This window comes from Candidatus Hydrogenedentota bacterium (assembly GCA_019637335.1).
Classification (GTDB): Bacteria; Hydrogenedentota; Hydrogenedentia; order Hydrogenedentales; family JAEUWI01; genus JAEUWI01.
The window spans coordinates 1-57,671 of the sequence record JAHBVV010000007.1; the positions used below are offsets into that span (position 1 = coordinate 1).

At 60.6% G+C, this 57,671-nt stretch carries 46 protein-coding genes (1 of these 46 running past the window's edge); 23 read left to right on the forward strand and 23 right to left on the reverse strand.

The window, feature by feature from the left end; translation table 11 throughout:
- Positions 1-467 precede the first annotated feature (467 nt).
- The 9 genes from KF886_09985 to KF886_10025 form a co-directional block, all read right to left on the reverse strand.
- Positions 468-3,398: a hypothetical protein gene (locus KF886_09985; GenBank protein MBX3177679.1), complete on the reverse strand. Its 2,931-nt coding sequence runs from the start codon at positions 3,396-3,398 to the stop codon at positions 468-470.
- Positions 3,398-4,222 (reverse strand): hypothetical protein, encoded by an 825-nt coding sequence (locus KF886_09990; protein MBX3177680.1) that lies wholly within the window; start codon positions 4,220-4,222, stop codon positions 3,398-3,400. Before KF886_09990 ends, KF886_09985 begins: the two co-directional genes overlap by 1 nt.
- The gene (locus tag KF886_09995) at positions 4,219-6,024 is read right to left on the reverse strand and encodes a cyclic nucleotide-binding domain-containing protein (GenBank protein MBX3177681.1); all 1,806 of its coding nucleotides are present in this window, start codon (positions 6,022-6,024) and stop codon (positions 4,219-4,221) included. The genes KF886_09990 and KF886_09995 overlap by 4 nt, the downstream gene beginning before the upstream one ends.
- Before the next feature lie 22 nt (positions 6,025-6,046).
- On the reverse strand, positions 6,047-7,087 hold the full coding sequence (locus KF886_10000) for a cytochrome c family protein (protein MBX3177682.1): 1,041 nt from the start codon (positions 7,085-7,087) through the stop codon (positions 6,047-6,049).
- Positions 7,088-7,126: 39 nt separating this feature from the next.
- On the reverse strand, positions 7,127-8,425 hold the full coding sequence (locus KF886_10005; protein ID MBX3177683.1) for a 2Fe-2S iron-sulfur cluster binding domain-containing protein: 1,299 nt from the start codon (positions 8,423-8,425) through the stop codon (positions 7,127-7,129).
- A gap of 92 nt (positions 8,426-8,517) precedes the next feature.
- Positions 8,518-10,389 carry a hypothetical protein gene (locus tag KF886_10010; GenBank protein MBX3177684.1) on the reverse strand — a complete coding sequence of 624 codons (1,872 nt, stop codon included), beginning with the start codon at positions 10,387-10,389 and terminating at the stop codon, positions 8,518-8,520.
- Between the two features lie 88 nt (positions 10,390-10,477).
- Entirely contained in the window at positions 10,478-12,367 is a 1,890-nt protein-coding gene (locus KF886_10015) for a hypothetical protein (GenBank protein MBX3177685.1), read from the reverse strand.
- A gap of 331 nt (positions 12,368-12,698) precedes the next feature.
- Complete coding sequence (locus tag KF886_10020; GenBank protein ID MBX3177686.1) at positions 12,699-12,962, reverse strand: hypothetical protein; 264 nt, start codon at positions 12,960-12,962, stop codon at positions 12,699-12,701.
- Positions 12,963-13,060: 98 nt separating this feature from the next.
- Positions 13,061-13,744 (reverse strand): tetratricopeptide repeat protein, encoded by a 684-nt coding sequence (locus KF886_10025; GenBank protein MBX3177687.1) that lies wholly within the window; start codon positions 13,742-13,744, stop codon positions 13,061-13,063.
- A gap of 208 nt (positions 13,745-13,952) precedes the next feature.
- Between KF886_10025 and KF886_10030 the strand changes: the two genes are divergently transcribed.
- From KF886_10030 to rlmB, 4 genes are all read left to right on the forward strand, one after another.
- Positions 13,953-14,957 carry a serine/threonine protein kinase gene (locus KF886_10030; GenBank protein MBX3177688.1) on the forward strand — a complete coding sequence of 335 codons (1,005 nt, stop codon included), beginning with the start codon at positions 13,953-13,955 and terminating at the stop codon, positions 14,955-14,957.
- Between the two features lie 80 nt (positions 14,958-15,037).
- Positions 15,038-15,382 (forward strand): hypothetical protein, encoded by a 345-nt coding sequence (locus KF886_10035; GenBank protein MBX3177689.1) that lies wholly within the window; start codon positions 15,038-15,040, stop codon positions 15,380-15,382.
- Positions 15,383-15,476: 94 nt separating this feature from the next.
- Entirely contained in the window at positions 15,477-15,917 is a 441-nt protein-coding gene (locus KF886_10040) for a hypothetical protein (GenBank protein ID MBX3177690.1), read from the forward strand.
- Positions 15,914-16,654 (forward strand): 23S rRNA (guanosine(2251)-2'-O)-methyltransferase RlmB, encoded by a 741-nt coding sequence (rlmB, locus tag KF886_10045; protein ID MBX3177691.1) that lies wholly within the window; start codon positions 15,914-15,916, stop codon positions 16,652-16,654. The genes KF886_10040 and rlmB overlap by 4 nt, the downstream gene beginning before the upstream one ends.
- Positions 16,655-16,659: 5 nt before the next feature.
- Here rlmB and KF886_10050 read toward each other — a convergent pair whose 3' ends face one another.
- Genes KF886_10050 through KF886_10060 form a run of 3 tightly spaced genes read right to left on the reverse strand, consistent with a single transcriptional unit; the run spans position 16,660 to position 18,942 of the window.
- Positions 16,660-17,556, reverse strand: a complete 897-nt coding sequence (locus KF886_10050; protein ID MBX3177692.1) for a hypothetical protein — start codon at positions 17,554-17,556, stop codon at positions 16,660-16,662.
- Positions 17,553-18,644: an AAA family ATPase gene (locus KF886_10055; GenBank protein ID MBX3177693.1), complete on the reverse strand. Its 1,092-nt coding sequence runs from the start codon at positions 18,642-18,644 to the stop codon at positions 17,553-17,555. The genes KF886_10050 and KF886_10055 overlap by 4 nt, the downstream gene beginning before the upstream one ends.
- Positions 18,645-18,702: 58 nt before the next feature.
- The gene (locus KF886_10060; protein MBX3177694.1) at positions 18,703-18,942 is read right to left on the reverse strand and encodes a hypothetical protein; all 240 of its coding nucleotides are present in this window, start codon (positions 18,940-18,942) and stop codon (positions 18,703-18,705) included.
- Between the two features lie 199 nt (positions 18,943-19,141).
- Between KF886_10060 and KF886_10065 the strand changes: the two genes are divergently transcribed.
- From KF886_10065 to KF886_10085, 5 genes are all read left to right on the forward strand, one after another.
- Positions 19,142-20,833 carry a carbamoyltransferase gene (locus KF886_10065; protein ID MBX3177695.1) on the forward strand — a complete coding sequence of 564 codons (1,692 nt, stop codon included), beginning with the start codon at positions 19,142-19,144 and terminating at the stop codon, positions 20,831-20,833.
- 410 nt (positions 20,834-21,243) lie between these two features.
- Complete coding sequence (locus KF886_10070; GenBank protein ID MBX3177696.1) at positions 21,244-22,425, forward strand: glycosyltransferase; 1,182 nt, start codon at positions 21,244-21,246, stop codon at positions 22,423-22,425.
- Between the two features lie 5 nt (positions 22,426-22,430).
- On the forward strand, positions 22,431-23,594 hold the full coding sequence (locus KF886_10075; GenBank protein ID MBX3177697.1) for a glycosyltransferase family 4 protein: 1,164 nt from the start codon (positions 22,431-22,433) through the stop codon (positions 23,592-23,594).
- On the forward strand, positions 23,566-24,300 hold the full coding sequence (locus tag KF886_10080; GenBank protein MBX3177698.1) for a PIG-L family deacetylase: 735 nt from the start codon (positions 23,566-23,568) through the stop codon (positions 24,298-24,300). The genes KF886_10075 and KF886_10080 overlap by 29 nt, the downstream gene beginning before the upstream one ends.
- 57 nt (positions 24,301-24,357) lie before the next feature.
- Positions 24,358-25,179 (forward strand): TIGR02757 family protein, encoded by an 822-nt coding sequence (locus tag KF886_10085; protein ID MBX3177699.1) that lies wholly within the window; start codon positions 24,358-24,360, stop codon positions 25,177-25,179.
- A 354-nt stretch (positions 25,180-25,533) separates the two neighbouring features.
- Here KF886_10085 and KF886_10090 read toward each other — a convergent pair whose 3' ends face one another.
- The 3 genes from KF886_10090 to KF886_10100 all read right to left on the reverse strand — a co-directional run bounded on the left by KF886_10090 (position 25,534) and on the right by KF886_10100 (position 28,645).
- Positions 25,534-26,559: a dienelactone hydrolase gene (locus KF886_10090; GenBank protein MBX3177700.1), complete on the reverse strand. Its 1,026-nt coding sequence runs from the start codon at positions 26,557-26,559 to the stop codon at positions 25,534-25,536.
- A gap of 157 nt (positions 26,560-26,716) precedes the next feature.
- Positions 26,717-26,917: a helix-turn-helix transcriptional regulator gene (locus KF886_10095; GenBank protein MBX3177701.1), complete on the reverse strand. Its 201-nt coding sequence runs from the start codon at positions 26,915-26,917 to the stop codon at positions 26,717-26,719.
- Between the two features lie 333 nt (positions 26,918-27,250).
- Positions 27,251-28,645 (reverse strand): alpha/beta hydrolase, encoded by a 1,395-nt coding sequence (locus KF886_10100; protein ID MBX3177702.1) that lies wholly within the window; start codon positions 28,643-28,645, stop codon positions 27,251-27,253.
- A 126-nt stretch (positions 28,646-28,771) separates the two neighbouring features.
- Between KF886_10100 and KF886_10105 the strand changes: the two genes are divergently transcribed.
- Positions 28,772-29,311, forward strand: coding sequence for a rhodanese-like domain-containing protein (locus tag KF886_10105; GenBank protein ID MBX3177703.1), 540 nt, complete (start codon positions 28,772-28,774; stop codon positions 29,309-29,311).
- Positions 29,312-29,758: 447 nt separating this feature from the next.
- Here KF886_10105 and KF886_10110 read toward each other — a convergent pair whose 3' ends face one another.
- On the reverse strand, positions 29,759-30,325 hold the full coding sequence (locus KF886_10110; GenBank protein ID MBX3177704.1) for an NUDIX hydrolase: 567 nt from the start codon (positions 30,323-30,325) through the stop codon (positions 29,759-29,761).
- A gap of 361 nt (positions 30,326-30,686) precedes the next feature.
- Here KF886_10110 and KF886_10115 point away from each other — a divergent pair, with 361 nt between their 5' ends.
- Both KF886_10115 and KF886_10120 read left to right on the forward strand, forming a co-directional pair.
- A complete protein-coding gene (locus KF886_10115) occupies positions 30,687-31,331 on the forward strand; it encodes a hypothetical protein (GenBank protein ID MBX3177705.1) in 645 nt (214 codons plus the stop codon).
- A 55-nt stretch (positions 31,332-31,386) separates the two neighbouring features.
- The gene (locus KF886_10120; protein ID MBX3177706.1) at positions 31,387-32,208 is read left to right on the forward strand and encodes a hypothetical protein; all 822 of its coding nucleotides are present in this window, start codon (positions 31,387-31,389) and stop codon (positions 32,206-32,208) included.
- A gap of 108 nt (positions 32,209-32,316) precedes the next feature.
- Here the strand turns inward: KF886_10120 and KF886_10125 are convergent, their stop codons facing one another.
- Complete coding sequence (locus KF886_10125) at positions 32,317-32,838, reverse strand: ATP-binding protein (GenBank protein MBX3177707.1); 522 nt, start codon at positions 32,836-32,838, stop codon at positions 32,317-32,319.
- 5 nt (positions 32,839-32,843) lie between these two features.
- On the opposite strand from KF886_10125, the gene KF886_10130 reads away from it, so the two are divergent.
- From KF886_10130 to KF886_10140, 3 genes are all read left to right on the forward strand, one after another.
- Positions 32,844-33,857: a helix-turn-helix domain-containing protein gene (locus tag KF886_10130; protein ID MBX3177708.1), complete on the forward strand. Its 1,014-nt coding sequence runs from the start codon at positions 32,844-32,846 to the stop codon at positions 33,855-33,857.
- Positions 33,858-34,089: 232 nt separating this feature from the next.
- Positions 34,090-34,620, forward strand: coding sequence for an ATP-binding protein (locus KF886_10135; GenBank protein ID MBX3177709.1), 531 nt, complete (start codon positions 34,090-34,092; stop codon positions 34,618-34,620).
- Between the two features lie 110 nt (positions 34,621-34,730).
- Positions 34,731-35,036 (forward strand): hypothetical protein, encoded by a 306-nt coding sequence (locus tag KF886_10140; GenBank protein ID MBX3177710.1) that lies wholly within the window; start codon positions 34,731-34,733, stop codon positions 35,034-35,036.
- 325 nt (positions 35,037-35,361) lie between these two features.
- Here KF886_10140 and KF886_10145 read toward each other — a convergent pair whose 3' ends face one another.
- A complete protein-coding gene (locus KF886_10145; GenBank protein MBX3177711.1) occupies positions 35,362-36,006 on the reverse strand; it encodes an O-methyltransferase in 645 nt (214 codons plus the stop codon).
- A gap of 1,291 nt (positions 36,007-37,297) precedes the next feature.
- Entirely contained in the window at positions 37,298-38,839 is a 1,542-nt protein-coding gene (locus KF886_10150; GenBank protein ID MBX3177712.1) for a YifB family Mg chelatase-like AAA ATPase, read from the reverse strand.
- Between the two features lie 97 nt (positions 38,840-38,936).
- Here KF886_10150 and KF886_10155 point away from each other — a divergent pair, with 97 nt between their 5' ends.
- The 6 genes from KF886_10155 to KF886_10180 all read left to right on the forward strand — a co-directional run bounded on the left by KF886_10155 (position 38,937) and on the right by KF886_10180 (position 51,468).
- Entirely contained in the window at positions 38,937-39,182 is a 246-nt protein-coding gene (locus KF886_10155) for a helix-turn-helix transcriptional regulator (GenBank protein MBX3177713.1), read from the forward strand.
- A gap of 180 nt (positions 39,183-39,362) precedes the next feature.
- On the forward strand, positions 39,363-40,520 hold the full coding sequence (locus tag KF886_10160; protein MBX3177714.1) for a DUF4338 domain-containing protein: 1,158 nt from the start codon (positions 39,363-39,365) through the stop codon (positions 40,518-40,520).
- 114 nt (positions 40,521-40,634) lie between these two features.
- Positions 40,635-43,529 (forward strand): hypothetical protein, encoded by a 2,895-nt coding sequence (locus KF886_10165; protein MBX3177715.1) that lies wholly within the window; start codon positions 40,635-40,637, stop codon positions 43,527-43,529.
- A gap of 28 nt (positions 43,530-43,557) precedes the next feature.
- The gene (locus KF886_10170) at positions 43,558-44,631 is read left to right on the forward strand and encodes a hypothetical protein (protein ID MBX3177716.1); all 1,074 of its coding nucleotides are present in this window, start codon (positions 43,558-43,560) and stop codon (positions 44,629-44,631) included.
- A 31-nt stretch (positions 44,632-44,662) separates the two neighbouring features.
- Positions 44,663-50,215 carry a DEAD/DEAH box helicase gene (locus KF886_10175; GenBank protein ID MBX3177717.1) on the forward strand — a complete coding sequence of 1,851 codons (5,553 nt, stop codon included), beginning with the start codon at positions 44,663-44,665 and terminating at the stop codon, positions 50,213-50,215.
- A complete protein-coding gene (locus KF886_10180) occupies positions 50,215-51,468 on the forward strand; it encodes a PD-(D/E)XK nuclease family protein (GenBank protein ID MBX3177718.1) in 1,254 nt (417 codons plus the stop codon). Before KF886_10175 ends, KF886_10180 begins: the two co-directional genes overlap by 1 nt.
- A gap of 387 nt (positions 51,469-51,855) precedes the next feature.
- Here the strand turns inward: KF886_10180 and KF886_10185 are convergent, their stop codons facing one another.
- The 4 genes from KF886_10185 to KF886_10200 all read right to left on the reverse strand — a co-directional run bounded on the left by KF886_10185 (position 51,856) and on the right by KF886_10200 (position 54,740).
- Positions 51,856-52,878 carry a DUF932 domain-containing protein gene (locus tag KF886_10185; protein ID MBX3177719.1) on the reverse strand — a complete coding sequence of 341 codons (1,023 nt, stop codon included), beginning with the start codon at positions 52,876-52,878 and terminating at the stop codon, positions 51,856-51,858.
- A 128-nt stretch (positions 52,879-53,006) separates the two neighbouring features.
- Positions 53,007-53,507, reverse strand: coding sequence for a crossover junction endodeoxyribonuclease RuvC (locus KF886_10190; protein MBX3177720.1), 501 nt, complete (start codon positions 53,505-53,507; stop codon positions 53,007-53,009).
- Between the two features lie 11 nt (positions 53,508-53,518).
- The gene (locus KF886_10195; GenBank protein MBX3177721.1) at positions 53,519-53,893 is read right to left on the reverse strand and encodes a hypothetical protein; all 375 of its coding nucleotides are present in this window, start codon (positions 53,891-53,893) and stop codon (positions 53,519-53,521) included.
- 142 nt (positions 53,894-54,035) lie between these two features.
- A complete protein-coding gene (locus KF886_10200) occupies positions 54,036-54,740 on the reverse strand; it encodes a helix-turn-helix transcriptional regulator (protein ID MBX3177722.1) in 705 nt (234 codons plus the stop codon).
- A 108-nt stretch (positions 54,741-54,848) separates the two neighbouring features.
- On the opposite strand from KF886_10200, the gene KF886_10205 reads away from it, so the two are divergent.
- Positions 54,849-56,474 carry a recombinase family protein gene (locus KF886_10205; protein ID MBX3177723.1) on the forward strand — a complete coding sequence of 542 codons (1,626 nt, stop codon included), beginning with the start codon at positions 54,849-54,851 and terminating at the stop codon, positions 56,472-56,474.
- Positions 56,475-56,510: 36 nt separating this feature from the next.
- Positions 56,511-57,671 carry the 5' portion of a recombinase family protein gene (locus KF886_10210; GenBank protein ID MBX3177724.1) on the forward strand. Its footprint extends 240 nt past the window's final position, so the window shows 1,161 of its 1,401 coding nt (coding positions 1-1,161); the start codon lies at positions 56,511-56,513; the stop codon falls past the right edge of the window.

Genomic DNA, 57,671 nt, shown 5'->3' on the forward strand with positions numbered 1-57,671 from the left:
GCCGCGTAAGCGCCCCAAACCACCCCCAAATCGCGGGTGCCGCCAGGGGGACTGGCTCCCGCGACAAAAACCACCCCAACCGCGAATGCGCCCCAAACCACCCCAAAATCGCGGGTGCCGCCAGGGGGACTGGCTCCCGCGACAAAAACCACCCCAGCCGCGTAGGCGCCCCAAACCACCCCAAAATCGCGGGTGCCTGTACCCGCAGAAAAACGCCCCCCGCGCCACGCGCACCCGCCCCCAGGGACTGCGGCGCCCCATCACCTCAGGTACAAGCAGCCCCCACGCGACCCAAAGCGAGCCCAACCAACCCACAACACCGCCAACCGGCGCGGCTGTCCCGTCGCCGACCAGCCAACCAGCGCCCCAGCCGCGCAAGCGCCCCAAACCACCCCAAAATCACGAACGCCTGTACCCGCCCCCTACTCCCCCTACTCCCCCTACTCCCCCTACTCCCCCTACTCCCCCTACTCCACCGCCTCTTCCTCCACCGTCTCTTCCTCCACCGTCTCTTCCTCCACCGTCTCTTCCTCCACCGTCTCTTCCACCCCCGCATCCTCCACCTCAGGCGCCGGAGCCGCGATCAATGCCGAGAGCGACGCTATCCCAGCCGTTCGATTGCTGTGATCCACGTGGTAGTTGTGGCAGATCAGGCAGCTGTCGCCCGCCTTCCCCGGCACATGGCACCGCGCGCAATCTTCCCGGGCTACCGGCTCGAAATTGCTGGTAAACGCAAACTCCCCGGACGTATGCCGCCAGTTGGAGAAGTTCACGCCAATTTCCAGGCCGCCTTTTTCGGCCTTGAAGCTGTCCAGATACGCCATGGCGGGCGCCGTCGGCGTATCAGGCGCCGCGGCGGTATCGCCCGCAGGCTCCTCAGGCGCCGGTTCCGGTTCCGCCCCGGACTCAACCGCGCCTTCCTCTTCCGCCGAGGCGGCCAGCGCCACGTGCAGCCGCGCGCGGCTGTCCTCGATCCACGGGGCGCGGTGGCACTGCGCGCAATCCATCAGTTTCAGGTGCGGCGTGTGGTTAAACTTGGTAAACTCGCGCTGTTCCGGGCGGCCCTTCCAGTTCACCAGCACCGCCTTCCCACCGCTCAAATCCCGCTCGGCGTCGACGGTGTGGCACTTCATGCACGCGCCCACCCCCAGGCCCTGCCGGCGTCCGCTGAGTTCGTCGAAGATCATCGCCGCCGCCCGGTTCGTCCCGTAACGCGCCGCCGCATAGTCCAGCCACGCCGTCAGGAACGGATCCGCATGGCCCGTGGGCCGGTAATAAAGGGAGGACGGCGTGCGCAGCGTCCAACGGCCGCCGGACAAGTCAATCGACGCCTCCATCCAATCCTTCACCGAAGACAGATCCCGGAGCCACGCGGAAAACGTCGCCACGGCGTCCGGATCGGATGGCTCGGCGTCGCTGGCGTCCCCTTCGGTGGAATCCGCCTCCGGTGCCGTTTCCTCCGCATCCGCCCCTTCCTCCGCCTCCGCCGATTCGTCGCCTCCGCCTGATCGGCCCGCGCCGGCGGCGCCATCGATCAGCGCGCGCCACGAATCGCCGCCAATCTCCTCGCCGCTCCCGGTATCCCGCCAATCCTCGCCATCCACCGCGATGTGTTTCTCGAACCAGTCCTTGAAGTCCCGGAAGGCGGCGAAGAACGCGGGCGCCGGGGCACCGGCGGCGTCCTCATCGAGCGCCGCAAATTCGGGCAGCCCGGACAACAGCACGTTCCAGGCGCCCGGGTCGGCGCGGTAGCCACTTTCAAGCGCCAGCCAACCGCCCATCTCGACGATGTCCTTACGCGCCGCCTCGTCCGCGATATCCGCGACGGTCGCGCCCGGCTTGGGGAAACCAAACATGGCGTCGAAGCGGCTCGCCTCCGGCATGTCACCTTCGACCTTCGCGAGCAACGCCCGCGCGGTCTCGCGCAACCCGCCGCTGTCGCGGTCCATGGCCCCGCCGTAGACCGTTTGAACGCCCGTGAACAGGCGCCCCGCGACCGCCGGATCCTCGTCGAATACAATCCCGCTCAGGTCGCCGTTGAACTCGTCGAGCAGGGCCAAATCCCGGCCGAACTGATCCATCGCGCCGGGATCGTCCGCATGGAGCGCGGAGAGGAGCAGCAGCATGAACGGGGAAACGGGCTTGTCCGCCGTGCGCGGGATCCCGGTCATGCCGGTCTCTTCCTCCACAATATCGTAGGCGTCGAACTCGATCGACGGAAACGCGAATACCGGAATCCAGGACGATCGCCCCGCGACGATGTTGCTGTTGTGGCACGCCGCGCACATCTCCTCGTAGGGCCGCAGGGACGTGACCGAGGCGCCGGGCGCTATGTCGTGGCAGGACCGGCAGTCCCCCGGCGCGTGCGCCCGGATTTCTTCGCGCTGGAAATAGTCGCGCTCGTGGGATGCGTGGTCGTAGATGATGCGCGTGCGGCGCCGGTACGGGTAGTCGTAGCCCTTCGCCGAGGCCACGGTGGAGAACTCCGGGTGGCCGCCGGCGAAATGGTCGAATTGCTTGACGTGGCACGTCTGGCATTGCTGGCTGTCGAGGAACTTCAGGTCAAATTCCGCGCCGTGATGCTCCCGGTGGCAGGCCGCGCAGGCCATCTCCCCGCCCGCGCCGGTCTTCACGCCGGGCGAAAGCGACGCCAGCGCGAGCGAAAGGGAACGGCGCGCTTTGAACGGCTCCGCCGACGCGTCCTCCGTGTGCGACGCCAGCCCATCCGGCGGAAGCGCGTGCGCGAACAGCGCCGTCTCCCCCAGGTCTTCCGTGTGGCATTCGAGACACTGCTGGCTCTGTGGCGCCCCGACGCCCCCACCGAACGCGGCCTGCACCAGGGTCGCCAGCCCGCCCTCGGCCTTGGCGTGGCAGATATGGCACCCCTCGGCGCCCGATTCCCGGGTTCTGGCGGACGCGTGCGATGCGGCGTGCTCCATTTCCTCCAGCGCGCCCATCGACGCGCCCTGGTGCGCCGCGGTAAGCGGGCCGGGCGAAAAGAGCTGGTCCCGCCAGGGGCTGCCGGCCACAAAAAGCACAACGCCGGCGAATGCGGCGCAAATAACGACGCTGACCCGCCCGCGCAACGCCCGAAGGCTGCGCCGCGGCGTGCAGTGAACCCTTCGGCAGCATACGCCCACGCCATTGACCACGTGCGGCCCGAAATCGGGCGACGCCTGCGTTGGGTCGTCGCACGGCCCGCCATACTGGTCCGGCCGCGTGCACACCCAGCGATCGCCGACGCGCGCGGGCGCGCACTCGAATCCGTGGTTGCACTTGCCGCCGCGCGTGGGCCCTTTCGGGCAGGGGCGCCCCTCGGCGGCGAGGCCACAGACCCAGTTTTCGTTGGGCCGGATGTAGGGCCGCTTGTAAATGTCCTTGTCGTGCGTGCCCGCCATTACAGGGCCCTCCCCGCGTAGGCGTGCGCGAGCCAGACGTGAACGATGGCGAGCACGAACAACCCGTTGGTCAGGGGGATATGCACGAAGAGCCACGTCTTCAGGGCCAGCTGCAGGGCATACTGGTAATCCAGGCGGTCCTTCTCGCGCACGTACTCGGCGATGCGCTGCAAAATGGCCTTTTCCTCGTCGTTCAGGTAGCGGTACTGGTCTTCGATTTCCGCGAGCATCCGGTTGAGCGGCGGGGCAATCTCAAACAGGTGCCGCAGCGTGTAGCGGGGACCCGTGAAGAAGTCGCGAAGGCGCGCGGTGTAGAAGTTGACAATGGTGCTCGACCGGGTCTCGGCGACCGATCCCTCGGCGAGCATCTCCACCGCGGTCCGGATCTTGCGCCGGTGTTCCGGCAGGCGCTCAAACACCACCTCCCCGCCCCGCGCGGTCAGGCGGCGCGGGAGAATGCGGGAGATGGCGAGGCCGGCGAAACCGCTGATGAGCACGATGAAGTAGAGGGCGGCCAGCGAACGCTCCAGGGCGCCGGTGGGGATCTCAAAGCCCGCATGAAAAAGATAGGGCACAATGGTGAACGCGCCGATATAGATGTGGGCCTGGAGCCAGAACCGGCTCGGCCCCAGCGGCGGCACGGGAAACTTCTTGCGCACATTGTACAGCGCCAGAAACACCATCACGCCGAGAAAGAACCACCCGGAAAGCATGCCCGGATTGCGGAGGGTCACGCGGTAACCGTCGAAGAAAATAAGAAAGACCGCAGCCGCCGCCAGCAATAGGGCGAGCGCCGTCAGTCGTCTGCGGGCGTAATACTTCACCGTTTCAAAAACCTGGCCAGTTCGTCCACGTTCTGCATGTTCACGCGTTGCAGGGCATCGTGGGGGCACGCCCGAACGCACGCCGGGCCGCCGGTATGGTCTACACAGAAATCACACTTCGTCGCCTTGTAGATCGGCGCGCCCGCCGCCTCGCCCGACGTCGCGATACGGAATTCGCCGCGCCGGTTCCGCACCGTGATCATGCGGATGGCGTCGTAGGGGCAATTGCTGAAGCACGTCGCGCAGCCGATGCAGGTGTCTTCGTTGATGACCACCTGCCCTTCGAGGCTCTCGCGGGAAATCGCGCCCGTGGGGCACCCGATCATACACACCGGGTCGGCGCAATGCATGCACGAATTGGCAACCATGATGTTGCCGTGGATCGGGCCATGGCGCACGAAACGCGGATTGTTGTCGTGCGCGGCGGCGCACCCGCGAACGCAGTCGTCGCACCGCGTGCAGCGATCCAAATTGATCAGCATGGTGCGCGTGCCGTTCAGCACCCGGTTCTCCGCCAGAAACTCGAAGAGTCCCGCGCCGATGTCGTCCCGGAGCGTGCTATCCACCTCGGTATTGCCCGTCCGGATATCCTTGCTGCGGTAGCGCGGGAAATTCGGCTGCTCCTTGAGGAGCACGGGCAGCACATACTTCTCCACGAGATGGGTCGGAATCGTCAGGATGTGGGCGTAGCCGATAGCGCGCAGGCTGTGCTGAAACGGGATCGGGTGGTTCGGGTGCTGCCAGTTGTAGAGCACCTCCTTGATCCCGAAGACCTGCCCGCTCGCCAGGTAGTTCAACGTGCGGTGCCCGTGTCCGTAGCGTTTGCTCTCGCGCGCGAAGCCCGCCCGAACCACATGCACGCCGTTGGGATAATCGCCCTCCTGGACGATAATCTCCTCCTGCTCGATGACGTGCGTCTTCTCTTCGGCGCTCAGCCCGATATACTCCGACGACCACTCGTCGTATTTGCCGTAGGTGGTGAACTGCACCTGGTCGAGGACATCATCCGGCAGGTTGTTAAAATGCGGGATCGCCTCCAGCGCGCCCTTGAGAGAGCGCTTGCGATACATATCGTCAATGTGCCGCGCGATGCCTTCATCCGCTTCCATAAGATCGCGCAGGCCCTGCCAGCGAATCTCCAGCAGGCGGGTCTCGGCGGACGCCACGATCGAGAGCTCCCGGGGCATGCGGTAGATGGCGCCGATCTCGCCAAAGAAGGCGCCGGGCCGCAACGGGGCCGTCTGGTACTGGGCCGGGTCAAGCACCGCGGCCAGCTCCTTCGCGTCCAGCACGACGCCCTGCTCGTCGAGGGATCTGGCCTTGGGGTTCGGCGCCCGGTACTCGGCGGGCGGCGGAAAAAGCATGTCGCGGACGCGCCGCCCGAAGGACCGCACCACCCCCACATGGACCCGTTCCCGGTGCCCGAGCAGGGCCGCGGGCAGGTCCGGCTGCAGCACCGCGCGAAGCTCGCCTTCGAGCACAAAAAAGGCGGAGTTCCCGTAGTCATCCTTGCGGACCGCGAACTCGCCGGGACGGTACCGCCGGATCCGCGCGTCATTCTTCAGGATGCCGTGAATGGAGACGGGCACGCCGAACGAGACGAACTGCGGTTTGCGGGCCTCTTCGAGGTCCGCGCAGATCGATCGGAACGGATCGTAGCGCAGCACGCCCACGATATCCGCATCGGACATTTCCCCGAAGGGGCGCGCCCATCGGGTAAGCCGCCGCTCCCCCGGAACGCCGGAGGGAGCGGCGGCTACGGCATCATCGAATGCGGATGTTGCGCTTTCGGACTTCAGCATGCGCGCATCACTATCCCGCGGATCACTTGTATACTTTGCCGCGGTATTCCGACGGGAGTTTCCCCGCGGCGGCGGTGATGGCGGAGCCGAAGCTGCCCTTGTCGGACTCGATGGTCTTGGCGACTCCGCGGATGGCGTTGGCGGCCTTCATGTACTCCGCTTCATTTCCCGTCGCCACCTTAACCTTGCCGCCGTCCATGGGAACCTGGCTCAGGACCTTGTCCATCCCGCCGAGGCCCTTGAGATCGTCGTAGGCCTTCTGGGCGCGCTCGCCCATCGCGGTGAGGTAGGTCCCCTCCTCGGTGGCCTTGGCCAGGCCGCGCAGCGCGAACTCGAGGTCCAGCGTCTTGCCGACCACGTAGAAGATCGCCTTGGTGTCCTTGCTGGTATCCTTGTTCTCGCCCTGTTCCTTGCGGAGCGCGGGATCGTCGTTCAGGAAATTGTGGCGGACTTCGCCGTGGCTCCACGCCACCAGCTCAAATTCGCTGCCGGCCGGGTGCAGCCCCTTGTTGACCAGGTCTTCGCGCGGAACGGTGTGGCACTGAAAGCAGTTCATCGCCAGCGTGTAGATGTCGTTGGTGAGGCGCATGCCCTCCGCCTCCGACTTCTTCAGGCGCTCCGCGCGGGTGGGAACGGCCTCGGCGTTCTGGTGGAGGTCCATCCAGCCCTTCGCGGGGCCGTGGCAGCGCTGGCAGGAGACGCCCATCACCGTGGACGCGCGGCCGCCGGGCTCCTTGGCCGACTGGGTATAGTGGCACTGCACGCACTCGTTGTTGCGCCGGATACTGCCGCTCATTCCGAGACGCTCCAGCACGGCCTGGGCCTCATCGCGCAGGTGCAGTTCGTCGTAGGTCTTCTTGTGGACCGACTCCGACCACGCGTTTACCGCGTTCTCGTGGCACTGCGCGCACTGCGCGGCTTCGTCCTCGACGATTTTCGACGGTTCGTAGGTCAACACATCGTCGTTGGCAAGCGCGGGCGCGGCGCAAAGGGCCGCGGCGGCGGCGGCGGCGATGGCGCCGCTCCGCAGCGTCAACTGGAACCTGTTCAGCATTGCTTTCATCACTCTGTACTCCCGTGTTTCACCCGAGCCCGACCCGGCTCAGGCATCCAGTTCGATTGCGGTTCTGGGCGTGGCGATACAGGGCAGGCAAAAGCCTTCCTGCAACCCGCTGAAGGCCGGCTGCACACCCGCGTACGCCACTTCCCCGCTCTTGAGCGCGGTCAGGCAGCATCCGCACTTGCCCTGGCCGCACGCGTACTTGATCTTCTTCTCTTTGTACTTCGCCGACTTCGCCGCCGCGCGTATGCTCTTCTCGCCCTTCCACGTGATGGACTTCCCGCTGGCGCCGTACGTAATGCTCAGCGCCTGGCCCGCTGCCGCGGCGGCGGGCGCCGGCCCGGTGGGTTCGCTGAAGGCCTCCCAGTGGATCTTGTCTTTGGGCGCCCCCCACGCCATCAGATCGCGCTCCAGGCCGACCATCATCGGCTCCGGCCCGCAAATGTAGTACGCGTAGTTGTTCCCGGGAAGAACTTGCTTCAACAGCCCCGCATCCGCGCGCCCCTTGCGGTAAACGATACCGCTTTCCATAACCGCGCCGTCTTCCACCCCGGCGGGCATCCCGGCGCTGAAGCATATCGTGACGCGCGCGTTCTGAAGGTGGCTTGCCGCGTATTCAAAGTTGGGCAGCATGACGAGGTCGTCCGGATTCCGGACGCCGAAAAAAATCCAGACCTCGCGGTTGCTCTTGCGATCGATCAAAGTGTTGCACATCGACAGGATCGGGGTGACGCCCACGCCGCCCGCCACAAGCACCACCGGCGACTCGTGATCGGGATCAAGATAGAAATCGCCACTGGGCGCCTGCACGTCGATCAGGTCGCCTTCCTTCACCTGATCGTGCAGGAAACTGGAAACCAGGCCCGGGGGAACATCGGGCTGATCGGGCGGGGCCGGCACCTTGCGAACGCTGATCCGGTAGTAGCGCGGATTCGGGCTGTCCGACAGGGAGTAGCAGCGGGTCTCTTCGACAGTCTCGCCGGGGCTCTCGGGATCCGGGATATTGAAGCGGAACATAAGAAACTGGCCCGGCTTGAATTCCGGCAGTTTCTTCCGGTCGTGCGGGTAGAAGTAGAACGAGCAGATATCCCCCGCCTTGTTCTCAATGACCTTCTTCCGGACTTCGAACTTGCGCCATCCCGTCCAGGAGAGCTTGCTGGTCTCGGCGCGGCCGAGCTGGGTCTCGGCGCGCTTTACGCGAAGCTGCCATTCCCGGAGCTCCAGAGCGCGCTGAACCTGCTGGGCGCGGGCGCGCTGGACCGTGCCATACACGAGCACGGGCACCTGCAACAGCAACCCCGCAAAGACCAGGAGGCCCAATGCCAGTGCGACCAGTTCCAACCGTATTCTCCCTTCCGTGGTTTATGTGCGCGGCTTCCATTCCAGCCGCCCACATTCGCAACGCCCCCTCCCGCCCGGCGCGGGATTGAACCTTAGAACTGTACGACAAATTCGGTTCGGATGCCGCGCTTGTCGTCCAGCGATTCGCGCGACACGTAGTAGGCGTCAACGCGCCAAACATAGCGGTTGCCGATCGCCTGCTGGTAGCGGGCGAGCGCGCCAAAGCGGCCGCGGTTGTCGGACCCGTCGAAGTCATCGCGCCCGCCAACTTCGAGCAGCAGCTGCTTTCTGGTCTCGTCAAAAAACTTCTGGTAGCCGATCGCGCCGCCGAAGCTGTCGTGGTCGGTGGTGTTTTCAATGGGGGCGCCCACGAAGCCGATGCCCGGCGAGGCGAAGAGCACGCCGACCGGCCCGAGGGGCCCGCCCAGGGCGGGATCGCGCGCGACGGACTGGTAGCGGTCGTTCGCAACGAACAAATTGGCGTAAACGAGGTCGTAGGAATAGGGGAGCGTGTAGGACGATTGGGCCAGGAAGAGGCTGCCCGAAGTCGAATGGATGGTGTCCTCGCCGCTGGTCCGTTCGGAATGGTTGAAGCGAAACGCGGTGCTGACGTGCCCGATGCGCTGCACGAAGCTGAGCCCCACGTTGAAGAGATCGCCGCCTTCAAGCTGGATCGAGCGATTGTTCAGCCGGACCCGCGTCACACTGTCGTTGACGTAGGCCAGATCGAAATCCATGGTCGTCTTGGAGAAGTCGGTGCTGGTGAACAGGCCGAACAGGTGCGCGCTCTGGCGGCGGCGGTTGTTCGGGCCGACGCCGCGGTGCAGCTCGTCCCAGGCCCAGAGCGCCGTGATGCGCGTGTTGTTCGCGTTGCCGAGATGCAGGTTGTTCCGCGTCAGGCCGATCGCGTCCACCCGGTCGTTGATCATGATGCCGGTCTGGAAGGATATGGGCTGCCGCCCGATGGCGAATCCGATGTCCATCGCGCCGGTGTCGTGCGGGTCGAGGTTGGGGAAAATCTCGCCGAAATCGCCCTCGATGAAGAAGCTGTCAATATCCAGGTCGCCGCGGAGATACCAATCTTCCTTGTTGGTCAGGTTGGGCGTTTGCCAGCGGTAGCCGTTGAAGTTGCCGCTGTGATCAAACGGGCGGAAGGAAAGGACGATACGCTCGGTGGGCGTGAGGGCCAGGTTGAAGAACATATCGAGCCGGGTTACCAGCTCCTCCACGGTGGCCTCCCCGCGATCGATCGGCGGGCCGGCCACATCCGTGATGGGCGGCAGCCGGTTGCCCGTCTGCTCGTACTGCCACGCGGTCCGCAGCGTGCCGTAGACGAACAGGGAGGGCTGCCAGACGGCGCCGGTGGGAATCTTGATGCCGGGCTGGATATTGCCGTGGTTCAGGAATTCGTCGCCGAAGAGGTGGAGCGTCTTCGGGCGCGCCGGGAAGGGGCGCACCTGGCTTGTGAGGATCTCCTCCGGAAAGGTGACCCGGAGCAACTCGCGGTTGCGCGCGGTCGCCTCCACCGGGCCGAACCCTTCCAGCCCCGACTCGAGATCCGCCTTCAAATCGGCGGGAATATCGACGCCGGCCCAGACTTCGCTGTCGTAGAGACCGCGGAAGCGGATCACCGCATTGAGCCCGTTGATCATATCGTAGGTGACGTTTCGTTCGAGCGCGGTGGTGGCGTCGACGCCGCGCAGATCCTCGCGCAGCGCGGGGCTCAGGTACGTCCAGATCCGTCCGGCGGGCGTCTCGGGGCTGTCGGCCCCGGCCTGAAGCTTCTGGAGCAGCCGTTCGAAGCTGACGATATCTTCCACGGCAAACTGGGCGTAGGCCTCGGTTTGCAGCGGGATCGGCTTGCGCGTGAGTTTGCTTTCCTTGTCCGCGTGCGCCGTGCCGGCGGCCGCCAGAAGGACGGCCGCGGCCACCCAGGCGCTTGCAAGTGCGTTTCCTGCTTTCATGGACTCCCTCCGCTCGGGGTATGTTGGCGGCCCCATCCCAGGCCGGCGTTGATGTTGTCCGCGTTCGCGAGTTTCGCGGGCGCGGGCGTTATTCGACCGTGATCTGGAACTGCAACTCATCGAGCACGCTATGGCCTCCCGCCGTGCCGAACACGTAGCGGAGATCCTCCTCGCGGCCCTGATCCATCAAATCCTCGACGTACTTCCGGCTGTGCCGGTTGCCATCGCGGTCAACGACATCGCCGACGCCGAAGCGAACGCCGAGCGCGACTTCGTAGGCGCTCATGCCGTAGTCGAAGCCCACATCCTTGATCTCGTTGACGAGATTGATCGGCACCATGCCCGTAATCAAGCGCACGTCGACATTGTAGGTTCCGGGCCCGGTCAGTTTCTTGCGGCCCACCTTGTAGGTCGGCCACTTGCTGTCGAGCGGATTGATGATCCTGCGGTGGATGCGGGCCGGCCCCGGGCGCCCGGTCAGCGTGGCCGCGTTCGGCGACGGGCGCAGGAACGGCAGCGGGCTCGGCGAGAAGTTAATCGCGAGGACCTGCTCCCGCTCGCCGCCGCGCTCGTTCACCGTGAGGAACTGGGACTGCAGCGAGAACAGGTACGGGTCGCGGGGCAGCTCCCGGTTGTGCACGTACAGCGAGTGCAGGTCGCGCACGTCAAAGTTCGGATCGAGATCGCCGGAGATAAACACCCGCTCTCCCGCCCCGTCGGTAACCTCGACCTCGAGATACACCACGCGCTCGGCGATGAAACCGGTCGGGACGCTGTGGCCGTCCATCAGGTTCTTCACCTCGATGTCGAATTCGATGCCCGACTTGGCCGAAGCCTTCTTGAGCTTGTATTCCCCGATGCCATAGCCCGCCCGCAGCACCTTCAGGCGCTCTTCGTGGTATTCCTCGAGCAGCTCGAACTGATCGTCCAGGAAGTCCCGCGCCGCATACCGCTCGTCGATATTCTCCCAGCGCGGCGGGAACAGCGTGCCCTTGCCCTCCGCGGCGCGCGCGGGCTCGTCCTCCTCCTCGAACTGTTCGGTACCCCAACCCGCGCCGTAATCAAAGGTAAGCCACTCGCGCATCGTGGCGAACTGGGCCATTTCGTCGTTGTGCGGGTAAAGTCCCGGGTGGATCACCGAGTGATCCGGGCCCGCCATGCGGTGGTTGGTCTTCTTGCGCGGCTCGCCGACATAGTTGGCGCCGATCTTCGCGATCTGCATGATCTCGTAGTTCGTTTCCTTGTCGCCCAGGAAGACGCCCGGCTCCTTGCCCATGTGGCAATCCTGGCACGTCACGCCATTGCGCGCGGCCGGGCTCTGCTTGAAATCGCTGAACGCTTCTTCGAGCCGGAATCCGTTGAGCAGGTTTACGTCGTGGCAGGCGCCGCAAAACGCCGAATCCACGATCTGATAGAAGGGCTCGGTTGTCGCGTGCACCTTGCCCTCGCCGAATTTATCGTCGATTTCCTGGCCGAACTTCTCGTGGAATTCCGGGTCGCCCGTCGGCCCGTAGATCGCCTGGATCAGCGGTCCGTCGTCAAGCGCGAAGCGGCCGCTGATCTTGCCGAAGGGCTTCGTCACGCGGTGGCACGCCACGCAGGTAATCCCCTCGCGCGAGGCGGGCGTGCGATCAATATTGCTCATGAAAATATCTTCTTCTATATTCATGCCGATCGGGGTATGGCAGCGAATACAGAAGTCGCCATTGGTGCCGTTGGTGAGCTTGAGGATCTTCGCGTGCATCGCGTTGAAGACCGGGCTCAACTGCGCGTAGGCGTGGGGCGAAACGGCCCACTCCCGGTAGTGGTCCGGGTGGCACTGCTTGCACTCGCTCGCCGACGGGTAGTACGGCTTTCCGTCGCCCTTGTCGTAGATGGCCTCGTGCACGTTTCGCCCGTCCGCGCCCGCCTCGTACGGGGCCGCGTCCTGGGCCGGGGCCGACAGCGCCCACACGGCGCACCATCCGAATGCCAACATCCGGGACATCCGCCCAGGGCGCCGTCCCCACAGATCCGTCATCACGCCACTTCTCATCACGACATCCTCCTCAGACCACGTTGCCGGGCCGGCCGCCGCGGAAAGCCACGATCAACCGTGCGCCGAGTTCCGTTTCGGCGCCAGACAGCATGGTTACACTGCAACACCCTTCGGGCAGGACACCCTGCCCGCACCTGCGCTTTTTCGGGCCGCTTCCGGAAGCACGACTTTCCTGGAGAGCGCCAATCCCTCGCCGCCGACCGCTGCCCGATACGGCGCTACTTCGCCCGGCGCGGCGTCCCCGCAGGGCAGCCGCGCCGGACGCCAAACCTCAAGATGGAAAGTTAATGAGGTTCCGAATAAACGTCAGAACCGCATTAAGCGAGTTCGCCACATCGCCAATGAAATCGATCACGATCCGGATGAAATCGAAATCGCTGAAGGCAAGTTTCGGGTGACGTTTCGAAGTAGACACAATGCTGGACATACTCTTCCTCCGCTGCAGTAAGAACTGGTTGATTTCCGATCCCTGAAAATGTGGCTCACTTGTACGGGCGCGCCGTTTCCCACCACGGCGACCCGGAATTTGCTGCATCTAGCGCCGGGTATCCTCTTACAACGGCGCTGCTCGCTAGTGCTTCGCTCACCACTGAGAAAAGGATAAACTATTTACAGAAAACTTGCAAGCATTTTTTAGCGCGAGATCGCCAGCCAGTAGAAGACCGCCCCGCAAAGCGCCGCCACCGCCAGAAAACTGAGAAAGAACACCAGCCCCGCGCGGGAGCGAACCCGGACCGGGGCCTCCTCCGGCGCCATCGCGGCGTCCGCGTTCCCGAAGGCGCCGTGGCAGCGCGTACAACGCTTGCTGAAGACATCGTTCCCCTCGCCGCAATGCGGGCAGATGATGATGGTGTCGTTACCGTGGTCGGACATTTCCCCGGCCATGGTCGCGCCCGCCATCGTGGACGCCATGGTCCCCACAGCCATACCCAGCCGCTCGAGCGCCTCCTCCGCGCTCTTTGAAGAAGGCTTCTTTTCGAGCACGCGGCTCCAGGCGTCAATCGCCTTCTCGGTGCGGCCCGCGCCCTCGTGCACCTTGGCGAGCTGCTCGAGCAAGGTGACATCGTCCGGGGACTCGCCGATAGCCTTCACGAGGATCGCCTCCGACTCGGCGTACTTGCCCAACCGGTAATACGTCGCGGCGAGGTACCGCTGCACGGGAACCTGATCCGGCCACGCCTCCTGAAGGACGAGCAGTTCGGCCAGGGCGGACCGGTAGTCCCAGGCGTTATAAAGCTTCTTGGCCAGACGCCACCGCTGCTTGTGGTCGTCCGGGTGCGTTTCCAGGTATGCGCGGATCTCGTCAATGTCGGCCATGGTCGTCCCAGGTTCCTCTCACATTGGACGCCACGGCCCTGCACCGCGTGGCTATCCCACCCTTAGCATTATAGGAGCGGCGCGCGGGCGGTTCAAACGCGCCGCGTTGCGGGCCGGGAGCGGAAGGTGTACTATGCGCGCAGGGGCTTCGCGGGGCGCTACCCGGCGCAATGCGCCCCGGGGCCCGGGCTTGACATGTGGAGCAAGGATGGTGCAGCGCAGCGACGAGGAAATGGACGCCCCCAACACGGAGGCGCCATCCGGCGCGCCGGATTCGGATGACTTCGACAGCGAATTCGGCGCGTTCAACGACGCGGAGATCCTGCGGCGGCTCCGGGCGGCAAGCCCCCCGTCCAGGGTGGTATTGACGCCGGATCAGCGTTCGGTCGATCTCCGGCCGGGAAGCCTGATCAATCGCCGGTTCAAGGTGCTCAAGCAGCTGGGTTTCGGCGGGATGGGCGCGGTGTACCTGGTGCGGGACATGCACCTGCACGAGCTGCGCGCACTCAAGGTGCTGCTCCCGCGCCTGCTCTCCAATCCCGAGGCGCAGCGCCGCTTTCTGATCGAGACCAAGATCTGCCAGAAGCTCTCGCACGAGCACATCGTCCGGGTGCATGATCTGGGCGTCGACTTCGAGACGGGCATGCAGTTCTTCACGATGGCGCTGGCGGACGGGGAGACCCTGTTTCAGTACCTCAAGCGCCAGGGGGGCCAGCTGCCGCTGGCGGAGGTGATCGGGCTGATGAAGCAGCTTTGCCAGGCCCTCGCCTACGCGCACCGGCACACCATACACCGCGATCTCAAGCCGCAGAACATCATGCGCGGCCCGGACGGGCGGATCACGATTCTGGACTTCGGCCTGGCGAAACTGATCGACCCGAACAATCCGGCGCTGTCCCGCATGGCGGTGGGCACCGCGCACTACCAGGCCCCGGAGCAGCGATCGGATCCGCAGGGCATCGACCGGCGCGCGGATCTGTACGCGGCCGGAATCATCCTGTACCAGTTGCTTACCGGCCAGATTCCGGCGGGCCAGTACATGCCGGCGTCGCGCGTGGCGCGGGGCGTCCCGAGGTCCGTGGACGCAATCGTCCGGCGCTGCCTGAAACCTCGGGAAGAGCGCTACGCCAGCGCGGAGGAGCTGCTGGCGGATCTGGAGTCGGTTCGCCCGCCCGGATTACGGGATTGGCTTCTCCGGATCGCCGGCCGGTAGCAAATCGAGAGTGCTATGCAATGGGCCGGGCGATCTGGTACAGTACGGGCGCGCCCGAGGGCCCGGGAGAGGAACGAACCATGCTCGATGCGACGCGAGGCGACTGCGTCTTCCACCCGAATAAACCGGCGGTGAACCGGTGCAAACTGTGCGGGGCGCTGACCTGCCACAACTGCACGGTAACGGGCCCGACGGGCAGGTTCTGCTCGGAGACGTGCCGGGACAAGTCACAGGCGTTCTCGAATGTGGCCGCGGCGACAACATCGCGCGCCCCCTCGCTGGCGTTTGTGCGGCTTCGAAAGCTGGTGGGCCGGCTTATCGTGCTGTCCGCGCTGCTGCTCGCCGCCGGTGTCGTGGGGACGGTGTTCTATATTCCAGTCATAAGCGAATTGGCGGCCTGGGCGCGGCATATCGCCGGCTTCTGAGGCGCGGTTCGCGCATACGTCGAAAGCGGCCGGTGGAGCCGCGGGAAGGCGCGCCTCCGCCCGGGCGCGTTCGGGAAAACAAAGGAGCGCAATCATGGATTTGAGCGGACTGAAGTGGCCCCTGATCATCGTTGCGATCGTGGGGATTGGCTGGCTCGGAACGAGCGGCGGCATCCAGTGGATGTACGGCAATTTCACGAAGGCGGCCCCCGGCGTGGACGTGAACCAGGACATCCGGGACGAGGCGGGGCTGACGAAGCTCGCGGGCTACACGTACTTCCTCTGGAAATGGAAAGAGACCATCGCGATTATCGAGACATCCATGGAGCGGTACGGCGATGGCGCGCCGAACTACTGGTACAACATGGAGCGGCTGAGCAACTGCTACGATCGCATCGGCAACTATAAAATGAGCCTGGAAATCCTGGAGCTGCTCATGCGCGCCCGGGCCTGGGAAGTCGACCCGCGCGTGCCCAACCGCGAGCAGTTAAACCTGCGCGCGAACACCCTCAAAGAAATGCACGAACTGCGTTGAAACACCACCCGCAATCCGACACCGTTTTCGGGCGCATCCCCGTTCTGGAATGCCTCCGAGCCCGGCGCCGCAAGGCGCACGCACTGTACCTGCTCGACTCCGGTCGCGACCTCGGCGAAATCCGCCATGCCGCGCGCGGCGTTCCCGTGCACGAGGTTCCCCGCCCGGAACTGGACCGGCTCGCGGGCGGCGGAACGCATCAGGGGGCGGTGCTGCTGGCGGGCCCCCTCCCCGTCCACCCGCTGAACGAATGGCTCAACCGCCCGCTGGCGGAGGACGCGTTCATCGTCATACTCGACTGCATCGAGGATCCCCACAACTTCGGCGCAATCGTCCGGTCCGCGGCCGCCTGCGGGGCCGCCGCGGTGCTGTTTGGCAAGGACCGAACCGCCCCGCTGAGCCCGGCCGCCCACAAGAGCGCGGCTGGCGCGATGGAGCATATCGATCTCATCCAGGCGCCCAATATCGCGCGGGCGGCGGACCAACTCAAGAAGCACGGCTTCTGGCTCGCCGCGCTGATGCCCGACAGCCCGCAGAACCTGTGGGACGCCGATCTGCGCGGGCGTATCGCGATCGTCGTGGGCAACGAGGGGAAGGGCGTGCGGCCCCTGGTGGAAAAACAGTGCGACCTGCGGCTGCGCATCCCCCTCTCCGGCCCCATCACCAGCCTGAACGCGTCGGTGAGCGCGGCGATCGCGCTGGCGGAATGCGTGCGCCAACGGCACGCGGGTCGGTAGGCGGGCTACCGCGCGCCGCGGACGCGGTTCGCAATCAACTCGTTCAGTTCCTGAAAATCCGGCGGCTGAGTCGACTTGTCCTGGCGCAACAGGTCCTTGACTACCTCGTTGATTTTGTCCCATCCCTGCAACGCCTGACCCGATTTCGTCCTGACCTCGAAGAAATTCGAATTCACCAGTTGCGCCAGGAGCTTCTTCCCCCGCAGCATCGCTATCCAGCCGCCCTGGCGCAATTCAAGCCGCTTCGCTCCCCCGGTCATTTTACAGACCGCCTCCTCGAAACGGCGTTCCAATTCCGCCGCGGATACGGATGATTCGATATCCGAACCTCGCTTCGCGAACTCGGGGCGCGCCTTCAGTCTTTCGAGCGCACTGTCGTAGGAGTCAAAGCCGCCGGGAGATTTGAACGTGGTTATCCAATTGCGCTTCTGGCTTTCGCGAACCGCCGTAATGACCCAATTCGCGGCGTCGAAGTACAAGCGGGCCTGCGCGAATTCGAGAAGCGCAGACTCCATATCGGGCGCGGTGGCCTTGCAGTATTCCGAACGAGCCAGATATTGGGGATCCAGAAAGTAATTCTCGATTTCCCGGCGCCTCCAAATCAACAGATTGTGGGTATTCGCGTCGGGAAAGTTGACCCAGCTCGTTTCCACCTCTTCATCGGTATGGTGTGGATCCCGATCGATCAGGAAGTAGTAGTCGGGATGGTGGGGATGAAGCGCCTCGGCGACACTCTTGACATAGTAGGACGGCCCAAGCGGCTTGATGGTGATGGGCGAGTCGAGGAGCGCACTGAGCGCCCTCACGTCGAAGGAGTCCCCCGGGGCGCCCTCCACAAACAACACATGCCGTGCCGCCTGAAGCACATTCTCGGGCGCGCCCCCCTTAACGGCCCGAATCACCCGACCGCCTCGGGGGTGGCGCTGAGGAGAATGCGACGATCCGCATCCACGGAGTCCATGACGAACTCCGAATGCGTGGCCATGATGTACTGGTTCCTTGGCGCGATGGAGAACAGGGTCTTCACAAAGCTCCGGTGCCACTGCGCATTGAGATGCAGCTCCGGCTCGTCAATGAGCACCACAAGCGGAGAGTTGCGCGTGTGATACCAGATTAGAAACAGTGTGGATATGATCTCTTTTTGGCCTGAACTCAGCCCATCGAAGATATAGGGTGGACCGCCATCGATCGGATCCACCCGAAATTCTACTGTATTGTCCGGTGATGGACGGAGTCTGCTGATCGTACCTCCTGCGTACGTCGCCATAAGCGAGTTCAGTTTGTCTATACTATCGTCTTGCGTGGCCTGATAGTCCGCCTCTCTCTCAAACAACTCAGCTCGTCGCATCATTGATCTCAATATTTGGATTTTCAAAGCACTCGTAGAGAACTCATCCGGAGAAGCCAGTTGACGACTTCGGTGTCCCGCGCCATCTGCTATAAGGCCCAACGCTGGATTTCCCTCGTGGACTTTACGATAACTATTGAAGGATATGAATGCGCTTTCCAAGAGCGGGTCTGGATATAAGCCCCAGATCGCCCGCAATGAATCCTCGAAATATCTTGAATGTGTCCATGCGAGCTTACCATCCAGGATTTCTCTGCGTTTTGAATGATTGACAATGCGCAGACTACCGTACGGGTGAATCTGGATCGCAACATACGCCGCTTCCCCGGCAATCGTCAGTTTTCCCTTGATTTCCGCGAACTCTGTCCCCGCGCGTATGACGACGGCTGGCATAAACGCAGTGGAATACCAGGGGTCTGCGAGTTCCAATTCACTCTCGCCTGTTGTCGCCGCTATAAGCAGCAATCCGCAGCATTCCAGGACGGAAGTCTTCCCCAGGCCGTTTTCGCTGCCGAGAACGAACACATCGGGATCCCCCGGCATCCTGGGCTCGGGGAATTCCAGCTCCAGGTGCTCAATCCCCTTGTAATTCCGGATGGTGAGGCGTTGTATCCTCAGGGCCGGACCGTTTGTATGGGTCATTTTGGCCTCCATCTCTCCAGGTGGGACAACAACCACCCACCGCCCAGCAATCCGGCCCTCAGTCCATCACGGGCGGGGTGTTCAGGTCTCGCTCGCGCAGGCGCTTGGCGTAGTAGGTGACGATCCGGCGGAGGAGTTCGTCGCGCTTGATGCCTTCGACTTCGGCTTTCCAGCGGAGGAATGCGGCGACGGACCGGGGCAGGGTGACGGTCATTTTGACCATGTCGGAGGGGTTGGTATCTCCGAGGTGCTGGTCTTTTTTCTTCCGCTGGCGGGCGCTCTCTTCACTGTCGGGCATGGTAACCTCCACAACTTTACTTCCCTTACGGAAGGACGTTTCTTTTTCTTATATCATACACAGTTGTAAGGACAAATCCAACGATTAAGGTAAAGACACGTAATTCTGTTAAAACCGGGAAAGTGATTTCCCATGAACCACGCCGCGCACGTATACTACCGGCCTTCGGCGCGCAACCCCCACCGACAGGAGCGACAGCGTGAATATTCTCGGCATCGGCGGCTACTCCCATGATTCGGCCGCGGCGCTGGTATGCGATGGCCAGCTGGCCGCGGCGGTGGCGGAGGAGCGCCTGAGCCGGGCAAAGCACCAGGGTGGCCTGCCGCGCCGGGCGGTAGAATGGTGCCTGGCGCAGGCGGGGCTGACGCTGGCGGAGGTGGATCATATTGGCGGCTACATGCGGCCGGGGCTGCGGCTGGTTCGGCGCATCCCGTACCGGCTGGGCACGGCGTGGCGCCACCCGCTGTACGCGGCGGCCTACACCGGCTACGAGATTATCCACAACGCGCAGTATGTGATGGACTTGCGAAGCCTGTGCGGCCCGTCCACCCGGCTGCATTACCTGGAACACCACCCCGCGCACGCCGCCAGCGCGTTCCTGTGCAGCCCGTTTGACGAGGCGGCGCTGCTCTCGATCGACTATGTGGGCGAGTGGGCGGCGACATGGCGCGGCGTGGGCCGGGGCGCGACGATTACCCGAATCCAGCAGACGAATTACCCGAATTCGCTGGGGGTCTTCTACTCGGCGCTGACGGACTACCTCGGTTTTCAACGGGCCAGCGACGAGTACAAGGTGATGGGATTGGCGTCGTATGGGGAACCGGAATACTACGACGCATTAAGCAAAGTGCTCCGTCCCGGCGAGGACGGCGCCTACCGGATCGACCACCGGTACACCGCGTGGCAATACCTTCCGGGATCGCGGCGGGGCTATTTCAGCGAGCGGTTTCTCCGAGAATTCGGCCCGCGCCGCGCGCCCGGGGCGCCGCTGGACGACCGCCACCGGAACCTGGCCGCCTCGGCGCAGCGCCTGCTGGAAGACATCGTGCTGGGCCTGGCGCGGCGGCTGCACCGGGAAACGGGGTCGGCCAACCTCTGCCTGGCGGGCGGGGTGGCGCTGAACTGCGCGATGAACGGGCGTCTCCAGCGGGAAGGGCCCTTCGAGCGGATCTGGGTGCAGCCGGCGGCCGGGGACGACGGAATCGCGATTGGGGCGGCGCTGCAACTGCACCACCGGCTGACGGGCGCGGGCCGCGCATTCCGGATGGAGCATGCGGCCTGGGGTCCGGACGCGGACGCGGGCGAGATCGAGCACTGCCTGCACATCACGAAGACGCCGCACCGCCGGTCGGACGATATCGCGGCGGACACGGCCCGCCTGCTGGCGGAGGGGCTTATGGTTGGGTGGTATCAGGGCCGCATGGAGTTTGGCCCGCGCGCGCTGGGGAACCGCAGCATCCTGGCGGACCCGACCCGGGCCGACATGAAGGATCTGCTGAACACGCACGTGAAGTTCCGCGAGGAGTTCCGGCCCTTCGCGCCGAGCGTGCTGGCGGAGCGGGCCGGTGAGTTCTTCGAGGGGTGCGCCGAGGCGCCCTTTATGCAGTTTGTGTATCCGGTGCGCCCCGAGAAGCGCGCGCTGTTGCCCGCGATTACCCATGTGGACGGGACGGCGCGGGTACAGACGGTGACTGAGGCCGCGAACCCCCGCTTTTACCGGCTGATTAAGGCCTTCGAAGCAATCCGGGGCGTTCCGGTCGTGCTGAACACGAGCTTCAACGTGATGGGCGAACCGATCGTGCACACACCCTTCGATGCCTTGAAATGCTTCCATGGCACGGGGCTGGACGCACTGGCGATGGGCGATTATCTCGTGATCAAGAATCCGTAATGGCGGAACGCGTCCCGGATCCGATAGGCTGTCCAAAGTTTTGAGTGTAGTTTTCATATTACGGATGCGTTACAAGCGCTTTGAAGCGGGCCTTCAGCCCTTCAACGCTTTCGATTCCTTTTTCCTGGGCCGATGGCCCAGGCTGGAATAAAACGGGCCTTTGGCCCTCAATACAATATCCTCAGCGCCGAAGGCGCGGATCATAGCAGCCTGGGCCACAGGCCCAGGTAAACGGACCAGTATTTCGGCCAGGGCTGAAAGCCCGTATCATGGCAGGCTTTCGGCGAACTGAAAGAATCGAGACTTTCGTTGCTTCGCCATAGTCTGGACGCGGTAATATCAGAACTTCACCAAAAACTTTTCACCGTTCTGACCAGCATCCCCCGAACCGTGTGAAACAGCGCTTTCCAATGCGAATCCTGATACCCACAGCCGACTATCCGCCCATTGAAGGGGGCATCAGCACCGTCACCCTGGAGCTGTCCCGGGCGCTGGCGCGCCGGGGGCACACGGTGACGGTGGTGGCGCCGTGGTTTCCGGATATGGAGTCCTTCGACGCAACGGAACCGGTGACGGTGGTGCGCTACCGGGGCTACGACTGGGGCTGGCTGCGCGCCTGGCCGCTTTTTCGGGTGGCGGGCCCGCTCGTGCGGCGGCATGACGTGATCCTGGCGATTAACGTGGCGTATGGCGGGTTGCTGGGCCTTCTGGGGCGCACTATCGGCGGGGCGCCCTACGTCAATTTCGCCTATGGCTATGAATATCTGAAGTTTTCGCGGAATCCGGCGGCGCGGTTGTTGCTGCGGCTTATCTACCGGGGCGGGCGCACGACCATCGCGATCAGCCGGTACACGCGGGATCAGCTCATTCAATTCGGGGTGGCGCCATCCCGCATCGCGGTGGCGCTTCCGGGCGCGCAATTGCCGGAGCCGGTATCGGACTCCGCGATCCGCGCGGCCCGGCACGAGCTCGATCTGGAGGACGCGCCGTACATCCTTTCGGTGGGGCGGCTGATCCCGCGAAAGGGACACGTCACCCTGATCGAGGCGCTGGCGCGCCTTCAGGAGCGGGGCATTCACGCCCACCTGGTCATCGCCGGACGCGGCCCGGAGATGGAGGCGTGCCAGCGGCAGGCGGCAGCGCTCGGGCTGGACGGCTGTGTTCATCTGGCGGGCTATGTGGCGCCGGCGATGCTGGGCGCGCTCTACGCCGATTGCGCGTGTTTCGCGCTGCCCGCGGGGGAGGATGAGAACGGGCAGGTGGAAGGTTTCGGGCTGGTCTACACCGAGGCCCACGCGCATGGAAAGCCGGTGATCGCGGGCCGGTCCGGGGGCGCGCCGGAGGCGGTGCTGCACGAGGAGACAGGCCTGCTGGTTTCGCCGCGGGACCCGGACGCCATCGCGGAGGCGCTGGCGCGCGTGCTGGGCGATCCGGCATACGGGCGAGCGCTCGGCGAGGCGGGGCGTGCGCGGGTAGCGCGCGAGCTGAACTGGGATCGCTTCGCCGAACGGGTGATCCAGGAGTCCGGGCTGGCGGAGACGCCAGTGGACGCGACCCAACCCGCGGGGCGCGACGCCCGCGCGGACGAGTGAGCCCGATGCCGAAGTACCGCATCGCCCACATTATCACGCGCCTGTGCGTTGGCGGGGCGCAGGAAAACACATTTCACACGGTGCGCCTGGCCGATCGCGATCGCTTCACCGCCGATCTTATCAGCGGACCGACGGAGGGCGGCGAGGGCAGCATCGAGCCGGCGGTCCTGGCGGCGGGCATCGACCTTATCCGCGAGCCGCACCTGGTCCGCGCGCCGGCGCCGCACCGGGATTGGCTCGCGCTGCGCGGGCTGACACGCACGCTGCGCGCGGGACGTTACGACCTGGTGCACACGCACACCTCCAAGGCGGGCTTTCTCGGGCGGATCGCGGCGGCGCGGGCCGGCATCCCGCATGTGGTGCACACGTCGCACGGAAACGTCTTCGACGGCTACTTCAACCGCCCGCTCGCGGCGATCTTCACCGGCCTGGAACGCTACGCGGCGCGCCACACGAGCCGCTTCATCGAGCTGACGCCCGGGGGCGTGGAGGCCCACCTGGAACGGGGCATCGGACGGCGGGAACAGTTCCGGGTGGTGTTCAGCGGCATCGACCCGGCGCCCTTCGAGGACGCCCTGGCGCGCCGGGCGGAGACGCGCGCATCGTTGGGTGTATCCGGTGACCAGGTTCTTGTGGGCGGCGTGGGGCGCCTGGCGCCGGTCAAGGGATTTGCTTATTTCGTGGAGATGGCCCGCGCGCTTGCGACCGAGCTGCCCGGTGTCCGGTTCGTACTGGCGGGCGACGGCGAAGAATCCGCGCGGCTGCAAGCGCAGGCGGGCGGGGTGGTCCGCTTGCTGGGGATGCGCGGAGACATCCCGGCGATCATGGCGGCACTCGATATTCTGGTGGTTCCGTCGCTGAACGAGGGCATGGGCCGGGTGATTCTGGAGGCGGGCGCGGCGGGCGTGCCGGTGGTTGCGAGCCGGACGGGGGGAATTCCCGACATCGTGGATGATGGCGTGACGGGCGTGCTGGTCGCGCCGCGATCCGCGGGGGAACTGGCAACGGCGGTGCGCGGGCTAGTACACTCCCCCGAACGCCGCCAGGGGATGGGCGCGGCCGCGCGGGCCCGGATCCTCCCCCACTACAGCCTGGCCGCGATGGTTCAACGGATTGAAGCCATTTACGAGGAACTCCTTCATGCGCACCCCCCAGACCCCCGCCGATGAATTTCTGTCCAAGCAGCGGCTGCTTGTCGTATCACCGCACGCCGACGACGAGAGTTTCGGCTGCGCGGGGACGATGGCGCGGATCAAGGACCTGGGCGGCGAGGTCTACGTGATCTGCTGCTCGGTGGGGACGCTGAAGCATTACGACGGTAAGGAGGAGCTGGTCCAGGGCAGCACGCGCGAGCAGGAGTTCGAGGCGGTGATGGAATACCTGAAGGTGGACGATTTCGAGTACCTGTACCGCGACGCGGAAACGCACCTGCGGCTGGACATGATCCCCCGGCGGGACCTGATCGCGCTGATCGAGCGGGACGCGCGGCTGGCGCTGGACAAGGTGCAGCCGACGATGCTGGCGATTCCGGTGTCTTCGTACAACCAGGATCACGAGGCGGTCTTCCGCGCGGCGTTCACGGCGGCGCGTCCGGGGGTTCCGAAGGACAAACCGATCCAGCCGCTGGTGCTGGGCTACAACAACACGTCGCTTTTCTGGAGCCTGGAGCACGAGAAGATCCACATGAACTTTTACGTGGACATATCGGACTACCTGGAGCAGAAACTGCACGCCCTGAGCCTGCACCGGTCGCAGCTGCGCGATCCGATCCACCACTCGAGCGTCCAGAACGTGGAATACATGGCGCGTTTGCGCGGGAGCGAGATCTCGGTTGCCGCGGCGGAGGGCTACATGCTCTTCCGCCAGATCCTGTAGGGCCGGGCGCCCGCCATGGCCCGGCCGACACCAAGGGCGCGGGGAGCGCTTGCGCCCATGACCGCCGCGCGCCGGCGCCGCCTGGAAGCGCTTCGCCCCGCGCTGGACGGCCTCTACGCGCGCTATAACCGGCGCGCGTTTGTCGATCCCGATCCGCTGGCGCCGGTGTACGCCTTTACGGATCCCGCCGAGCAGGAGGTGGCCGCGCTGCTTGCCGCGGCGCTGGCTTTCGGGAATGTAAAGACGATACTGGAGAGCATCCGGCGCGTTTTCGAGGCCGTTCCCGCGCCCGCCCGGGCCGCGCGCGACCTGCCGCCGGCGGCGCTGCGGCGCCGGCTCGAAGGATTCCGCCACCGCTATGTGACGGGAACCGAAGTGGCCGCGCTGATGGCGGGAGCGGGGAGCCTGCTTCGCGAATACGGATCGCTGGGCGGCGCGCTGATGGCGCTGGACGATCCGGAATCGGCCACCGTGCTGCCCGTGATTGCGCGCCTCGCCGATGCGCTTCGCGCGCGGGGGGGCCTGCCGAAGAACTACCTCGTCCCGGATCCCGCGCTGGGCAGCGCCTGCAAGCGCTGGTTCATGCTTCTGCGGTGGATGGTTCGGGAGGACGATGTCGATCTGGGGCTCTGGCGCCGGCTGGGCGCCGGGCGGCTTATTGTTCCGGTGGACACGCACATGCACCGGGTGGCGATCGGGCTGGGGCTGACGCGGCGCAAGGCGGCGGATCTGAAGGCGGCGCTGGAGATCACGGCCGCGTTTCGCGCGATCTGTCCGGAAGATCCGGTGCGTTACGATTTCTGTCTGACGCGCCTGGGCATTCGCGCGGACGGCGATATGGCGGCGTTCGTGCGCGAGGCGCGGACGCCGGGGGCCTGAAGAGCAGGTGGAGCGGGGTTGGGATTTACGGTATCGGTGGGTTGGGGAAGTCTGGTTCACGCTGCCGCGGACGGGCCGAAGGTACGCCGTGGCGGAAATGTTCGCGATCCTGTTGCGCCTTCGGCGCTGAACACAGCCGGGACGGCTGTGCCACTTTCTTTTCGGGGTGGTATTGTTGGGGGGGGCAGGGAAGCTTTTGGAGGTGGGCTCACGCTGCCGCGGACAGGCCGAAGGTACGCCGCAGCGGAAATGTTCGCGATCCTGTTGCGCCTTCGGCGCATTGCGGGCGGGCCGTCCACCACGGCGCATCTTCGACCTGCGCTCCTATTTGGTCCGCGCTTTTTTAGTCTGGTTCTACTTCCGCTGCCAGCGGTCTTGTGCTTCCAGTATGGTGGCGGGTCCGGGGCCGTCGAGCCAGGCGCGGGCGTCTGGGTCGTCGCGGAGCCAGGTGTCCCAGAAGGCGGTGCTGAGTGCGAGGATCGCGCGATGGTGGTTTGGATTTCGCGTGTTCCGGTCGCCGGGCAGGGCGCGATCGGTGAAGGCGGAGTGCTCGGCGCCGTGCAGCACGAGCTCGTATTTGCCGCCCGGCGGGAGGGCCGGGTAGACCGCGAGCCGAGAGGCGACGTCCGCGCCGCCGATGCGCGCGATGTCTTCCGTGCCCGTCATCAGCAGCCACGGGATCGTGACGCTGGCAAACGCGCGGCCGGGGTCGCCCCGGCGCGGTGCGCTCGGGCTGAACATGATCGCCGCGCGCACACGCGGATCCGCCATGGAGCGCCCGCCGGGAAAGGCCTGCCCGCTGGCGGCCTGGGTTGTGAGCGCGCCGAAGGAGTGGCCGGACATGCCGATATGATCGCGGTCCAGGCGCCCTTCGATGGGGTGGCCCACCTCATCGTTCCAGCGGGAGAGGGCATCCAGCGTAGCGGAGACATCCCCGGCGCGCAGCACAAGGTTCTCGCCGGTGGCGGCGCCTTCCATCGCGGCGAAACGGCGTCCCAGCCGGGCCTCGCGCCAGATGGCGTCGTCGCTGCCGGGGTGCTGCAGAAACACCGCCAGATAGCCGCGCGCGGCCCAGTGCCGGCCCAGGTAGGGGCTTGCTTCCCGCGAGCCGCCGAGGCCGTGGCTGAATAGGACGACAGGGGCTTCACCGGCGCCGGGCGGCAGGTACACGCGCAGGGGAATCGTGCGCTTCCGCGCGGTGTCTTCCACGGTAAGGTCGAGGGTTTGGATGGACTCGGCCGCGACGGAAAGCGCCAGCGGATCATAACTGGTCTCTTCGGCAGCGGCGGGCGGCGGCGGGAATGCAAGGGCGAGAGCAAGCACGACCGGCAGTGCGGCGCGAAGGCGGCTGTGCAAAAGAGGGAATCGAACCGGGTTCATTTCACGTCTCCAGGTTGGTTTTGCCCTGGTAGAGTCCCGAGGCCGCGGATTGGTTACACCCCGGCCCCGGACACGCGGGGCCTGCCACGCCCCGGTGTCCGCTCCCCCGTTCTGGGTTACTGCCGACAGCCCGCACGGGCCGTTTTGGCCCGTCGCGTCAAGAAAAGAGGTCGGCGATGGAGCACCCCAGTTTCGCGCAGATCACCTCGATTGTCTTGAGGGAGACATTCTGGTCGCCCATTTCGATGCGGTTCAGCGAGGATTTCGAGATTCCCAGCTTCGAGGCGAACTGTACTTGCGGCGTATCGCCGCGGAGTTCCCGCAGGCGGCGCCCCAGTAACGCATTTAAATTGCTCATCGCGCACACTTTCCAAAACGGAACGCATTATACCGGCAAACCGTTCCCACATGGGGGAAATTTTCGGGCGCGGCGGGCCGCGCTCCAGAATCGGTGAAAGCGATGATAGCGCGGCATCGTTTCAGATTCCGGAACGTACGCGGAATCGGCCAGCACGCTATTGAAATGGTTTAAGTAGAACGGGCTATTCAATAGGGCAACTATGGAAGAGAAGTCCAGCGGTCGGGCGTGGCCGTGGTGGGGCATCGTGGGAATTCCCAGGCGCGGGCGCGGGCTGGATCGGGCGGCGTGCGGGCGTGAATGGCGGGTGGCGATCCGGCTCGGAAGCTGGGGTCAGTCGCCGGATTCGCCGGCGGATTCGCCGGCGGGTTCGCCAGCGGCAACGCCGGAGCCCGGGTAATTCTCGCGCAGCAGCCAGAAATTGTTGGACTGGCGGATGAGCGGGCGGCCATTGTCCACCCCGGGCTCCAGGCCATCGCGCAGGAGCAGGATAATGTCCGAACTGGCGGCGGGGTTGGTCCAGAAGTACGTGTGGCCTGTGATGTCGCTTTCCACCTCCGCGTCGATGAAGATCACGTTCGGCAGGCTGGTGAGCTTCGCCTGTTCAAAGGGGTTCAAATCGGCCAAAATGATCCGGCCGAGCCGCTTGACACTGTCGGTCAGCCAGGAGGAGAGCAGGAGCGCGCGGTCGCCGTTGGACAGGTACACCGTGAATCGCTCCGGGACGAAAATGACGCCTTCGGCGACGAGGGAGTGGTTCACGATGTCGAGGTCGAGGTCGGGCGCGGCGAGCACGAGGTGGCCGAGTTTCAATTCGGCGCGGGCGTCGCGCCCGGCTCCGCGGTATTCGAGCATGAGCTCCTTGATGGCGGTCGTGGCGACGTCGGTGCCGCGGCTGTGCGCGAGGATATGTATCTTTTCGAGGCCCGGCGCGGCGGCGATGGCGCGAAGGAACTGCTTGAAATGAAAGTTGGTGAAGCTTCCCGATTCCGAGTCGGCGGTGTAGCCGCGAAGTCCGCCTCGCCCGGCGGGCCAGGAATAGACCATGGGAACGCCGGGGCGCGCCATGAAATGCCAGACCTGGGCCATGGTCTGGGCGGCGTGGTAGAACTGGTTGTTGTAGCCGTGCACGAATAGAAAAACCTCGGGCCGTTCCGCTCGGGCCAGGGCATCGGCCACGATCCCGGAGAGGGCGGCCTCCGCCTCGGCTTCCTCCCGGAGGTGGTCCTCGTCGCGAACGGGCGCCCCGCCGCGGACACGCCATCCGGCGTGGGGCGGCGGAAACCGACCCATTTCCTCGGTGTGTGCGAGGAAGGGCACGAAACGGCGCTGGCGGCGCCGGTTGACGCTTGCGTGGCGGAGTTCCTCCCAGGTCACATTATCGCCGAGCGCGACCGTGGCCACGCCGAAGGCGAGCTCGTCGGAGCGCTTGTGGCCGTATTGGGCGCCCGTGCCCCTTGGCTTGTCCCCGATCCCGTTTTCGGCGCGGTCGGTGGCGTATATCAGGTCCACCTCGACGCGCCGATCGTGTTCGGGCAGGTGGGCGAATGGATCGGATTCCGCGGCGAGATAGAGGTTGGGTGTTTTCATGAGCCCGGTGTGCTCGCAGCCGGTGGCGAGGCCTCCCGCGGCGAGGGCCAGGAGTAGCAGCGCGGCGATGCGCCTGGCCGCCGGGAGGGGCGGCGGCGCGATATTGGAAGGTTTTCGGTCGGGAACATTGGACGGCATGCGGGGATTATAGCAGGGCCGCCCGGGCGAACGCCGCAAGACGCCGAGGGCCGGAAATGTGGTACGCTCGGGTGTTGGGCTCGCCGCACCGTAGCGCCTGTTCAACCGAGGAAGGGTTATCCTGTAATGACCGGCCATGGCTTGCTTTACCGTGCGCTTCCGCTGGCGCTTGTGTTACTTGCGCCCGGCTGTTTCCGCGCGCGGGCGGGGCTGACGCCGGAAGACGATGCGGCGCGCCGGGAGCGTATCGAGACGCTTTACCAGGACTACCGGCGGGATTTTCCGGACGTAAACGAGGTGACGCCGCAGGGGCTGCTTGACTTGCGGGCGGCGGGAGACGTCGTGATCGTGGACGTGCGGACGCGGGAGGAGCAGCGGGTGTCGGCCCTTCCGGGCGCGATTGCGCGCGCGGAGTTCGAGGCGAATCGCGAGCGTTATCGGGACTTTACCGTCGTTACATATTGCACGATAGGCGCGCGGAGCGGGGCCTATGCGGAGCGGCTGCGTGGCGAGGGGTGCGAAGTCTTCAATCTCAAGGGGAGTGTTCTTGCGTGGACGCATGCCGGGATGATGTTGGTCGATGGCGAGGGCCGGGAGACGCGGACGGTGCATACGTACGGCCCGCAGTGGGATCTCGTGGCGGAGGGGTATGAGTCGGTGTGGTGAGGTGGTGTGCGGGTGATGCGGATGTTGGCCGCTCTTTACGGGCCAGGGATGCCGGCGTCCCTGGATTGCCGCTCGTGCGGGGTGATTTTGGCGGAGTTGGCGTCCCGTTGCTCCAGGCACACGAACGCGCTGGAGCGCGATCGCGTGGCACGGGGTTCGGGTTTGTGTTGGGTCAGGCAAGGATGCCTAATCCGCCTGCGGCGGACTTTCAGCCAACGCCGGCTTCCGCTGCTTTACTGCTGTGGTCCAGGTTTCGCTGGCGGGAATGCCCAAATCTGGTTTGGGCCGCTCGATTGGGGTGGTGTTGGCGGGGGACGGTTGGTGGCGCTCCAGGCACACGAAGGCGCTGGGGCGCCATCGCGTGACACGTGCCGGAATTGCGCCTTTTTTTCGGCCAATGTCGCGGGTGTGGTGGCGTAGGGCTTCTGTTGGGTCAGGCAGGGATGCCTAACCTCCTTTGGAGCTGCTCGTGTGGAGGCGGTCGTAGAGCAGGATGCCCATGATGCTGAAGGCGTCGGTGATTTCGCCGCGTTCGACCATGGAGACGGCTTCGTCCCAGGGGACGGTGCGCAGCTGGAGGGCTTCGGTCCCCTCGGGATCCGCGCCCACGTGGCGGAGCCCTCGCGCGACGTAGAGGAAGCCCCGTTCGGATGAGTGGCAGTTGCTGAGGTGGATTTCGCCGCCGAGCGGGGTCCATGTGTCCGCTTCGAGGCCGGCTTCTTCGCGCAGTTCGCGCTGGCACGCGACGAGGGGTTCTTCGCCGGGGTCGGCGCCGCCTTCGACGATCTCCCATGAATAGCAGTGAAGCGGGTAGCGGTATTGTCCGACGAGGTAGAGTTCGTCCTGTTCGGTGAGGGCGAGGACGCCGGTGGCGACGCGGCAGTCGACGACGCCGTAGATGCCGGGGGCGCCGTCGGGGCGGATCACCTGGTCTTCGCGGACGGTGATCCAGGGGTTCTGGTATTTCACTTCGCTGGACAGGGTGGTCCAGGGGTTCTTTTCGGGGTCGTTCATGCGGAATGGCTCCATCGTTGGAGGGTAGCGGGCGGTGGGGGTAGCGTAGCAGAGTGCTGCGGGGCGATTCATATTTGGGCGGTGCACATGGGAACTGGCTTGGTTGCCGGCAGGGATGCCGGCGCTCCATTCGGGCCACTTGCGGCGACGCGGGACGTTGAAATGTCGCTGGCTGGCGACCGTTGGGCTATAGAAGAGTCCCAAGTTTTTGTCGGAGGCGAAAAGGGGGTTGACAGATCCGTGTGTTCCGGTTAATACTGTCCCGAGGTAGGGAATTCCAAGAGCGCAGTACCAGCAGCATCCTTTTGTCTTGCGCCGTTGCGAGGGAGGACGTTGGGGAACATCAACCGGGAGAGGAAGCATGGAGATCAATGCGATTCTGGGCGCGCTTTTGGGCGCGGTGCTGGGGGCGATAGCGTGGGCGGCGGTTGCGGCGGTCACAGGGATGGAATTGGGACTGGTGGCGTGGGGCGTGGGCGGCCTGGTGGGGTTGGGCGCGTTTGTGCTGGACGGCCGGGGCCTGGCTTCGGGCATCGTGTGCGCCTGCCTGGCGCTGGTGGCGATCGTGGCGGGCAAGTTCATGGTGATCAACCACTTTGCGAACCAGGAGCTGTCCGCTATCGCGGATATCGGTCTGAGCCAGGAACTCTACAATGAATTGCATACCGACGCGATGGATTTCGCGCAGGTGACGTCGGAGGCCGAGTATCCGGCGTTTATGGTGTCCCACGGGTACAGCGAAGCCGAAACGCCGGAGAACGTGTTTGCCTCCGAGATCGATTTCTTCAAAGAGGTGAACGTTCCGGATCTTCAGGCGTGGGCCGCGAATCCGCCAACCTACGAGCAGTGGCGTGCGGATTCCACCCAGCGCGCGCAGGCCTTTGTGATGGAGAACATTCCGCTGACGGAAATCTTCATCGAATCGATTGGCATCATCGATATTGTCTTTTTCGCGCTCGGCATCGGCACGGCGTTCCGGGTTGGGTCGGGGGGTGAGTTTGAGTAGAGTGTCTCCAATTGTGCGCATTGCGGTCCCAGAAGGCCGAAGAAGGTGTCAATATATGAAATCTGCTTTCATCTGTCTTGGCTTCCTGCTGTTCCTTGTGTCGCTGGCGGGCTGCCCACCTTCGAACGGCGGCCCGCTCCCCGATGACGGTCCGTTTACGCTCACGCTGGTACTGGAGAGCGATGTGCTCGGCAGTCGCAATATGAATGTTTGGGTCTTTATCGGGAGCGAGCCATACACGCGCGATTCAGCACCTTATCTGGATCCAAGCAAGCTCGCGATCCGATTTACGGCAAGCCAGGAACTCGATATGACCCAGCTTGTTGTGGAGCATGGCGAGGTTGTAACCCTGATAGCGTTCGACGGGGACCGAAGCAACTTTGGGGCCGGAAATGCAGCCATTGATGACGAAAACGCCAACGAGTTCCTTGCGTGGGAAGGAGACATAAGCTTGGGGGAGCAGGGCGACCTCGGCGTCGCATCGTTTGAAATGGATCGTGACCGCACGATAACGGCGTTGTACCAGCGGATGCCCCTGGTGGTGATTTCACAGGAAACCCTCAACGCGGGCGGAGTGTCTCCCGGCTGTCTAGATTTGTCCGTATCCGCGCCGGTCTGGCTTTCATTTCCCGGCGACGAAGTTGTATTTAACGATGGCCGAGTCTGTGGACTCGGCGCACCGGGGGTAATTCTTCGCGGACAAATGCGCACGGGCTCCACGGTAACGATGACCGCGGCGCCCTTGGATCCTCAGCCCCCCAATCTTGTATTCTCTGAGTGGACCGGTGCGACCAGTTGCGGCGCGAATCCCACGTGCACGATTACGGCGGGAGATTCGGAAGGTGTGACGTTAATCTGGGTCCCCGCGGGCAGTTGACAGCTTCACCAGCTACGTTGCACCCGTCCCGAGTACCCCCCACGCCAACCACGGCCGCACATGGGTTCGGCAGTTCGGTCGGGGCTTGTTTAGAGATCATTGGTCGCTCTACAGCACGGACTTATCCAGGCTGCGGTATTGCACCGCCTCGGCGACTTGGTGTTCGGTGATGTCTTCTTTGGCTTCGAGGTCCGCGAGGGTGCGGGCGATGCGGAGTATTTTGTCGTAGGCGCGGGCGCTGAGGCCGAGGGTGTTGAGGGCGCGTTCGAGGAGGGACTTGCTGGCGTCGTTGAGCTTGCAGTACTGGCGCAGGGTTTTGCTGTCGAGGTGGGCGTTGAAGCGGAAGGCGGCGCCGTTGCTCCGCGCGCGCTGCCGTTCGCGCGCGCCGAGGACCTGTTCGCGGACTTCGGCGGTCGTTGGGCCGCTGACCTGGGTGTCGGTCAGTTCGTCGAAACTCAACGCGGGCACGTCCACGTGGATGTCGATGCGGTCGAGGAGGGGCCCGGAGAGGCGCCCGATGTAGCGCTGTACGTCGGCCGCGCTGCAGCGGCATTCCCGGCGCGGGTCGGTGCGGCAGCCGCAAGGGCATGATTGCGTTGCCTTCGTGCCATCGCAAGCTAAGTGCCTCAAAACCCATGCCTTACGGTTATCCGACCGAGCCAAGAACCGTCGGCGAACACCTCCGTAAGCGCCGACTGGATCTGCAACTCCTGCAACGCGAAGTTGCGGTTATCATCAGCGTCAACGGGGCTACGATACAGAATTGGGAGACCGGCAGCCACTCCGTATCCCTTTCGGCATGGCCTGCCGTCCTGGAATTCTTGGGGTACGACCCCCGGCCGTCCGGCCAGACGCTCGGCGAAATGTTACGCCTTCGCCGTGAGAGTCTCGGCCTGTCCACTGCCGATCTCGCCCGACAGTTGGGCATTGACCCGTCCACCGTCACACGGTATGAACTCAAGCCTGACCACCTGCAAGACCATCTCTCCATATCCAAGATAGCGCAATTCCTGGGTCACAATCCGCTCCCCGAGCCGGACTCGCCAAAGGAATATGTCCGGCAGGCGCGATACTTGCTCGGCCTCAGTCAGCGAGAATTGGCGAACAGGCTGCGCGTATGTACCGACCTCGTCTCCCGATGGGAACGTAACGAGACTTGCCCGACTACCAGACACCTTGACCGCATCGAGGCGTTGCTTGCTGACTTGACCGAATCGCTCCGGCTGCCATGCGCGGAGCACGTCAGGGCCGTATGCGCCTCGGCGAAACGGCCAGACCGCCGCACCCGGCCGCGCTCGACTGCCCCGGTCAAATTGGAGAACCTCGGCGACCACATCCGCAAACGGCGGCTGGACCTCGGCCTGAGCCAAGCAGCCTTGGCCAAGCAGTTCGGCATTAACAGGAACGCTGTCACGAGATGGGAAGCCGGGTTGGATGAGCCGGGGCTTAAACAAATGCCCAAGGCAATCGAATTCTTGGGCTACGACCCAACATCAAGCGACGGTGAACTGGCGTATCAAATCCGGTCCAATCGCCGAGCCTTGGGCCTGTCGCAAGCAGAATTCGGTAAACTTCTCGGCGTAAGCAGGGAGACCGTCAATCTCTGGGAGAACGGCAAGCGGGTGCCGGGCGAATCCACCCAAATCTAGGCCAGCCTAAAACTCGATGAATGCAGTCGAGAGTAAACCAGCCTCCTGCTTACCGTCGTAGAGCAACCAGGTCCCCAACATCGCGCTTCAAGCGACGGCAATGGTATGATAACTTGCTGGACGACGTGTGGTCGTCCGACTACAATTGGGTGTGGAAGGATCCGAACCAAACGCGTTGTAACCTCATCCGCAAGCGCGGATTCGACGCTACTTCACCTTCGAGTGTGATAAAATGAGAGTCCTCCTTTTGCTATACGGTCTGCCATGTTCAGGGAAAACCACGGTGGCATCGCGACTGGTTCATCACTACGATTTCGTCTATCTAGACATTGAATCAATTTGGCACAGTACATTTGGCCAACCCGATTTCACCGAAACCCAAAGTGCCGCAGTGTTTGAGACTCTCATACAAGCCATTCGTGACGCAGCAGCACTAAATAAGAATATCCTGCTAGAAGGTGTATTCGCGTCGCCAGATCGCCTTTCGACTCTGTCTCAAGTTTGTCGCAATGAAGGGCTGGCTTTCGTAGCAGTTCTTCTGCAGGTCGATTGGGCGGTTCTGCGCAAACGGATGAGGTCTAGGGCCGCTGCAGGGGGACGACTCACAATCGAACGTGTCAAATGGTTATCGGCGAAATTCTCCACTGATCAATTAAGCAGCCTGACAATTGATACTACTAATACGGAACCGCGACTCGTGTTCAATCGAATTGTCCACTTCTTGTCTCATAATCTCTCTCTATCTCTGCCGCCAAAGACTTGAGATGCATGTCTAGAAGCCCTCGCGCGGGCACTTCATCTGCAAGACGTTGGGACGCTTTCGCCGCCAACCTATGTGCATCCTTCGTTCCCTCGTATAGCAGACGGCACAGAATGATTCTGCTGAAACATTTGATTTTTGCTTCTACGGAGTCCGAAGCCAAACCCTTTGAAACCAGCGGACGCACCCAAGACAGAAATTCCTCCGCATCGATTCTTGGTCGCGGTAGAATCGCGTCCAGCGCTGGTCCTGCAAGACATGAATTCGACTGGAGAAAACCAAGCGTGTGGAGTGGTAACTCGCGCGAAAAGCAGTGCCAATCCGGAACCGACAACGGCCCACATAGATGCAAGAGTAAAACGTTTTCTGGATTGCTCTGGGAATCCAATGGCCCAACTACAAAATTCAGCTTAGGTTGAATTTCGATCAGATCCAGTTGCGCTGATGACACAGCATGCCTGATCATGTGTTCTGTATTAGATGATATGGTTGTAAAAACACCGTCCTCAGCTCGTCCCCGCTGGGCACAATCTCTCAATCGAACTATTGAACCGCAATTTGAAGCCTCTTCAGAAGTCAGATCGGCAAGCAAAATGTCGAGATCATTACTAGTACGCGGACTAGAATTCGAACTCCCTACTTGGTACGCTCCATACATTTCCGAACTCGTACGAAAAACGCGGCCGATTTCGTGAAGAAGTCGCGAAATGGCTTGAACTCTGCGTTGAGAGATGCTGGCACTGGTCATTTCGAGTTCAACGCTAGAAATAATCCATCTCTGACTGGGAGGAGAACTGTCAGAAAATCTCCACCCGAACGAAGGTAGGAATTGAATTCGTGCGTAAGACATTCCCACTCTTTCCTCGGGCGCGTGACATTTCCGCCAGCTAACGAATTGTCGATGACTAAGATTCCGCCTTGAGCAACAGAACTGCAGATATGCTCGTACCTTCCTTCGTAGTCTTGCTTCCGGCCATCTAAGAAGATAAGGTCGAACTGCTTGAATTCTTGATTTTTCAACCACTCCACGCCCTCGGCGTGAACAACCTCGATAAGCCCGTGTGAGATAAAGGAGGAAAGGTTTTTCTGAGCGTTTACGTAGAGATGCTCATCAACCTCAACCGTCGTAATCTTTCCACCGGGTGGCATGGCAGATGCCATCATGGCGGCCGAGAAGCCCGTGTATGTGCCAATCTCTAGTACCTTTTTGGGTCGCAATATCGTGACCAATAGGCGCAATAGACCTCCGACTATAGGCCCGATCAACATGTGATGATCTTCTTGTTCAGCTTTCGTGCATGCGAAAATGGAATCCGCTGTGCGTGGCAAAGGCGTCGTCATCGCTATGCAATAGGCGATGATATCGGGAGGAATGTATTCTGGTTCCATGCGAAAGCCTTAGTGTTTGTCAGTGGCATCGAATTCACTCGAAAACGACGAAGGTCTTATGTGTCCATCAGGAACACCTGACCGCTTTAGGAGCGCAGCCCAAATATGCTCATCGCTACAATCGGAAGTGCTGGAAACTATTATGTTCGATGCGATTCTTAAAAGGTGTCGCCGACCCCGCTTGAACTTAAGCCATTGGACGAGTTTCTCGGGCTTGATGTGAGGCACCGGGATTCCCATCACCACCCATTTTTCAATAAAACCCCAACCACGTGGCTGCTCTCTTTCGCCCAACAACTGCTCTAAAGTCCTCGACAGCTGCAAACCCTTGGTATGTAAATCTACGCAAAGCGCATCTGCATTCTTAAAAAGACGAGGCCAGCTTGACTTTGCTCGGGTCGCTCGCATGAGATCTGGACGTAGCTCGAACGCTTTCACAAGAATCTTCTCAGGGTCGCCTCCAGCCGTAACTGCGAGGGAATTGACCAGACGTTTCAATATTCCTCGATATCCGACTGTATCCACAAGAGATGATTTCTCCCCATTCTGAAGGCCAAGTTCGTTGAGCATGTGCGTCGTAAGCGTATATGCACGTGCTCGGGATACGGATGGCAAATATGCAATGTCATTATTGGACGCTAGCGACATGTAGACCAACATTCGAACTACTGTACTTAAGAGTTCAGTCGACTCGGGGGTCCAAGGTTGATTACTCCGCGTCAAGTGTAAGATCTGTTCTCTTAGTTCTGGACGTGACAGAACAAACGCAACAGCTTTAGCCGACATGTCGTCGTCTGTTCCCAATTCGGTTTCTGGTATGCTTGTACCTTGGACCAGGAGTTCGTGAAACGTCTGATCTGGATTATACTCATTGACAAATTGAGGCACTAGCGTCGACGCGGGTGACATTGACACCGTTTTCAAATACCCAAGTTCCTTGCTAAGTGTCGAAGCTGCTTGACGACACGCAGTTTCATAAGCTGCGGGATCAATATGTAGCCGTCTGATAATCTCGTTCCGCGATGTGCCAAGGCCAAGTTCATTGAACTTACTCGCTATATCTCGTGATATTGGATAGACGGGGCCTTCCTGGGCCGCAACGTACCATAGGGTATCGACTGACAAAAGCTCACCAATGAGCCGAAGAAAATTGACAACATCATCACCGCTTTTTGCCTCTCGGCAAATACAGCGGCTTGCTGAATGTAAGTATGTATTGTCAATAATCCGGTTCAGCATTCTTCTTCCAGTCGATAGAAAGATCGGTATGAGCTAAATAACAGTTGGAATTTTAAACGGTCACTAGTGCTCTGTCTAAAGAACGGTACTGCACCGCCTCCCCGATATGTGACTCCGAAATCGTGTCTGATATAGATAGGTCGGCAATGGTCCGCGCCACGCGAAGCACCTTGTCGTAGGCGCGGGCGCTGAAGCCAAACTGATCCATCGCGCTTTGGAGGAGTTTCTCGGCTCCCGATTCCATGTTGCACGTTTCGCGCACGGCTTTAGAGTCCAGGTGAGCGTTGCAGGTAAATCTGCCGTCATATCGTGCTCGTTGCCGGTCTCGCGCCTCCTGCACCTCGGCCCGAACCTCGGCGCTGGTCGGACCGCTCGGCCGCTTGTCGGAGATTTCATCGTAGCTGAGCGCGGGCACATCGACGTGAATATCGATGCGGTCAAGCAACGGCCCCGAGAGACGGCTCATGTAGCGCTGAATTTCCCCGATGGAACAGCGACATGGTTTCACCGGATGCGACCGGTATCCACACGGACACGAGTTTAAGGCGACGACAAGTAAGAATCGTGACGGGAACGTAATCGAGTACATCGCGCGCCTGATGTGGACCATGCCTTCCTCAAGCGGTTGGCGCAGCACTTCCAACGCGCCGCGATTGAATTCAGGCAGTTCGTCAAGAAACAGCACGCCGTTATGGGCCATGCTCACTTCGCCCGGCATCGGACGCTGGCCATGTCCGCCGCCGCTGATGGCCACCGTGGTGGCGGTGTGATGCGGCGCACGAAAGGGACGGTGGGTGACCAGTTGTTTTCCTTCGCTGAGCACCCCGGCCACGCTGTAGACCCGCGTGGTCTCCAGCGCCTCTTCAAAGGTCATATCAGGCAGGATACCGGGCAGCCGGGACGCGAGCATCGTCTTGCCGGTACCGGGCGGGCCGACCATGAGCAGGTTATGGCCGCCCGCCGCAGCAATGGTCAGGGCACGTTTGACGTGGGCCTGACCTTTCACGTCGCTCAAATCACGGACATGGCTTCGCCTGTTGTGAAAAAGGCCCTCAATATCTGTCACGAACGGCTCAACATCAGCCGCACCCGACATGAAAGCTGCCGCATCAGCCAGCGTCTCAACCGGAATGACTTGGATGCCGGGTACCACTCCGGCTTCCTGGGCGTTGTCCTTGGGAACAAGGATGCCCGAAAGTCCCTGGTCCCGCGCGGCAATCGTCATCGGCAGCGCCCCGGCAACCGGCCTGACCATGCCGTTGAGCGCCAACTCGCCGACCACGGAGTATTCCGAAATGCGTCCTTCGCCGATCTGCTCGCTGGCGGCCAGCAGCCCAAGGGCGATGGGCAGGTCCAGCGCGCTACCTTCCTTGCGGATGTCGGCCGGGGCGAGATTGACCACGGTAACGCCGCGTGGCACGCGATATCCCGAATTGCGGATGGCAGAGTGGACGCGATCCTGGCTCTCCTTTACGGCCGCATCCGGCAGGCCCACGATGGTGAGCTTGTTCATGCCGGGATAGTTGTCCACCTCGACGGACAGCGGTATGCCGTCGATCCCGAAGATGGCGCTCGATTGGACCCGCGCTAACACCGATGAATTGCCCTCGTTGGCCTCGACTTCCGGCCCGACCTTCGCGTTGGCTTTGCGTCGCACATTTCGGATAATATAGCACATCGAATAACCGAGAATGGAATCGCAGCCAATGGCAGACCGTGACATTCCGGCGCTGGTCAAGCGCCTGCGCAGTGCCATGGGCTTGACGCAGGAGAAGTTCGCCCAGGAACTGGGTGTGTCGTTCAGCACGGTCAACCAGTGGGAGAACGGCCACCGCCGCCCGCATCCGTTCCTGCTCAAGAAGCTGGAGGAATTGGAGGCGGGACTTGCTTCAAGCAGCAAGAAGGGACGAGAGTCTGATCGGGCCGGTAATAGTTGACGATCGAGGAATGCAACACGTGTACGTACAATACCAAATATACTTTAGTCTCCTCGCCACGATACGCACTTCGCCGGATGGGAGACCAGGCCTCAAAATGCACCTCTCACCTTTGTGGCGTGTACAGTCGGATTATCAGAATTATACGTCCGCTCACACGTTTCGGCGGGAGTCCAAACGGTGAGTTCCACTGCTTCAAAACTTCGCAAGACATTGCATGCCCACCTCACCGGAATTGGCTTCAAAAAAAACTGCAAAGGCTATTACGTCGAAGGGGCGCTGACCAAGGACCGCATTCGTGATCTGCACGCGGCACAGCGGCAGCAGATTCTAACATCAAACACTCAATTTGTCGAGCAATACTGGGATGAACTGGCAATCCACTTTGCAACTGGGAGGTCCGTGTGTCCGGAAGCAATTGAGCCCGAGTTAGTTGAAGTTGCGGCCGACACGTGCGAATCTCGTCTATTTCGACTGGCAAGTCTATTGTGGTCGGTACCCGTGTCTCAAGGGTTTGGTCGTCGATTGCGATTCTTGGTGCGTGATCGCCAGAACGGCTGTCTCATCGGTATCTTCGCTCTAGGTGATCCGGTCTTCAATTTGTCGGCACGCGATCAGTGGATCGGCTGGACCCACCAGGATCGGATGGAACGACTGGTACATGTCATGGACGCCTATGTGGTCGGCGCTGTACCACCGTACTCCGGTCTCATCTGCGGCAAACTCGTCGCGGCCCTCATCGGGAGTAACGAAGTCAAGAAGATGTATGAATCCAAGTATCTCGGCCGTGCCGGAGTCATTAGCGAAAAAGAGAATCGCGCACGTCTAGTCCTGGTGACGACTACTTCTGCGCTGGGTCGTTCGTCCATGTACAATCGTTTGGCCATTCCGGGGGGACCCCAATTTCTGAGGATTGGAAAGACAAAGGGTTATGGTCATTTCCATCTTACAGGTGATGTCTTTGGCATGATGAGGGAACTGCTCGAAGAGCTTGACCATCCTTACGCATCGGGACACCGATTTGGTATGGGTCCCAACTGGAAGATCCGCGTCGCACGGGCAGCTCTGGACGAGATTGGCCTTAATAGCGACGCCATCCTCAAACACGGCATTGAACGCGAAGTGTACACGGTGCCGCTGGCAGAGAACTGGAAGCAGATTCTGCTGGGCGAACATCAGAACGTGCGTGCTCGCGTCCTACCGGTGTCGGAGATAGCCGGATATTGCCTTCATCGCTGGATAGTCCCACGAGCATTGCGAGACAAAAGTTACAAGCGGTTTGCGCGGTGCAGAATTCTTGAACGATTGAACCAAAGCGGTTCCAACAACGGTGGGTGAACAAGTGATTCAACAGGCCGTACAACAATGTCATTAGTGGGAGCCATTCTAATACGTTAAACACTTGGACTGGGACACCGGATTGTGGGCGGGTGTCAGCCTTGGGTGCAGCCAATGACAAGCGACTTGACAACATGGCAGGAACATCTTGAGCATCATTTCGCGGTGCTGCGCGATGTGCGTGGAAAAGTCGCTCCCGATCAGCCTGTGTTTGCACTCGAACATGGACTAGCGGACCAGCAACTTGACGCACTCTTTGCTGGATTGCGCGGTCACGTCGCGAACAATTGCCCCTTAGACAGGCATCACTTGGCTTGGGTTGTGTACGCCGCTGAATTTGGTTACATCTACGCTGGCGATGAGTACTGGCAAACATTTGAGGACAACACCCCCGGCTGGACGCGCTTCGGTGACAGGAATTTTATCCGGCGGTGTTTTGCTGGTTTCCATAGTAAGTATCATGGTGCCAGGCCGACAGGAGCCTGGGCAAATCATTTTTCCATCATCTGTTGGCCGATCACGCACGCGATTTTGCCGCGTGACATGCAAACATACCTGGCGGAAGTACTCTATAATGTTCGCCATATCCTGTCGCAAGAAACCCTTGAATCACCCCGCCTATTGGGGGAATTGGTCGCCGCTCACGGCTGGCGGACCTCGTCACGCTTTCAGCAACTTCTACAGGAACCATTGTTAGTCGGCCAAATTGCCGCAGCTCTTCTGATGGAGGAAGATAATGATTCGCGAGCACTGATATTGCCTGATACGCTCGCCCGCATCAGTGGCGACCTTGCCAAGGAACAACGCTCCCGCAATTGGCTGCGCAGCGCCAGGGAGATAGCGCGAGACAAAATCGCCTTTCATCGCCTTGGTAAGCGTGCAGGCAGGGGTATTGGACAATCTCCAGAAGCTACGCCGAATCGCCAGGGGGGCGGATCCCATGTGATGAGTCTGGAACCGCGTATCAGCTTGCGACAGGCGAGCAACAATACGTGGGACGTTTTTCTCGAACTGCCCGACTTATCCAGCTTGGGATACCGGTACCCCAAGTTCCTGGAGATTCTGACGAACACCCGCTTTTCCGTTGTGGGATCATCGGGCCGCCACTGGCCGGCTGTCCGTCTCCTTCACTCAAGACAACAAGTTCAATTGAGAAAATGGCCCGAAGCAGCCGAGAGCTTGATTTGTCTGGAGCGATCGGCACCTGAACTTGAGTACTTACTGGCAACCGAGTGCGCTCAACGCCCCGACGCGATGTGGGCATTCAAGATTGCATCTGATGGATCAGCCGGAGAGGTCAGCCGCACCTTCATACGGCCTGATTGCCAGTATATCGTTGTGTGTACCGACGGCCGCGAGATTCCGTGCAATGATCTTTTCACGCGGGTGAAGATTTCTTGTGAGGGCATTTGGGCTGTCAGAATTGATGTACCTCCGGTTATTGACGCACAACTGGCAGCAGACCTGCGTTATCTGGAAATTAGCTATTCACGGACAACACACGTCTGGCCGGTTGGATTGATACCCTCACGTTGGGACGGCGAGGGGCGCGCCGAGTGGCTGACTACCGATCATGCCTGTATCGCCCTCCGCGCCGATCATTCAGTGGAAGGTTTTCGTCTGGCTTTGGAGGACGTGACGCTGGATGTGGTACCAGATGATCCCGGTGCGCCGGTGTTTGTCCAGATTCCCGAACTCGACGTAGGGACTCACCATCTGTATATTTCGGAGATCACTAACGGTGAAAGCAACACGCGCAAGTCCGAAGTTCTTGAAATCCGGATTCGGAATCCTCGCCCGCCTTCGTCTGGCATCGGTGTCGATGGAGCATTTCTTGTACTGATGGACCCGGCGCAACCGTCACTGGAACAGTTGTGGCAAGGCAACCTGAATTTGGAAGTACTCGGTCCGCCTACCCGTCAGGTAACCTTTTCCATTCGGTTGTATCGCAAGAGCGATCATCGCCCCATCCTTCAAAAGGATCTACCGCCAGTGGACCTTCCGTTGCGAGTGAACCTCTGGCGTGACCACTTCTTCCGCCATTTTTGCGAAAAGTCCGATGTTCAAAACGCCTATGACGTTGCCCACATGTGCGAGGTTAGAATCAGTGCCCGCGAATTGGGTGTCTATCGGTTTCAGGCGGAGCGCGAGTTCACGGCGTTGCGTTGGATTGTTCATCGTTCGCGAGATCAATACCGCCTCGAACTGCTTGATGACCGAGATACAGCGACGCAACCAGAAGTCTTGTTTTATCCGGTTGAAACTCCAGATTGCAACGAAATGATTGGAATCGACGTACTGTCGCGAACAGCCAGTCAGACGGCCCGACCTGGGCTGTACGTTGCACGAGCGGATGAACTGGAACGTTGCGTGATAATACCTCCACTGATCCGGACGCTTGGAGATTTGGCGGTGCATCACACCTTGAGACGCTATAGTCGCAATGTATCAGATATCAAAGTGACTGTATGCTTGGCGATGCGATGGAAATCTGCTCGGGTCACTGGAGACATTTTCTCGATCAGAATTCAGAGAATTGTGGTTGAGAGTCTCTTTCGCCAAACTCTCTGTCTGGTATGTGGCGAGCGATGGGCACAATTGGAACGCGAGTTAGTGACTGATCGTGTCGCAGATCCCTTGAATCTAGCGTGTCGAACCGTCAATAGCCGTGCCGAGCGGGAGTTGCTCAATAGCATCGCCACTCGGATTGACGACCAGTGTCTTGAAGAAACCGCAGACCCTATTGGTGTGTTAGCGGTTCTCAGCCAGCGTCACCTCCACCTTCCGGCACCACAGTTTGATGGCGGAACCGTAGTTGACAACTCTCTGCGAGTGGCAGCGGCTTTCGCGCTTTACCTGGCTTCATATGGCGCGATCTCATCGGAATTGCCGGAGGGTTCAATTGACAAATATATCGCCTACCTTATGGATGCGCCCGGTGTGCTCCGAGCAGCAAGATTCATGGAATTATATCGCTCCAGGGTCGCTCCAACCACGGCATTAGCTTAAAGACTATACGAGGCAAAGTGACATAGTGATGAAAGTCGTATCGATTGCCGAGATCCATCGCCGCTCTGTAGAAAGCCTCCGACTTGATGCGGACGCACTTGACCTTACATCGGTGGAGGTTGTCGCCGCGACTATCCGTCGGGCTGCAAGCTTCTATTGTCCTTGCCCGATGCGAACCTTGGGAAGTGTGGTGGTGGGAGCACATCGCGGCATCATCGATGATAGCGAAGCGTTCGCTCGCACTGTGGACGATACGATTGAGAGTCTTGTTGCGTACGGAGATCTTCTCGAACTGGAAGAACCAGATTTAGATGATGCGGCTGTCCGGGGCAGGACGCTTCTGTACTGCGCTCCGCCCTGTTGTGTCCCACGGCTGACCGGGAGCCTACTTCTACTGGGAATATCGGCGGATGGAGTGTCGTCCCTGCCGAATGATCTTGAGGCGAGCATCGAATACTCGGGGCATTCTCGCATTCTGCAAACCACAAACGGCGATGATCTTGAGCGGCTGAAGGAACTCGGTTTTCTGGAACTCTCTATGGACGCCTGGCTTCGATCACCCGCCAAAGGGTCTCCGGAACAATTCTTGGTTTCGATCAATGAGCAATTGAGAACCGTCAGTGCCGCCGGAGAGATCGCAGCTTTGCGTATCATAAATCCAGATTCCAATGTTGACTTCTACCGGGGCCGATGGGTTGAGCCGACTAACGAGTGCGGCAAGTTTGTCGGACGAAGGCCCCAGTTGTACGGAGCGGACATCTGGTGCTACGTGGAGTTGAAGGATGGGCAGCCCCTGCAGTTGATTGACTTGCCATTGGCCCGAAGTAAATGGCGAGGCTGTGACGATGCCTGGTTGATTCAGTTGGCACTTGACGCTGTTCGCGGCAACCCCCAAAAATACCTTGTACGCCGCGGCCCTCCCGGGACAACGATAGTTGACTTCTTCTCGCCGCTTCCCATGTGGGCCAAACGGCGACTGGATGCGATGGGTGAAACGGTTCCGCCTATGCGAAGCCTGTTTTCGTATAAATTCAGGGATGACGAACTGGCTGAGGAGGCCGACTTTTTGCAGAAACGGCTTTGGCTGGCACCGGCTTGCTGAGGGCCTAACATTCCAAGACAGGAGTTGAACCGTGGCACTGACGATTGGGGAAACAGTTGAGCAACTTCACGCGGCCCTGCGCGATTATATCGAAGCCACGTATCACATTGGCCACCCATCGCTGGTCGAACAGAGACGGCAGTTACTTCAGCAACCAGGCGTAATCTCTCAACGTCCGTATATTGAGAGTACACCACGGTACAGGATTGGCGAGCCGTTTGAGAATCTTGGCCTGCCAACTCCTGTTCTCGATGTATTCAGCTCGTTGGCAACCGCTTCAGACGGACCGATCTTGATCCACAATCCGCCCTATCACCACCAGGCCAAAGCCATTCAGAAATCCTTGCTGGAAAACCGGAGTCTGGTTATAACAACAGGTACGGGTTCCGGTAAGACGGAGTGTTTTCTTCTTCCGATTCTTGGGAAATTGGCGCAAGAAGCTCATGAACAGGGTCGGGCTTTTGGCAGCATGGCGGCAACCCGCGCGCTTGTCCTTTATCCCATGAACGCTTTGGTAAACGATCAACTTGGGCGACTACGCGTTCTGTTCGGAGATGATCGCATCGTGGACCAGTTTGTTGACTGGTCGGGCCGACCGGCGCGCTTCGCTCGCTACACAAGTCGAACGCTTTATCCGGGTGTCAGGACTGTTGATAAGGATCAGTTGCGGCTGAAAGCCATCGGTGACTTTTATGTACGATATTTAGAACTTGCACAGGGGCCAGATTCCGAGGAGCAACGAGCCGCCAAACGTATCGTGGACCAACTCAAGACTCGTGGTAAATGGCCAGCAAAGCCGGACCTACTGGCTTGGTATGGACGCAAGGGTATGCGTTGGCAGGATACCAAAACTGGAGAGTTTAAGCGTTGTGTGACGCTTGCCAACGATCCAGAACTTCTGACGCGTCACGAGGTTCAAGAAACTCCGCCAGACATACTTGTCACGAACTATTCAATGCTTGAGTACATGCTCATGCGGCCAATAGAACGACCCATCTTTGACCATACCCGAGACTGGCTAGAACAGAATCCCCACGAGCGTCTTCTGTTGGTTCTGGATGAAGCCCATCTCTACCGCGGCGCAGCTGGCGCTGAGGTCGCGCTCTTGATCCGTCGGTTGCGGGCGCGACTCAATATCCCGCAGGATCGACTGCAGGTCATTTGTACTAGCGCCAGCTTCTGTGACCCTGCTTATGCGTCGCAATTCGGTGCTCAATTGACTGGTAAAGACCGCCGCGAATTCGAAACAATCGAGGGTGAACTCGCTCTCAGTGAAGCGGCTGGAAAGGGAAGTTCTCGCGATGCCGCCGTGCTCGCTGATTTGGATCTCGATAGCTTCTATTCCGGTGAAACTGATGAATCGCGCGTGGCGGCGGTTCAGTCCCTGCTTGACTACCGAGCCGTCAATCCCAAAAGTGACCTTCCCTCCACGCTCCATAGTGCCTTGAATGAGTTCCCGCCAATGGGGGAACTCATTAACCTAACCATGAAGGCAGCTGAACCCGTTTCCGAGTTGCACGGCAAGATTTTTCCCGACGCTGAGCCGGAAGCGGCAAACAGGGCAGTTACGGCTCTGGTGGCTATGGGAAGTCTTGCACGAAAGACATCCAACACACCGGGTTTGTTGCCTTGCCGTGTTCACGGTTTCTTTCGAGGTCTAGCGGGACTCTGGGTCTGCATGGACCCCGGATGTAGCGCGTTGCCGGAACACCGCCGCGATGGCCCTTGTGGCAGGCTCTACAGCCAGCCGCGTGATATCTGCACTTGTGGATCTCGGGTGCTCGAACTCTACACCTGCCGCAATTGCGGAGCGGCATATGCCCGCGCATACACTAACAATATTCTTGAACCTGATTTCCTATGGGCGGAGCCCGGTGGCGAGTTTCGCACCCACACCGGTATGTTTGGTGAACTAGAACCTCTGGACATGCTTCTCGATGCGCCAGTGCGCAATGACATCGAGCCAGCCGATTACGACCTGATCACTGGACGGCTAAACCCAGGAGCTTTGGGAACCCGATCTCGTCGAGTGTTCTTACGGGGGGAACGTATTTCAGCAGGAGATGGTGATGTGGACACCGGCCACACCGCGCAACGGGGTGAGTTTGTACCTTGTGCGGTATGCGGTGAATCTGCGGCGTATGGTCGGTCCTCTGTACAAGACCATCAGACCAAAGGCGATGAGCCATTTCAGGCACTCATTAGTAAACAGATTCAGGTACAGCCGCCAAACGCTACGCCTCCAACGCGCCTCGCCCCCCATCGCGGACGAAAAGTCTTAATCTTTTCCGATTCTCGTCAGACGGCTGCACGCCTCGCCCCAAATCTTCAAACCTATTCGACAAGGGATGTCTTACGGCCGCTGATCGTGGTTGGCTTTGATCGCTTGCAGCGGTCGGCCAGTCTCGCTACATTCCTTTCGCTTGAAGATCTTTACCTAGCGGCACTCATTGCTGCCGAACTTCTGGGCGTGAGACTCAGACCCGAACTTAAGGGCGGTGAGAGTTTTCATGCGCGAGATAAAATCGAGGAAAGACTAGGTGCCGGCGCGTTGTTCGATGATAATCGCATGCTTGAACTGTTAATGGAAATGCGCGGTGAAACTCCACCGCAGTTTTTGCTTCGGGGTATGGCATCATGCCTTACCCACCGATACTACAGCTTGGAATCATTCGCGCTTGCATCGATTGTTGAACGCGCCTCGCACCGTGAAGCAATCTCCGATCTGCCCGACATCCCAGAAGTGGCGACGACCCCAGAGCAGAAACTAGCGCTGGCGCGTTTGTGGTTACGAAGCTGGCATCGATCCGGGTTCTGGCTCAGCCGGATGCCATCATCCTGGTGGATGAATGAAGTGAAACCGCACTCCGGCAAATTCGCAACAATAGAGAATTGGCTTGACACCAAAGATGCCCGGAAACTGTTTAACCGCGATTGGCTGGAAGCTCTCCTGCACCGTTTTACGGAACCTATTGCACAGAATAAGTATCGTCTGAAGGGCATTGAGTTGAGTTTGCTTACCGGTGGGGAGTGGTCATACTGCCAACTGTGCCGGACGACACAACGCCCGTTTCCGGGAACTGATCGATGCGTAAATTGCCAGACACAAAACGCGCGCCAAATCGATCCCGCTACCGATCCGGTATTTGGCGCGCGTAAAGGGTATTACCGGTCAAGCACCATGGAATCGTTGCGCGAACCTCCTGATCCGCCGCTAGCACTCATTGCTGCCGAACATACCGCCCAACTAGGCGCGGCTCAGTCAGATGAAGTGTTTTCAAAGGCCGAGGAACATGAACTCCTTTTTCAGGATGTGGAACTGGGTCGTGACGATAAGGGGCAGGAACGCCCGGCAATTGATGTCTTGTCGTGCACCACAACGATGGAGGTCGGTATCGACATCGGGACGTTGTCGGGAGTATCTCTCAGGAACATGCCCCCAGCGCGCGCAAACTATCAGCAACGTGCCGGTCGTGCCGGTCGGCGAGGTAATGCGGTTGCTACTGTCACGGCGTTTGGTAGCGCTGACAGCCATGACGAGCACTACTTCAGTCATCCCGATGAGATGATTCGCGGAGAAGTCCAAGATCCGACGCTGACGCTGAACAACGCGGAGATTACTCACCGCCACGTCACCGCCTACCTCTTGCAGCGCTACCATCAACATAAGCTGCCCAACATCAGACCCGCCGATCAGCCACACCTGTTCGCAGTGCTCGGTTCGGTATCTGACTTCAAGCGAAAGGATACACTACTTAATCGAGATGATTTCGCTTCTTGGATGCGCATTCAGGAGTCCGCCCTCCAGTCAGAGATTGCGGGGTGGCTGCCGCGCGAGCTTGAAGCATCCGATCGCGAGTCTCTTCTGTCCAATTTAATCTCCCGCACACTCTCAGATATTGATGGCGCTATTGGCATCGATTCCACCGATGGCACCGATAGCGAACGCGACGGTGCTGAGGGTACGGAGCGCGAGCCAGCTGAGTCGAATGGCGAAGAACAGCTAGAAGTGCCGGAGGAAACTGGCGAAGAACAGACCGGCAGAGATCCCGGTTCTGAAAACCTCCTTGATCGCTTGCTGTACAAAGGCGTACTGCCGCGTTATGCGTTTCCGACTGATGTTGCAACTTTTTATGTCTTCAATAATGAGCAATCGACGCGCTTCAGGCACGTGTATACGTTTACCCCCTCACAGGGCCTTCCCGTGGCGCTCTCCCAGTATTCTCCCGGCAAGGAAGTATGGATAGCGAGTAAGCTCTGGACAAGTGGGGCGATATACTCGCCCGTCCGATCCGAAATGTACGATGCCTGGGCGCGCCGTCGTCTCTACTATGAGTGCACATTCTGCCGCTACGCATGTACACGAGAACTCAATGACGGCTCGCGCGGGGAATCACTCGATTGTCCTGCCTGTGGTCGGTCAGCAACGCTGGGACCAGCGCGACCTTGGTTGCGTCCGCCCGGATTCGCCCACCCGGTGGAACGTGAAGAGGGTACGACACCTGATGACCAGCCCGCGCGAAGCTATGCAACGCGCGCGAAACTTACAGCCCCCACGCCCGCAGAGCCGGATCGTTGGACCACGCTCAATGACCGGTTGCGTGTCCACCACATGCGCCAGCACCTGCTGGTGACGAACCGAGGGCCGCGACAGGATGGGTACACCTATTGCACGCGATGTGGGCGAATCGAACCTACTGCCTCGGCGTCAGGCACTGTCGGCGCTGCGCACCGTAAGCCGTATCCAGATGACCGCGTACCAACTTGCCCTGGCGGTCGCGCAAGCAGCGGTATAGTCCTGGGAACTGACTTCATCACGGATGTACTGCTGATTTCGCTACGGGTCGCTGACCCGATATCGCTTTCGGCTGGAGTGCTCGCAACTGACGTGGCACTGCGAACTATCAGCGAAGCTCTTTCAAAAGCTGCTTGTCAACGGCTAGGACTAGAGGCACAGGAATTACAGGCCGAGTACCGTCCGGCGTTGACGGAAGCTGGTAGGCTTGGATTTGAAGCCGAGATCTACATGTACGATACGCTTCCAGGCGGAGCCGGGTTCGTGCGGCGAGTGGGCGAGGTGGGACTTCAAGTCTTCAACGACGCACTTCAGATACTTGAGTTCTGTCCGGAGGTCTGTGACCGGTCATGTTACCGCTGTCTGCGCAGTTACAAGAACAAACTTGAGCATGAGTTGCTTGACCGCCAGCTTGGTGCCAGCTTGCTGCGCTATCTCCTGACGGGCACCTACTCGATGTCAGATGTGGGACGCTTAAATGCCTCTACCGACCTGTTGTATGAGGACCTCTCGCGTCAAGCCATAGGCGGTATTAGCGTGAGTCGTTGGCATCAAGTCACTCTTGAGGATGGTTCCCACGTTGCCGTCCCAATATATGTGACTCGTAGCGATGGCACGGCGTTTGCCGTCGGGCTTCACAGCCCACTTACGCCAGATGACCCTCACGACGATGTGCTGCGAGATCTCAAGGAGTATTCATCAGTCTTGCCGGTACTGACAGTTGATGAAATCCTAGTGCGCCGAAATTTGCCGCAAGCCACGCACTTCGTACTCTCACGGATCGTCTGATGCCAGGGCGCAATGTGCCAGACAACATGTGGAGAATTGTTGAACCGTCACACTGGCCCGACCCAGCAGCATGGAATTCCTTTTCGGCCTTGCTAAGGTTGGAGCAGTGTCCGCGACGGTGGGCGCTATCAAACGCAAGCTACCCTGGCTTGTGGGATGGCAAAGGATATCCCCAAAAGCTGCACCTAGCGGCAATCGAGGGAACAATCGTTCATTCTACCGTGGAGGTTTTGATAAAGCACCTAGTCCAGAAAAACTCCGTGACGAGAACGGAGACCGGAATCACGCAAGTATTAAGAGAAATTGGTGGATACACCCGTTTAGTTCAAAGCCAAATCGATGTCGCCCTCAAGCCATTTAACCAAAATCCCCGGACGGTCACACACATAGACCGTATTCGACAACAGTTGATTGCGAAGCTTCCAGAGCTGCGATTTCAAGTGCAGACATTTGTTTCGCAACTGAGTCCAGTGTCAGGCAGACCGAAGCCATACCAGAGTCTTCCTGGTGGCAATCGAGAACACGGCGCACTCCCCATTGGCGCGCACATGGAAGTGACACTTGAGACACCAGAGTTGCGTTGGCGGGGAGTCGTGGATTTACTTGTCCTGTCAGAGTCATCCGCGGAAATCACTGATTTCAAGACGGGGGAAATAAAGAGTGAACATGAATTCCAGATACGAACGTACGCACTGCTGTGGATGAGGGACAAGAAACGTAACCCGCATCAGCGAGTGGTAAGCAGACTTCTTATCTCATACCCGACGCGAAGCGTCGAGGTTCCGGTCCCGACGGATTCGGAACTTGCGTTGCTGGAGGCTGAATTGCGTTCGCGTACGGAAAGTGCGCAAAGTGAATGTGTCCGGCGACCTCCGAGGGCGAGACCTGATGAAGACGCCTGCAAGTGGTGCGAGGTGCGGCACCTGTGTGGCGAGTACTGGGAGGCATTGCGAGACTGGTTCCCTACCACTCATGCTCCGGACCAGGTACGACACGACATTCAACTGCGCCTGACAAGTAGATCAGCACTTACTTCTTGGACGGCGATTGTGGAGGAGTCATCGAGTCTTGAGCGAGAAGCACTAGTCACAGTTCGATTTCCCCTGGACGATTATCACGAGTTTCAAGAAGGTCAATCCTTGCGATTGCTGGATGTACACATTTCTTATGTCCAGGGAGTAGATACGACTGACATCCCGGCGATCAGCGTCGGCGTTTCGAGTGAAACTTTCGTTTATGGAGATGGGCCATAGAGGCTGAACTCAGGCTCGATAATGAGGCAAAAATTAAAAGACCCCATTGTAATCAGGTTTTGATACGGATGGGGTCTGTTCGCCGATTGCGATCCTATTATCGGCGCTCGGGGAAGTCCACGTAGTATTCCCGTTCCAGGACTTCCGGGAACTCCTCGCGGAGCGCGTCCACGTCCAGTTCCGGACGGTGACAGTCGAACGTCGTGCCGTCATCAAGGTTCAACACGATTCCAATGGTGTGGATGTCGTTTGAATAATCGACGCCGACAATCCTACGTCCGACTAGCGAAGTACGGATTCCCTCCAAATGTGCAGTGCCTTCCGGCGAACGCATGAACCGTTCAAGGTCACTCATGTCACTGGCGTCACCCATTACGCGGCCCCCGGTCAGACGGCCAGCGCCAGAATTTGCGACGCCCGCATGTCAGCCTGCGTCCGGTCACCGGCGAATTCGATGCGCTGCGACAGGCGCGTGAGCGCATCGACCACCGCAAAGATGGTGAACGCGCCCTGGGACTTGGCGACCCGAATGGCCTCTTCCGCCAGGCTGCGGTTGATGCCATACTGCCCCAAGAGTTTCAGGGCGTCCTCATCTTCGGTCCCGAAGCGTTCGCGCATGGCGTTGCGGATGACTTTGACGAAACTGTCACGTCGTTCGTCACGTTTCTTGGTCAGGTCGTGCAGGATGCGCCGGATGTTGTCGAGGGCCTCGTGGACGTTGGTGGTGTGTTTGCGCGTGAAGTCCACGACTTCCACGGCATCCCAGACAATATGGTTCTGGCAGACTGCCTGAAACCAAAACGTCTGCACGCCCACGGTGCGCCGTCCGACTTCGGAATTCCAGAGAAAGAATCCCGGTGCGAACGACTGGCCGTCAATTTCCGCCCAGCCGGTCGGGTCGATGAGGAAGGCGAACATGTCCTGCTCGCCGCAGTACAGGCCCGTACCGCCACCCATCGCTTCCTGCGCGCCCTCAAAATCCGTCGTGAATTCCAGAGCGAGCGCCAGCACGTCGGCGTTGAAGAGCCGGGTGTAGCTGACGCCATGGACGGACCGGACCTGATGGTCCAGGGTGAAGACCTGCAAGGGCTTGGTGCCGCGCGGCAGGGTTTCCTCGAACACGAGGCTGGCGGTACGTCCGGTCAACTGGTTGACCGTGTCCTTGCTGACGTTGGCGAGCTTGCACAGTTGCGAGAAGCTCCAGTCCGTCATCTCGAAGGGTTCGTCGTTGGCCACCAATGTCAGGTGACCGTTCTCGGGTTCGGTGCGCACGTCCACGGGCGCGTACCACCGGGTCAGCGATTCCTGCTTCTCCTGGTGACAGTGCTCCCAGAGTTGCGACAGCGTGTTGAAACGCTCGTCAGGATTGCGTCGAAAGAGCTGTTCGTGTGCTTGGGTAAGGTGCGTCATGGTTTGATCCTTTCCGTGTCCTACGTTGCGGTTTTTTGGGGGACACACCATCGGTCCCTCCGTATCAATGACGCGGGCCAGGCGTCACCGCTACGCAGGAACCGAACGGATCGAACGAGGTGATATGGTTATTGGTCTTTGAGCGCCAACAGTCCGACCGCGACCGCGTCGAACATGTTGGAGTGATGAAGACTCTTCCAGCCCCGGTCGCGTAATAGGTACGCCTTGAGTTCGGGGTAGCGGTACACGACCATCTGGGCGACCTGCTGCTTGGTGGCCCAGCCGTATCCGGTAACGGACTTTTTCACAGTGCTTGGCGCGTAGGCCAGGATCTTCAGATTCGCCCGGCGGCCGAGATAGAGGATCTGCCGGTAGTACAGGTTGAGCAACACCGTGCGCGGGGTACGTTTGGAAAACACCGCCCGCTCGACGGCCAGCACGTTGGGCTTGAGCGTCGTGATCAGTCCGAGCACGGCCTCACGGGCTTCGCGGAGGTTTTCCCTAGGTGGACGATCTTTGGCGAAGACCTTAACGCCGTGGTAAAGGAGCTTGCCGTCTTGAAGCAGCGCGTAGCCGGTCTTTCTGGTACCGGGGTCGAGGGCCAGAATCCGGTGGGTTGTCTTGGGCATAGTGATGTGGGTTATGAATCAAAGGGAAAATCAATGGAGTTGCCGCCATGCACGTGCGTTATCATGAACGCGGCGGCGTCAAAGATGCTGAACCGATAGTCCTCGCTCATCCAGGGCTTGCGCAACGGTGGCAGGTGCCGCATGAGCGCCGGAAAGCGGAGTGTCACCGCGGCTGCGATCTGGACCTTCGTATTCGCGCCGTCCTGGGCAAACGCTGTTTTGACAGCAGTGGCCGACACCGTATGTACGTTGATGTCGAGTGTCTTCGCCAGTTTGCAGACGGCGCGGGTCAGCCGGACGGCTCGACCGCGCCGGCGACAGCCCGGAGCGTCCATGTCTTCGGCGACGAGGGCATGCGGGGCGTGGAGGCGAATCAGCGTCCTCACGTGTGCCAGTTCCGGGTCGTCGGGCTTGTCTCCTGGGCGCACTCGTTTGACGCCCCAGTCGATGAGACGATGAGGTCTTTCGAGTACGACAAAGCCAACCCCCCGGTTGCATAGATCAATTGCAAGGATGCGAGTGAAGTGGTTACCGGTGTGGATCATAGATTGAGTTAGAATTCATCGGGGCCTTCCCTGCGAGACTATCCAGGAAGGCCCGTTTCACCGGTGAATGGCGATTACTTTGTAGACCCTCCATGAATATGAGCAGCTTCTTGGCTTGAGCTGCGGATGCGCCCTCAGCCTCCGCGAACAGGCCCGCAAACAATTCACGGACCGGCATATCGAGAATGGCTTCAAGCGCCAGGGCGGTAGGAAGTGTCGGCGTGCGGCGAAAATGCTCGTACCGCGTGACGTTGCTCGCCGTCTCGGCTCCAAGCAGAAACGCCAGTTCCTTTTGCGACAACCCAAGCGCCTTGCGCGCGCCCCGCAGGTAGTTCGGCAAACGGTCTGGTATCACAAGGCGTACGCGTTTAATAGTTACTGCTTCAATTTTACGATGAAGCCAATCCCCGCAGAAGGCATACAAAGTTGCCGGAGGCGGCAAGTCGGTGTTTACGAGCGCAGGCCTCGACACTATTCGTTTCGAGTTGCCTTGCCCGGCATGTGTGACTACCTCCCTCACAACACCCATTTTTTGCATGATGGAAGTATGAAGACGCCGCCAACACAAAATGCCGAAATCGCTCTGCGAATCCGTGAGGCATACCCCGATTTCTCCGATGAGCGATTGTTGGAAGTACAACAGACGCTCATTGAATACGCGTCCATCATCCTCCGGCTGATGGATCACCTGGAGCACAATCCTGACGCTTATACACAGTATGAGGCTTTACAGAAAGCCCATCCCGATCTACGATCTGATCCGTGGGAATTTGATCTCAATTAAGCCAAAAAACATATGAAAAGATTCTATGGGTATGTTCGCGTATCCACCGTGCGCCAGGGCGAGCGCGGTGTTTCCCTTCAAGAACAGCGCGAAGCCATCCTGCGGTACGGCAAGATTCACGGTATCGAAATTACCGAGTGGTTTGAGGAACGGGAAACCGCCGCCAAGAGTGGACGGCCCCAATTCAGCCGTATGCTGAAACTCCTGAAACAACGCAAAGCTGATGGCTTGGTCATTCACAAGATTGATCGCTCCGCGCGGAATTTACGCGACTGGGCCAACCTCGGCGAACTTCTGGACGACGGCGTTGACGTGCGGTTTGTCAGCGAGAGCCTGGACATGCAGTCCAGGGGAGGCCGCCTATCCGCAGACATTCAGGCGGTCGTGGCTGCGGACTACATCCGAAACTTGAAAGAAGAGGTCCGCAAGGGCTTCCAGGGGCGGCTACGGCAGGGACTCTATCCGATGAAGGCCCCTATCGGCTACGTGGACAACGGCGGCGGCCAGCCAAAAACACCCCATCCGGTGATGGGGCCTTTAGTGCGTGCCGCCTTTGAACGGTACGCCACGGGTCAGTACAACTTGGATACGCTGGTTGAAGAAATGTATCAACGGGGTTTGCGAACAAGGAAGGGAAAGAAGGTTTCACGAAACGGCATGTCCACACTACTCAACAACCCATTCTATTTGGGGCTGATTCGTATCAAGAAAACCGGTGAGACCTTTACCGGTGTCCACGAGCCGCTGATTTCCAAGGCGCTCTTTGACCGCGTGCAAGACATTCTTCACGGCAAAGCGGTGAAGAAAGCCAAACGCCACGAGTTCTTGTTCCGCCGTCTCCTGGTCTGCGCAAGTTGCGGCCATCGTTTGATCGGCGAACGCCAGAAAGGACACGCCTACTATCGCTGTCACACCAAAAACTGCCCCACGCATTGCGCCCGCGAAGAACAGGTGGAATCAAGGCTCGAAGCAGCCCTGTTGCCTTTACGGTTTTCCCGTCAAGAGTTGCGTGCACTCCTTGCCATCGCCCGCGAGATGAAACAAGACTGGCTCAGCCATCGCGAGGCGCACGTCCAAACTCTGCACATGCAGCGTGTGGCGCTCACGGAGAAACTCGCTCGACTGATGGACGTCTTTTCCGAGGGTGGATTCGACAAGACGCTTTTCGATGAACGCAAAGAAGCGCTCCTTGCGGAACGCCTCGATATTGATACACGAATACACGAATTGGAAGACGGATCACAGGACGGCGGGCCAGCTAAGCTCCAACTTTTCCTCGAACTGGCGGGAAGCGCTTATTTAAGCTACAAATCCGCGCCGACGCCGCTGAAACGGGAAATTGTCGAGAACGTAACCTCGAACCGGCTCGTCAACGGAAAAAACGTGTTGATTGAGCTAAAATCTCCCTACTCCGAACTGGCCACACGGCCAAAATATTCGCTTGGTCGCCATGGTCTAGCATCATATCGAACAGCAGTCAAAGAGTTTCTCACCAAGCTCACCGACCAGATCATCTACTTGGATCTGCCTCAATTAGATAGTACTGAGTGTACAACCAATCGGGCTTTGGGTCAAGAAACGAAGGGTTGCCGGAAGGGGCAACTTTTGGTGTCTTTGCCATCTCGGCCAGATGCTTAATGATGGAATTAAGGACTAATCAATTACTCTACACCCATGTCATCATATTTCGCTTACGTTCGAGTTTCCACCGCGCGCCAGGGCGAACACGGCGTCTCTCTGGAGGAACAACGCGCCGCTATCTCCGACTACGCCCAAAAGCATGATCTCCAGATCGTCCGGTGGTTTGAGGAACGCTTGACTGCGGCCAAACGCGGCCGCCCGATCTTCAATCAAATGGTCAAACTGATTCGTCAAGGTGACGCCAACGGTCTAGTGATCCACGCCATCGACCGAGGCGTTCGTAATCTTTGGGATTGGGCCAGCCTGGGGGAACTGCTTGACGAAGGCAAGGACGTTCGGTTTGTTCGCGACAGCGTTGATCTTCAGGGTCGGGGTGGACGCCTAGCCGCCGACATCCAAGCCGTGGTTGCCGCCGACTACGTGCGCAATCTCAAAGAAGAAACCCTCAAAGGTTTCTACGGTCGCCTGAAACAGGGCTACTATCCGCTCAAAGCTCCTTTGGGGTATCTCGACCACGGTTCTGGCCAACTCAAAACCATCTGTCCCGTCAAAGGGCCGTTAGTCAGGCAAGCCTTTGAACGCTACGCCAGCGGCAAGTTCACCCTGGGGACGCTGGCCGAGGAACTCTATTATCTGGGTTTGCGTAACGGCTGGGGATCGAAGTTCTCCGATAACGGCCTATCGGCCATCCTGAACAATCCGTTTTATGTCGGGCTGATTCGGATTCGCAAGACCAACGAGATGTTTACGGGCGCCCACGAAGCGCTGGTGTCAAAATCGTTGTACGACCGCGTCCAAAGTGTGCTGCATGGCCGAACCCAAAAGCGGGTGCGCAAACACGACTTCCTCTACCGGGGCCTGCTCAAGTGTTCCGAGTGTGAGCGGTATCTGGTTGGAGAACGGCAACGGGGACACGTCTACTACCGCTGCCACCAGAAGCACGAATCGCCGTGCTGCTTTACCGAAACCCAGGTCACCGAATCCATTCAACGCCTGTTGGGCTCGTTGAAACCAACCGACATCGCGACGCTGTCGGCTACTGAGGATTTTGAGAATCACCAAACCGTCCAGCCTGACCGCGCCGCACTGGAAGCCCAACTGGACAAGGTCACTCGTCGGCTCGGACGGTTGGCAGAAATTTTTCACGAAGGCTCGATTGACGCGGACCTGTACCGGTCACGCCAGCATGCCTAT

Coding starts and splice junctions, on each gene's coding strand:
- KF886_09985 (MBX3177679.1), bottom strand. CDS start 3,398: ATGGCGGGCACGCACGACAAGGACATTTACAAGCGGCCCTACATCCGG.
- KF886_09995 (MBX3177681.1), bottom strand. CDS start 6,024: ATGCTGAAGTCCGAAAGCGCAACATCCGCATTCGATGATGCCGTAGCC.
- KF886_10000 (MBX3177682.1), bottom strand. CDS start 7,087: ATGAAAGCAATGCTGAACAGGTTCCAGTTGACGCTGCGGAGCGGCGCC.
- KF886_10010 (MBX3177684.1), bottom strand. CDS start 10,389: ATGAAAGCAGGAAACGCACTTGCAAGCGCCTGGGTGGCCGCGGCCGTC.
- KF886_10015 (MBX3177685.1), bottom strand. CDS start 12,367: ATGTTGGCATTCGGATGGTGCGCCGTGTGGGCGCTGTCGGCCCCGGCC.
- KF886_10020 (MBX3177686.1), bottom strand. CDS start 12,962: ATGCAGCAAATTCCGGGTCGCCGTGGTGGGAAACGGCGCGCCCGTACA.
- KF886_10025 (MBX3177687.1), bottom strand. CDS start 13,744: ATGGCCGACATTGACGAGATCCGCGCATACCTGGAAACGCACCCGGAC.
- KF886_10030 (MBX3177688.1), top strand. CDS start 13,953: ATGGTGCAGCGCAGCGACGAGGAAATGGACGCCCCCAACACGGAGGCG.
- KF886_10035 (MBX3177689.1), top strand. CDS start 15,038: ATGCTCGATGCGACGCGAGGCGACTGCGTCTTCCACCCGAATAAACCG.
- KF886_10040 (MBX3177690.1), top strand. CDS start 15,477: ATGGATTTGAGCGGACTGAAGTGGCCCCTGATCATCGTTGCGATCGTG.
- KF886_10055 (MBX3177693.1), bottom strand. CDS start 18,644: ATGACCCATACAAACGGTCCGGCCCTGAGGATACAACGCCTCACCATC.
- KF886_10060 (MBX3177694.1), bottom strand. CDS start 18,942: ATGCCCGACAGTGAAGAGAGCGCCCGCCAGCGGAAGAAAAAAGACCAG.
- KF886_10070 (MBX3177696.1), top strand. CDS start 21,244: ATGCGAATCCTGATACCCACAGCCGACTATCCGCCCATTGAAGGGGGC.
- KF886_10075 (MBX3177697.1), top strand. CDS start 22,431: ATGCCGAAGTACCGCATCGCCCACATTATCACGCGCCTGTGCGTTGGC.
- KF886_10080 (MBX3177698.1), top strand. CDS start 23,566: ATGCGCACCCCCCAGACCCCCGCCGATGAATTTCTGTCCAAGCAGCGG.
- KF886_10085 (MBX3177699.1), top strand. CDS start 24,358: ATGACCGCCGCGCGCCGGCGCCGCCTGGAAGCGCTTCGCCCCGCGCTG.
- KF886_10090 (MBX3177700.1), bottom strand. CDS start 26,559: ATGAACCCGGTTCGATTCCCTCTTTTGCACAGCCGCCTTCGCGCCGCA.
- KF886_10095 (MBX3177701.1), bottom strand. CDS start 26,917: ATGAGCAATTTAAATGCGTTACTGGGGCGCCGCCTGCGGGAACTCCGC.
- KF886_10100 (MBX3177702.1), bottom strand. CDS start 28,645: ATGCCGTCCAATGTTCCCGACCGAAAACCTTCCAATATCGCGCCGCCG.
- KF886_10105 (MBX3177703.1), top strand. CDS start 28,772: ATGACCGGCCATGGCTTGCTTTACCGTGCGCTTCCGCTGGCGCTTGTG.
- KF886_10110 (MBX3177704.1), bottom strand. CDS start 30,325: ATGAACGACCCCGAAAAGAACCCCTGGACCACCCTGTCCAGCGAAGTG.
- KF886_10115 (MBX3177705.1), top strand. CDS start 30,687: ATGGAGATCAATGCGATTCTGGGCGCGCTTTTGGGCGCGGTGCTGGGG.
- KF886_10120 (MBX3177706.1), top strand. CDS start 31,387: ATGAAATCTGCTTTCATCTGTCTTGGCTTCCTGCTGTTCCTTGTGTCG.
- KF886_10130 (MBX3177708.1), top strand. CDS start 32,844: ATGCCTTACGGTTATCCGACCGAGCCAAGAACCGTCGGCGAACACCTC.
- KF886_10135 (MBX3177709.1), top strand. CDS start 34,090: ATGAGAGTCCTCCTTTTGCTATACGGTCTGCCATGTTCAGGGAAAACC.
- KF886_10140 (MBX3177710.1), top strand. CDS start 34,731: ATGATTCTGCTGAAACATTTGATTTTTGCTTCTACGGAGTCCGAAGCC.
- KF886_10145 (MBX3177711.1), bottom strand. CDS start 36,006: ATGGAACCAGAATACATTCCTCCCGATATCATCGCCTATTGCATAGCG.
- KF886_10155 (MBX3177713.1), top strand. CDS start 38,937: ATGGAATCGCAGCCAATGGCAGACCGTGACATTCCGGCGCTGGTCAAG.
- KF886_10165 (MBX3177715.1), top strand. CDS start 40,635: ATGACAAGCGACTTGACAACATGGCAGGAACATCTTGAGCATCATTTC.
- KF886_10170 (MBX3177716.1), top strand. CDS start 43,558: ATGAAAGTCGTATCGATTGCCGAGATCCATCGCCGCTCTGTAGAAAGC.
- KF886_10180 (MBX3177718.1), top strand. CDS start 50,215: ATGCCAGGGCGCAATGTGCCAGACAACATGTGGAGAATTGTTGAACCG.
- KF886_10185 (MBX3177719.1), bottom strand. CDS start 52,878: ATGACGCACCTTACCCAAGCACACGAACAGCTCTTTCGACGCAATCCT.
- KF886_10190 (MBX3177720.1), bottom strand. CDS start 53,507: ATGCCCAAGACAACCCACCGGATTCTGGCCCTCGACCCCGGTACCAGA.
- KF886_10205 (MBX3177723.1), top strand. CDS start 54,849: ATGAAAAGATTCTATGGGTATGTTCGCGTATCCACCGTGCGCCAGGGC.